We start from the raw sequence: 57,448 nt of genomic DNA, 5'->3' as shown, positions 1-57,448 counted from the left end.
TGCCGATGCTGAAGCATTTCGCGACCGATCGGGCGAAGTACATCACCAGCGGCATCATCATTGCCGAGCATCCCGAAACCGGTGCCGGCAATCTCAGCTACCACCGCGCCATGGTCCACTCGAAGAATGAGCTGGCGACCAGCCTGCACTCTCGTGGACACCTCTGGCGCCTGCTCAACATGGCCAAAGATCGCGGCGAACCGCTGAAGGTCGCCATGGTCATCGGCGCGCATCCGCTGTTCATGATCGCGGCATCGGCGCGGCTCGCTTTCGGTGATGACGAACGCGACATCGCCGGAGGTCTGCTCGGCGAACCGCTGGATGTGGTGCGGACGCCAAAATACGGCATTCGCGTGCCTGCCTATGCCGAATTCGTGCTGGAAGGCATCATCGAGCCCGAGGCACATGTCGCCGAAGGGCCATTCGGCGAGTTTACCGGCTACTCGTCTGACAGGTCGACCAACAATCTGTTCCGAGTCGAAACCTTCATGCGCCGCAAGGATGCGATGCTGATAAGCGTCGCCGGCGGCAACTCGTCCGAGCACCTCAATTTAGGGCGCGTGCCGCGCGAAGCCGAAATGGTCGAGAAGCTGAAGCAGCGTTTTCCGAGCGTTACGGCCGTGCACTATCCGGCCTCAGGCACGCATTTCCATGCCTATGTCGCGCTCAACCAGACGCGACCCGGCGAGGCCCGCCAGATCATGCTCGGGCTGCTCGGCTGGGACGCCTATCTCAAGACTGTGATTGCAGTCGACGCTGATGTCGACATCACGCGCGACTCGGAAGTGCTTTGGGCGCTGTCTGCCCATTTCCAGCCGCATCGCGATGTGGTCATCATCGAAGGCTTGCCAGGCAACGCGCTGGACCCATCAGCGTCCGGCGTCGGCACCACGTCGCGCATGGGGTTGGACGCGACACGTGGCCCCGATTTTCACGGCGTCTTGGCAAAGATAGGCGACGAGGCATTTGCGCGGGCTTCTGAGATTCTCGGCAGGATCGATCGTTAGGGGCAGAAACGCGGAGGAAAAGCCGATGTACAGGGACAGCGCGACACGCAAGCGACTGATCATCGGCATCAGCGGTGCTTCCGGTGTCATCTATGGCATTCGATTGCTGGAAGTCCTGCGTGAACTCGATGTCGAAACCCACCTTGTCGTTTCGCGCGCAGCCCAAATCACGCTTGCCATGGAAACTGACTACAAGCTTGCCGACGTTGAGAAGCTGGCGACCGTCGTTCATTCCAACAAGGACGTCGGTGCGGCCTGTTCCAGTGGATCGTTCAGGACAATGGGCATGATCGTGGCGCCTTGTTCAGTCAAGACGCTGTCGGAGATCGCGACGGGGGTAACCTCTTCGCTGCTGGCGCGTGCTGCCGACGTCACGCTCAAGGAGCGCCGGCGCCTGGTTTTGATGCTGCGCGAGACGCCGCTGCATCTCGGTCACATCCGCTCGATGGCCCAGGTGACGGAAGCCGGCGCCATCATCTGTCCGCCGGTTCCAGCATTCTACACGCGTCCGCAGACGCTCGACGATATGGTCAATCATACCGTCGGGCGCGTGCTCGACCTGTTCGACATCGATGCGGGACTGGCCCATCGCTGGACCGGCCGGCGTGCCGACGACGCTCTGGAGCCACCGGCTTCGCTGCTGCCGCAATAACCTCCGACAACTTCACCGCACAAAAGAAAACGAGGCTGGCATGAGCCAGCCTCGCAGGGATCGCCGACGCTGGTCAGGCGAGGCAGGTGCGCAAACCCGCTTCGAGTTCCGCGCGGTTCAGTTTGCGGCCGATGAACACCAGCTTGCTGTAAGCCTTGTCCTTGCCCCAGACATGGTCGGGCCGAAAATCAATCAGCTTGTGCACTGCCTGAAGAACGAAGAAACGTTGATCGCCCTTGATTTCGAGAATGCCCTTGGTCCGGAAAATATCGTCGCCTCGGGCTTCCAGGAGATCAGACAGGAATTCCGTCAGGCGATCGTGGTCGAACGGCTCGTCGAACACGAAGGACTCAGAGCTGACCGTTGCATCATGCGTGTGATCGTGGTGGTGATGATGATCCAGATTGAGCAACTGGGCGCGTTCCGCGAGGTAAGACGGCGCAAAACCGCTGATGCCCAGGATATTCGAAAGCTCCACCTTTCCGTAGCTTGAACGCACAATCTCAGCGGTCTGGTTGAGTTTGCCCATGTTGCGTTCGAGCGTCTCGATGTCATCCACGGAGACGAGGTCGATCTTGTTGATGACGATACGATCGGCGGCGACGATCTGATCCACTGCCTGATTGCTGCGCCCATCAAGGATCGGATCATTAACATGTTGACCGATATGCTTGGCATCCACGAGCGTGACGATGCCATCGAGCTTCACATGCTTGCCGATCTCCTGATCAACGAAAAAGGCGGTAGCGACCGGCGTTGGATCAGCAAGGCCGCTGGTCTCGACCAGGATGTGGTCGAACTTGTCCTTGCGCGCGAGCAGCTTCTGCAGGATTTGGATGAGGTCGTTGCGCACGTCGACGAAGCAGCAGATGCAGCCGTTCTGCATCTGGTAGATCTCCTCCTCCGAAGCGAGCACCAGATCGGAGTCGACATCGACTTCACCGAACTCATTTTCGATCACGGCGATGCGGTGGCCGTGTCGTTCGGTGAGAATGTGGTTCAGCAGGGTGGTTTTGCCCGCCCCCAGGAAGCCTGTGAGGATCGTGACCGGGATCTTGCCGTCGTGGATTTGGTTGGTCTGCATCACTGCCTCGTTTCGCTGTTTTTTGCCTTGAGTGCGTTCAGCACCTGCTCGGGCGTTATCGGGTAGTGGCGGAAGCGGACGCCGATGGCGTCGTAGATAGCGTTGGCGATGGCCGGTCCAATCGCGATGATGGGATCTTCGCCAATGCCCTTGGCGCCGTAGGGACCACCTGGATCCGGCGCCGTTTCCAAGATGATGGTGCGGATAGGGGGCATGTCCATCGACAGGGGCATCTTGTAGTCGACGAAGCTCGGGTTGAGCGAGCGGCCGTTGGTGAGGTCAATGACATAGTCCTCGCTCAGCGTGTGCCCGATGCCTTGCTGGATACCGCCTTCGATCTGGCCGGCGGCCGCAATGGGGTGGATGACCTTGCCGATTTCATGCACCGGAACGACCTGGAGGACGGTGACTTCGCCGGTCTCGGTGTCGACATCCACTTCGGTAAAATGCGCGCCGAAGGAATAAGACTTCGTCGGCATGTAGGTTCCGACGCCAACCAGCTGGATGGCAGGCATGCCGCGCCGCGGCCCGACGGCTTCCGCCAGGCTGACGCTGCGGTTCGAGCCGCTCGTCGACACGATGATACCGTCGCGGATCGTCAATTCGGCCGGCGTTGTTTCAAGTAGCGGAGCAGCGTGATTGAGGATCTGGTCGCGCACCTCCGCTGCCGCCATCTGCGCCGCCCGTCCGCCCATATAGGTCGTGTGGCTGGCGAAGGCGCCGATGTCCCAAGGGACGATATCGGTGTCGCCCTGGACGACAGAGACAGTCTCGAACGGCACGCCGAGTTCTTCGGCAACGATTTGCGACAGCGCCGTGTGCGCGCCCGTGCCGAGGCCGGCAGTACCGGTTATGAGCGTCACAGTGCCGTCCTCGTTCATCTTGACGATGGCATTGCCCTGCTCCTTGATGCCGGGATAGGCGCTCGAGCCGTGCATCTCGCAGCCGATGCCAAAGCCACGCCGCTTGACGCCCGTCGACTTGCTGCGCTTGCGCAGATTGCTCCAGTCGGTTTCTTCCATGACACGGCGGATGCAGTCCTCGAGCCCATGTCCGACGATGGGATGGCCCGATGGGGCGATGTCGCCTTCGCGTACCGCATTCATCAACTTGAATTCGGCTGGATCGAAGCCGAGCTTTTCCGCCGCCTCGTCAATCATCAGGTCTAGGGCGTAGTAAGTCTGCACCACGCCATAGCCACGAAACGCCCCAGCAATCGGCGTGTTGGTGTAAATGCAGCGGCCTTCGAGGCGGATGTTTTCGCAACGGTAGAGCGAGGTCAAAGCCGCTGTGCCGACATTGGTTACACCCGGACCGTGCGAGCCATAGGCGCCCGAATTGAAGGTGATCTTGGCCTCACGCGCAACGATGCGGCCGTCCTTGGTGAAGCCCTGCTTCAGCCGGATCTTGCCGGGATGGCGCGAACGGCCGCCAAGAAACGTTTCCTTGCGCGTGAATTCCATGCGCACCGGTCGGCCGGTTTCCTTGGCGAGCAGCGCGCAGAGGAACTCGTGCTGGAACAGGTCCTGTTTGGCGCCGAAACCGCCGCCCATATGCTCGACCAGCACGCGAACCTTGTTGAGTGGTACGCCGAGAACCTCTGCCAGCGTGCCGCGCACCATGAACGCACTCTGGGTTGAGGTCCACATAGTCAGCTTGCCGTTGCCGTCCCACTGGCTGACGCAGACGTTGGGCTCCATATAGGCCGGCGTTGGCCGACCGAGATCATACTCTCGCTCGAGGATCAGGTCGGCCTCGGCGAAGCCCTTGTCGACGTCGCCGCGATTGACTGTCACCGTCGGCAGGACATTGTTGTTGTCCAGCCCATTGTCGTGGATTGCGGGCGCGCCTGTCTTCATTGCGTCTTCGATGGTGAAGGCCGTCGGTAGCGGCTCGTACTCGACTTCAATTAGCTCGACGGCGCGCTCGGCGATCTCTTCGGAGATTGCGACCACGGCGGCGACGCCTTCGCCCCAGTAGCGAACCTTGTCTTCCAGTATGTACTGGTCCTTCGTCACCGAGGCCGAGCGCGGGTGTGGCGAACCCGAGTGCAGAACGTGTGGCACGTTCTGGTGGGTGAGCACCGCCTTCACGCCCTTCAGCGCCAGCGCCTTGCTGGTATCGATGCTCTTGATCCTGGCATGGGCAATGTTGCTGCGCTTCATCTTGGCGTGCAGCATGCCTGGCAATGCTACGTCGCCGGCGTATCGCGCCGTACCCGTGACCTTTTCCAGCGTGTCGGAGCGCTTGACGCTCTTGCCGACAACGGAGAAGTCGCGCGTGCCATTGTCGGGAATGATGCGTTCGTGAGAATTCATAGCGTCTTCGCCTTTCTCAACTCGTCGGCGGTGGCCTTGATGGCGTCGATGATCTTTGTGTAGCCGGTGCAGCGGCAGATGTTTCCGGCGATGGCGAAGCGGATCTCGTCCTCGTTCGGGTTGGGGTTTTCGTCGAGCAGGGCCTTGGCCATCATGATGATGCCGGGCGTGCAGAAGCCGCATTGAGCGCCGCCGAACTCCATGAATTTCTCCTGCAGGAGATGAGGGCGGTCATAGGCCAGCTGCAGGCCCTCGATGGTATCAATCGTTGAGCCTTCAGCCTCGACCCCGAGGATCAGGCAGGCGTTGACCGGCTTGCCATCCATGACAATCGTGCAGGCGCCGCAGTCGCCAACGTCACAGCCCTTCTTGGTGCCGGTCAGTCCGCCCTCATTGCGCAGCGCATCGAGCAGCGTGATGTTGGGCGCAATAGCGAGTTCCTGCGCCTCTCCGTTGATGATCATCGATACCAGCTGGTTCATTGAATGCCTCCCATGGCGTAGCCGATCGCTCGGCGCGTCAGCACGCCGACCATGTCGTGGCGGTAGGCAGCGCTTGCCCGCACATTGCCGATAGGGGTGGATTCGAGCATTGCGCTTTCGGCTGCCTCGGCGAGCAGCGCATCGTCGATTGTACGCCCGCGCAACAGCGCTTCGGTCTTTCGCGCCCGGATGGCAGTCGGGGCTACGGCGCCGAGCGCGATGCGGATATCCGAACATCTGTCGCCGTCATGTTCGAGGCTGACGGCAACGCTCACGGTTGCGAGTTCCATCGCCTTGCGACGACCATGCTTGATGTAGGCCTTTCCGCTGGTAGCCTGCGGTGCAGGCACGGTTATCCCGGTCACTATATCGCCTGGGACAAGCACCGTTCGTCCAGGGCCGGTAAAGAACTCTTCCAGAAGGATGCTGCGCTCGCCAGTCGTGTTGAAGACCGTAAGGCTTGCGCCGTCGGCAATGAGTGGTGGGATGGTGTCGGCAGAGGGCGAAGCCCGGCAGATGTTGCCGACCACGGTTGCCCTGTTGCGGACCTGGACCGAACCAAGCAGGCTCACAGCCTTTGCCAGGTTAGGATAGTTCTGGATGACGACGGGCGAGGTTTCGATCTCGCGGACGCTGACCAGGGCACCGAAGCGCAAGCCCGCCTGTGGGTCTAAGCAGAAATCCCTGAGGTCGGGAATCTTCTTTATGTTCACCACATGCAGGGCAGTGCGAAGGTTCTCCTTGAGCTCGACGAGGAGGTCGGTGCCGCCAGCGATGATGCTGGCGTCCTTGCCGAGTTGCGCTAGCAGCGCGCTTGCCTCCGCAAGGCTCGCCGGCTCGTGGTAGTCGAAGCGTTTCATTCAATTTCCTCCCTTGTGTCGGCCGATTTTCCCCCTCGCCAACCGCGATTGGGGTCAATCGAAATCCAGTCTGGCGCCCTCGCTGCCAGTTGGGCCGGTTCTCTCACCGGCCCCGTTGTCTTGATGGATTTGCTGCATCGCCGCCTCCCGGTCGGCGCCGAGCTCGCTTTCCAGCGCGCGCAGATGGGCGGTGTTCAACCGAGCCGCTTCTTCGCCGTTGCCCATGGCAATCGCCTCGACGATCTCGGCGTGAGCGTGGTTGCCGCAGAAGCGCTGCTTGGTGTCGGGCCTCGACCAGGACAGTAGCGGCTGCCGGTTGATCAGGTCGCGTATGACCCCGGTGAGGACATCGTTGCCGGCGAGTTCGGCGAGCATCACGTGGAAACGCCGTGACAGATGCCGGCCGTCTTCGATCCTGTTGGCACCGTAGGCTTGACGCTCCTCGTCGACGAAGGCGCGCAGCCGCGCGAGAGCGTCCTCAGTGATGTTTTCGGCCAATGTCTTGACCGTCGATACTTCGATGACGACACGCGCGTCGAAAATCTGGCGGGCTTCGTCGGGTGAGCACATCGCAATCGTTGCACCCTTGTTGGGGCTGAGTTCCACCAGGCCGGCATGGGCTAGGCGCACGAGGCCGTTGCGGATCGCCGACCTGCTGGCGCCGGAGGCGATGCCAAGTTCACGCTCGATCAGCCGCGCGCCCGGGGCGATCCGGTGGCTGAGAACTGCCTCGACGATGACCTCGACGACCCGCTGCTCCGCCTCCGGGCCGCTCATCGCTGCCCCGGCCGTCGGGCGAGCACTGTTGGTCACTGGAAGGAAGGGGGATACGGCCATTTTCGGACTCCAAGGATCAATTGTTAACAATCTATTCTTGGAATATTGATTGTCAACAAAATCATGCTTTGTAATACATGCAAGATAACACCTTACGGCACATAGTGTTATTTGCTGATTCTACAATTGTGAAATTCAGAAATGTGGTATGATGTAAATTGAAATTCGAGCTAGTGGTGGCGCAGATGTGATTTTTCTAACAATTTGAATTTATATCCGATGAACGTTGGCGTGCAATATCAGAATCAGAATTCAAAGGATCTTCGGAATTAAAGGGAATATGCGAATTGTCCGCCGCGCTCTACATGCCGTAGAACGCCCCCGTGTCGACTGATAAAAAATCCATAACAATTTATATTGATAATGAAATTGTTTAATCAATTGGACGTTCGTAGGTTTGATCGTGACGGACGATCGGACAGCATGGAGTTGGTGGATGCGTACACTTTCCTGGGCGCGTATCAACGAGGACAGCCGTCCATATGTACTACGTGGCGGACGTATTGCCGGCGCTAGAGACGCAGGTCGCCCGGTTGACATTCTGGTCTCCGAACAAGGCCGCATCGTTAGAATTGGTGACCGGCTGGAAGTCGGCGCTGAGACCGACCAGGTCGACATCTCCGGCACCTTGGTGTCGCCGGGTTTCGTCGACGTCCATCAGCATCTCGACAAGACCGGCGTCTTGAAATTCACGCCCAATCCCTCGGGCACGTTGCAAGGTGCCCGCGATGCCTTTGCAAAATATGCGCGTACCGCGCCGCCTGAAGACGTAACCAAGCGTGCCTCGCGGACGATGACACGCTGCCTGGCGCGCGGCACGACAGCAATTCGCAGCCATATAAACGTCGACAAGGATGCCGGCTTCAACGGCATCGAGGCCCTGGCGCAACTTCGTACGGAGTGGGCCGACCGTCTGACGCTGCAACTCGTCGCCTTCATGACCCCCCATCCCAACCAGGATCTCGATTGGCTGGCCAAAAACGTCGACGCGGCGGTCGCATTGGCCGATGCCGTTGGAGGCACGCCGGCGGTGGCGGAAGATCCCCTGCGTTACCTGGACCTGCTGTTCGAGGCTGCGGTGCGCCATGGCAAGCCGGTCGACCTGCACCTGGACGAACACCTCAATCCCGAGCGGCCGCTGTTTGACGCGGTGTTTGAGCGGGTTCGCAAATACGGCATGCAGGGCAGAACCGTTCTTGGCCACGCATCGGTGTTGAGTGCGCTGCCGCGCAACGAGTTCGAACGCATCCGCGACCAGATGCTCGGACTGCAGATCGGTGTCGTGACCTTGCCCGCTGCCAACCTCTATCTCCAGGGGCGCAGCCATGATCCGCTGCCGCCGCGCGGTTTGACGCGGGTCGCAGAGTTGGTGCGCTCGGGCGTTCCGATAGCGACCGCGTCCGACAACATCCAGGATCCATTCGTGCCGACTGGGTCGGGCGACATGCTCGAGATCGCGCGCTGGACACTTCTGGCCGGCCATCTGCGTGGTGACGAACTTGCGACAGTTTACGAGATGATCACCAACATCCCGGCCAGACTGATGGCCTTGGGCAGCGACTACGGGGTCCGCGAGGGCGCCTGGGCCGATCTCGTCGTCAGTGACTGCGACGATGCCGGTGCGCTGGTGGGGTCAGGGCCGGACCGGATGCAGGTCCTGGCCAAAGGGAAGCCGGTTCTGGGAGGAGCCGAGCTGCCATGTGCGGAGGTCCGCGCGATGGTGGAGAAAAGCTGACCGGCGAGCAAAATTGTCGGGAAGGCATGATGACAAAAACAAGGGAGGAGCATCATGATGATCACGAGAAGGATTTATTTGGCGGGAATGACGGCAGTGGCTGCGGCCTTGGCCTTTGGTCCAGCCGCCGCTCAGGACAAGCCGTTCAAGATGGGGCTTCTGGTCCCGGGCAGCGTGTCCGAAGAGGGCTGGAACCGCATCGGCTACAACGCGCTCAAGGGCGTTGAAAAGGAACTCGGAGCACAGGTCAGCTATGTCGAGCTGGCGCAGAACCCGGCATCCTTTGAAAAGGCGTTCCGTGACTTTGCCAGCCAGGGCTACAATGTCATCCTCGGCCACGGTTTCGAACTGCAGGATGCGGCACTTGCCGTAGCACCTGAATACCCAGACACCGTCTTTCTGGTCTCGTCGAGCTATGTCGCCGAGGGCAACGTCATTGGCCTGAACACCGACACCAGCCAGCCTTTCTATCTGATGGGCGTGATCGCAGCGAAAACCGGGAAAAAGGCCGGGCTCATCGGGGGCATGGAGATACCGCCGATCAAGGAAGCCTTTGAAGGCTTCACGAACGGCGCAAGGAGTGTTTCGCCCGATTTCCCGATCAGCGAGGTCTATATCGGCAACTTTACCGACACGACCGCGACCAAGGAAGCCAGCCTCAGCATGATCGCCCAGGGTGCTGACTTCGTGGTGCCGAACGCCTCCGGCGCGACGGTAGGCGGTTACCAGGCCGTGGCGGAGTCCGGCGGCGACGTGAAGACTTTCAGTATCTTCAGTGATTTCACCGAGGTCGCGCCGAAGAATATCCTCGGCCTCTACGTTGCCGATTATGCAAGTGGCGTGGTCCGTATCGTCGGCGACATCAAGAATGGCAACAAGCCCACAACGAATGTCGATTTCGGCCTGAAGGACACTGACGTGATGAAGTTTTCCTACAACGACGCGGCCGGAACGCCTGTCTCGGAAGAGGTTCGCAAATATGTCGAGGAGGTGAAGGCCAAAATCGCGTCAGGGGATATCAAAACCCGGTCGAAATAAGCACCAGCCTCGCCCTGAACTCATGATGAAGCAGAAATGGAGGGCATCATGCAGATCACAAGACGGAACTGCCTGGCAGGCGTGGCTGCTCTGGTCGGGGGCCTGGCGGCTAGCCAGGCTTTCGCCCAGGACGCATTCAAGATGGGGCTTCTGGTGCCCGGCAGCGTTGCGGAAGAGGGCTGGAACCGCATTGCTTACGACGCGCTCAAGCGTGTCGAAAAAGAGCTGGGTGCTGACGTCAGCTATGTCGAACTGCACGACAATCCCACGGCCTTCGAAAGTGCGTTCCGCAACTACGCCGCCCAGGGCTATGACGTGGTGCTTGACCACGGCTTCCAGTTTCAGGATGCTGCACTGAATGTCGCCCCCGAGTTTCCGGACACGACCTTCCTGATTTCGTCGAGTTACATTCACGAGGGCAATGTCATCGGTCTCAACACCGATTCCAGCGAACCCTTTTATCTGATGGGTGTGATCGCGGCGAAGACGGGCAAGTCGGCCGGTCTTATCGGCGGGATGGAGATTCCACCGATCAAGCAGTCCTTCGAAGGCTTCGTCAACGGCGCAAAAAGCGTCGATCCGAACTTTTCCGTGCCTGGTCTACCTCAATACCTTCACCGATGCGACGGCAGCGAAGGAGGCCGCACTCAGCATGTTCGCCCAGGGCGTCACGCTGGTGGTGCCAAATGCCAACGCAGCCGGGCTGGGCGTTATCCAGGCCGCACGCGAGGCGGGTCCAGACGTACGGACATTCAGCGTCTATTCCGACTACACCGAGGTCGCCCCGAAGAACATTCTAGGCACCTATCTGGCTGACTACGGACAGGGCATCGTCCGCATCGTCTCCGAGGTGAAGGCCGGCAGCTTCGAGCCCAAGGCCAACATCGTGTTCGGCCTGAAGGATTCCGACGTCATGAAGTTCAGCTACAACGACGATGCCAGCGGCACCGTCCCGGCTGACGTCCGAAAATATGTCGACGAGGTCAAGGCGAAGATCGTCACCGGCGAGATAGTGACTCGTCAGAAGTAGGCCGCAATTCTTCACCGGGCGGCGGTCATTGCAAACGGCCGCCCGGTCCTTTCCCGTTCTGAAAGCGATGGAATTCATGGCAAATATCGAAAGCGGGCAGCCTGTGGCGGTCGCTGCGGATCATTTCAAAGGCGCCAGACGCATCCTGTCTCGTATCTTGAAGGCAATCGCCCTGCCGGCCGCAGCCGTGCTGGTCGCCCTGGCGTGTGGTGCGGTTCTGCTGGGCCTCAATGGCTTCCACGGCTGGGACGTTTTCACAGTCATGCTGTTTGGCGTATTTCAGGACACCCGCTCGGTCGCCGAAATCCTGATCAAGGCGACACCGCTAATCCTGATCGGTGTTGGCCTATGCGTAGCTTTCCGCTGCAGCATTTGGAACATCGGCGCCGAGGGCCAATTCTATGCCGGCGCGGTGGCTGCAACGGCCGTCGGGGTCAATTTCGGTGGGCTAACGTCCTGGCTTTATATACCGCTCGTGATCGTCGCCGGCGCTCTCGCCGGGGCTGCATGGGCGGCGATTGCCGGCCTGCTCAAGATCTACTTCCGGGCAAGCGAGATCGTTACCACGATCATGCTCAACTATATCGCCATCATCACCACAAGCTATCTCGTCACCGGGCCGCTGAGGGACGCGGCTGCCGCCTATCCGCAGTCGGCCAAGCTGTTGAAGGAGGCGTGGATACCGCGCATCCTGCCGCCGACAAGGCTGCATATCGGGATTCTTATCGCGCTGGCACTGGCTGTCGCTGTCTACATCTTCCTGTTCCGCAGCAGTTCCGGCTATGCCGTGCGGGTGGTCGGCATCAGCCCACATGCGGCGCGGTATGCCGGTATGAGCGTGCCGAGAAACATCATGCTGGCGATTTGCATCAGCGGTGCCATGGCCGGCCTAGCCGGAGCCTTCGAGATCGCCGGCGTCACCCACCGCCTCTACCAGAACATTTCGCCTGGCTATGGCTTTGAGGGAATTGCCGTCGCCCTGCTTGCCAACAACAACCCGATTGGCGCGATCTTTTCGGGCATCTTGTTTGCCGTGCTCCGCTCCGGCTCCGAATTGATGCAAATCACAGCCCAGGTGCCGCAGGTGCTGGTTTCGGTGATCCAAGGCATCGTCATCTTGTCGGTCGTCGGTTTCGGCGTTTACCGGTTCCGAACAGCTCGCCCATCCGAATAGGTGAAACATGGAAGATGTTGCAACTCTTAGCTTTCTTGCCACCACACTGGGCGCAACCTGGCGGCTCGCCACGCCGCTGATCTTCGCCTCGATCGGCGAAGTCTTTTCGGAACGCGCCGGCGTTCTCAACATCGGCTTGGAAGGGGTCATGCTGGTCGGTGCCTTTGCTGGCTTCGCGGTGGCCTTCACGACGGGAAGCATCCCGCTTGGGTTGCTCGCAGCAATCGGGGGCGGCATTCTGATTGGGCTTTTGTTCGCCTTCTTCACCATCACCATCAAAGCCGATCAGATCGTTGTAGGCGCCGCGATCAATCTTCTCGGCCTTGGCCTGACTGCCTTCCTGTTTCGCGCCTATTTTGTATCGACGGGCAAGGGCGTCGAGATCGCCAAGCCGCTCGATATCCCCTGGCTCAGTGACCTGCCGTTCTTTGGCGAGGCGTTCTTCCGCCAAAATGCGCTCGTCTACAGCACCGTCCTTGTCACAGTCCTTGCGGTGTTCGTGCTCTACAAGACGTCGTTTGGCCTCACTCTGCGGGCGGTCGGCGAGCATCCCAAGGCCGTCGACGTCGCCGGGCGCAGCGTTGCGCTCTATCGTTATGGTGCGGTGCTGATCGGTTGCTCTTTGGCCGCGTTGGGAGGCGCTTTCCTGACGCTCGGCCACTCAAATCAGTTCGTCGAAGGCATCACCTCGGGTCGTGGTTTCATTGCGCTTGCGGTCGTTGTCTTCGCGCGCTGGTCGCCCATCGGCGCTTTCTTCGTCTCGTTGCTGTTCGGCCTGTTCTACTCGCTCCAACTCCAGCTCCAGGCGCAGCCTATGCTGCTGGTGCCTTACCAACTGTTCCAGGCGCTGCCTTATGTGATGACGATCATCGCCCTGATGCTGGTGCGCAACAAGGTCGACACACCGAGCATGCTCGGCGTGCCCTACAAGAAAGCTTGAGGAGACCAACATGAGCGGCAAGCCATTGCTTCTGATGGAAAACATCCACAAGCGTTTTGGTGACATCGTCGCCAGTGCCGGGGTGACGTTGGACGTCGAAGAAAACGAAATCCACGCGCTGCTTGGCGAAAACGGTGCTGGCAAGAGCGTTTTGATGAGCATCCTGTGTGGCGTGCTTTCGCCGAACGAAGGCCAGATCATCTTCAAGGGCAAGCCGCTGAAGCTCGGCTCGCCGCGCGAGGCGATCAAGCACCGCATCGGCATGGTACACCAGCATTTCATGCTGGTTCCCAATCTCACAGTTGCCGAAAACTACGTGCTCGGCCACGGTTCGCCGCTCAAGCTTATCAACGACATGAGCGATGTGAATGCGCGGATAACCGCCCTCAGCGATCGCTATGGGCTCGACGTCCAACCTGATGCCCTGGTCGCAAATCTTTCGGTCGGCCAGCAGCAGCGCGTCGAGATCCTGAAGGTGCTGTTCCATGGCATCGATCTGCTCATCCTTGACGAGCCGACGGCGGTGCTGACGCCGCAGGAAACGGACAGGCTGCTCGAGCTGCTCCGCGATCTGGTTGCCGACGGCAAGACGGTGATCTTCATCTCGCACAAGCTTGACGAGGTGATGCGGGTCAGCGATCGGGTCAGCGTGATGCGCGATGCCAAGGTCGTCTTCACCACTAAGGCGTCGTCTACCAATCCGCGCGAACTCGCCCGCATGATGGTCGGCCGCGACGTATTGATGGATCTGCCGCGAACGAAGCTTTCTGCCGGCCGGCTTGTATTGTCGGTCGAGGATCTGCACTGCAAAAACGAGCTCGGCTTGCCGGCCGTGCGCGGCGTGTCCTTCGATGTGCGCGAAAGCGAGATAGTCGGCATCGCGGGCGTCTCAGGTAACGGCCAGAGCGAACTTGCTCTGGCGCTGACGGGACTTCTTCCCATCACGTCTGGCAGCGTTCGCCTCAACGGCCAGGAACTGCGTGGTCTCACGTCACAAGACATCAACCAGCTGCCCATTTCCCACATACCCGAGGACCGTCACAAGATGGGTATCGTTCTGCCACTGCCGCTGACTGAAAACGTCCTCCTGCAGCGCTACAACAAGCCGCCGTTCAGTTCGCGTGGCATGCTGGACTTCAGCGAGGTAACCAGCCAGACGCGAGAATTGATGCGGCGCTTCAAGGTCAAGGCCTCTCATCCTGGCGAGCTGATCCAGAATCTCTCAGGCGGCAATCAGCAGAAGCTCGTCGTCGGGCGAGAACTCGCGCGCCGCTTCGATTTCCTGCTTATCAACCAGCTGACGCGCGGCATCGACATCGGTGCGACCGAACTGGTGATGCAGGAGGTCCTGAAGCAGCGAGAGGCAGGCAAGGCGATCCTGCTGATCTCCACCGAGCTGGAGGAGCTTTTCGCCATCTGCGACCGGATTCTGGTCATTTACGAGGGCCGCATTCTTGGCGAGCTGCCGCCGGATCGCAGTCGCCTCGACGAAATAGGGCTGCTGATGGCCGGCAATGTCAGCGAGGCGACGGCTGCAAGCGAAGCCGTCCATTGATCATGCCGCATGTCGTCGTCTTGTTGTTGAATGTTTCAAAACAATTTGCCTCATTGTGATCGATTGCATAAGAATTGCGGTAGTTGTCTATTCTTCTGCCAGAAGTCCCGATGACCGGGGCTTGCAGGCTAGGTGACCGCGCGTGAATGTGACACTCCGGCAATTGCAGGCATTTATCGCAGTGGCCGATCTCGGCCGTTTCAACCTGGCCGCAGGCGAGCTCAATCTGACGCAATCGGCGATCAGCATTCTGATCAAGGAACTAGAAGTCGGATTGAACCACCGCCTGTTTGACCGGCACACCCGGATGGTCAGCTTGACGACAGCGGGCCGGGAATTCCTGCCCCAGGCACGAAAGGTCATCACGGATCTGGAGATTGCCGTCGGCAACATTCACGACCTTGCCGCCTTGCAGCGGGGCCGCGTGACAGTTGCAGCAGCGATCGTGCTTGCGGCCACGCTGTTACCGCCTGTCATCGCGCGGTTCGTCAAGCGATACCCCGACATTTCGGTGCAGATACGCGACATGCCAGAAGAAGAGATGCGGCCGGCGTTGAAGCGCAACGAGGCTGATCTTGGTATAGGCACCATTTCCGGCGACGATCCCGAAATCCAGACTAGCCTGCTAATGCGCGACAGGCTGATGTTGATCTGCCGATCCGATCATCGGCTGGCGCGGACGGGCAAGGTGCATTGGTCGGATCTGACAGGAGAGGCGCTGATCGGCCTTGCCAAGGACAATCCGCTTCGCGACCTGGTCGACCGCGCGCTAATCGCGGCTGGCACGGAGATGAAGACGAAGTACGAGGTGCGTTTTTCCACCACTGCCATCAGCATGGTCGCCGAGGGGCTAGGCGTTGCCGTGCTGCCGGAAAATTCGCGCCAGCTGACAACCAACGTCGATGTCAGGATTATCGAGTTGGTCGGTCCGGTGATCAGCCGCGACATTTCCATCCTTCAGCACCGGCAGCCGATGCTGTCGCCCGCCGCTGCCAAGATGAAGGAGTTCTTGTTAGAGGCCGTGAGGCACGAGAACCGATCTGCTGCGCGCTGACGCTCGGAGCCAGTCAAGTTATTCGTCAATTGCCCGAGCTTGGCTTCCGGCAATCATGTTGGTTCCAGGACTTTGACGGAACGAGCCAGGTCGCCTCTCAGAAAATCCGGTTCATCGCGTAGCTGCGCTCCCAATGTGGGAGCGGCTGAACGCGTCAGGGAAGGGCAGGGTTACTTGACCTTCCGGGCCCTAGCGGCTGGCTTCACAACTTGACCTGGCTTGCGACCGAGGCCAGCCGCAAGGGCAAGCGCCGAGCGGGTTGCAGCGTAAGATGGCGCAACCATAGGATAGTCTGACGGCAGGTTCCATTTGGCGCGATATTCGTCGGGCGTCATGTTGTAGTGGACACCAAGGTGGCGCTTGAGCGACTTGAACTGCTTACCATCTTCCAGGCAGATGATGTAGTCGTCGGTCACCGACTTCTTGATTGATACCGCTGGCGTCAGCTTTTCTGCTGGAACGGGCTGAGGCGATGTCAAATTAGACAGCGATGCATGGATGCTGCTGATCAATCCTGGCAATTCACCGGCGGGAACTGGGTTGTTCGAGACGTATGACGCGACAACGTCTGCAGTCAATTCGATAAGTGCGTTTTGATTCACCAGTGCAATTTCAGTCATCACGTGCTCCGCTACGTAGATCCACTTTCTTTTGCTACAGGATGAATTCTTCCAAAACAAGAGACTCGTTGGTAGTCTAACAATCAGATTTGGTAGGATGCTGTTACAAGGCGGCGCCAGATCGCTGTGCAAACGCAAGAGCAGCCTAATGCGCTTCTCCAACAACGTCCCTTAAGTTACGCCCGCCGCTCAATATTTTCGGCCCACAGCGGTCAAGTTTCCGTTTCAGCTTGATCTTCGCTCGTGCCGCGGCGCCAATAGGAAACAACGAGGTGCTCACGCTTGGATAGTCCACGTTCCTTACGCAGATAGGAGCGGATATCGCGAAAGGCGCCAAATTCGCAACCGACCCAGACAAATACGCTCGCGCCGTCGGTGGGGAGACGCACTTCGCGCACCGACTTAGCCAGCAGAGCACCCGGCGCGGCCCCATTGCGGCAGAGCCAATGGAGTGGGATTGCGGCATTGGTCTCGAGATGCTGAATCTCGCGAGCATCGGGCACCTCGATCAACGCAACACCACGCGCTGTTTCGGGCAAGTATTCAACCATGCGCGATATCGCTGGAAGCGCTGTTTCGTCGCCGGCCAGGAGATACCAGTCTGCCTCGATCAGTCCCCCGCCGCCGGGACCGAATATGCCGATCCGGTCGGCGGGGCGCGCTGTCTTGGCAAAGTCCGATCCCGGCCCGGCATCGGCATGCAGGACGAAGTCGATAGCGAGCGTGCCAGCCAAAAGGTCGAGAGCACGCACGGTATACTTGCGCAAGGAGGGACGCCGCTCGGGGTCTTCCCACCTGACAAGTCCGTTTGCGCCAACGTGTGGCCATTGCGGCTCGGCAAGCCCAGGATGCTGGATAAGGATGTTGAGATGCAGCGCGCTCATCTGGGCGAAGCGGCCGACATCCTCGCCGGAAAATGTGATGCGGCGCATATGAGGAGTGACGTCACGGATCGCCAGCACTTCAAGGATCTGGAAATTCGGCGGCCGCTCGCAATCGTTGCAGTCGCCGGTCCAGACGATGGCAGGGGCCTCGTTCTCGGCAAGCTCGAAAACATGCGAGGCGACAGTAAGGCGAAGGAAATAGAGCTCTTCAAGGCTGCAAGCGGTCGCATCGACGCGAAGGGCGTCGGCCAAGCTGCAAAAGCGGGCATGCGATTGGGCAAAGCGCACGATGTGGGCGTCGCCGGCCGTCTCCACCTCGGCGCCATGCTCGACCATATGTTGGCAGAAAGCCGCAATCATTGCGTCCGGATCGGCCAGCGCGATGCTGGTGTGTGCAACAAATTCCTTCACCGAAACTCCGTCTATTTGCGGCTGTCCTTCAAGTCCGCGTCCAAGGGCTTATGGTCGGGCGGTCTCGTCTTCGATCCCGATCCAGAACGTGCCTTCAAGCGGCACGGCCATGAAACGGCGATTGATCTCGGTCAGGGTTTGTTCAGGATCGAGATCGGAGAAAAGCTCGGGATGGCTCCATTTGGCGAAGCATTCAAACGCCAGCACCGACAGTGCCGAAATAGAGAGCTGATGCGAGATACCGAAGGCGCGGCCCGCGCGCACCGCATTCAGCTCTCCAAGGAAGTTGCGCTCGGTCACTGACTTCAGTGAGGCGTGCGCGGTCGCGGCATCGACCCCGCCGCCGACCACGAGGCCGCCTTGTGCAGCAAGATGCGGTCCGCCAGTGCCGATATAGACGCGCGGATCGATGCCAAGCACATACTCTGCGTCAACCTTGCCGTCATAGCCGGGGACCAAGTCGGAGCCGATGCTGTGTCCGCCAGCAAGCCGCATCATTTCAGTGATGCGGTTGTCGTCGCCGGGAATGGCGCAACACAGCGTGCCCGCATGTGCATCGATCAGCACTTCAGGGCGTTCGACCACGCCCTTCAGCCGCTCAGCGACCAGCTGGTAGCGTAGAGCGACGAAATCGGAAAATGCGTCGGCCTCGGCCTGCCGCCCTATCGCCTGACCCAGAAGCCGCATCGAAAATCCTGTTGCCTCAGCCGGGCCCCGAGCGTCGTTTTCTGGGCCGTCGAGGAAGATCACCGGCACGCCGGCAGCCTCCAGCAGTTGCACCGCACTTTCCCAGCCCGGTTGCCAAAGACTGACCACCAACAGATCGGGGTCGGCACTCAGAATGGATTCGACCGACACATTGACCGGTACCACGGCGCCTGCGACCGGGATCTCGTCTATGGCGGGGAAGCGGTTGCGGAAGGCGGCATACATGCCGAGGTCAAAACGCTGGGGTGCTGCCCAGCCAGCGAGTTTTGAAACCGGATCGGGATCAATCAGCGCCAGTGACAACAACAGCAGCGGTTCGTTGGTAACGATACGGGTCGCTGGGGCCTCAAGGCGCACCTCTCGGCCTGTTGCATCCCGCATCAGGATCTCGGCATAGGCATGGGACACAGCAAGCCAGGCTGTGAGGCAACCGAGAACGGCAAGCAGACCGAAACGTTTTCGGCCTGCTAGCGTGTTGCTGTATATGTTCAGGTGCGGAACAGGCAAATCCTCACCACGTAGTTTTCAGGTTCGCAGTGAAGGCGCGCCCGGCGCCGTAGTTGCAGCTGCCGCCTGTGATGTTCAGGCAATGCGAAACATAGGTTTCGTCAAACAGGTTGGTGACATTGACACGCAGCCTGGTGCCTTCGAATTCCTTTTTCAACGCTCCGAAATCGAACTCGGCACCGATATCGACCAGCGCGCGGCCGGGGATGCGCAGCTTCTCTAGGTAGGTGGGGTCGGTTTGGTAGGACGACGTGGCTCGTACGCCGGCGCTGAGCGACAGGCCCTCTGCATAGGTCGGGCTATAGTTGACCCAGAAGCTGCCCTGGTGCTCGGGAAGGCGCAGCATTTCGCGGCCCACCGACACCGGATTGTTTGAACTCAGCACTTCCGAGTTGGAGTAGGCATAAGAAGCCAGGAGTTCGAACTCCGATGTCAGTTCGTACTTGCCCTCGATCTCGACACCACGCACGCGCTGCTTGCTGGTTTGCACAAACTGTGTCGGCCGCGTCGGGTTGATATCTATCGGGTCGGGCGTCAGCGCATTGTCGAGCGTCAAGTCGAACAGTGACAGCGAGATCAGGCCCCGCCCATCGACTGGCTGGTACTTCACGCCGATCTCGTATTGCTCAGCGTTCTGAGCGACGAATGGATTGCCGAACCTGTCGTTGCCGAGCAGTGGCAGGAAGGCGGTCGAATAGCTGACATATGGCGCAAGGCCATTGTCGAACAGGTAGGTCAGGCCCGCGCGCCCGGTCAGCTTGCCATCGCTGGTCTCGACCATCGCGGCATTGGTGATGCGGTTGGTGGTTTCAATGTCGGAAAAATCGTAGCGCAGGCCAAACGTGCCGACCCAGTTGCCGTAGTGAACCTGATCCTGCGCATACAGGCCTATCTGGTTCTGCTTCTGATGGGCCGAGGCGGTGACCGGTGCCATCGGGATTGGCAGCCCATAGACCGGATTGAGGAAGTCGATGCCAGGCACTTTCACGCCCCAGCCGGTATTGCCGAAATTGGTGTCGGAGATGCCGCGCACATAGTCGATGCCGAACAGGGCGGTGTGGGCGAAATGGCCGGTCTGAAATCTGGCCTCGGCCTGACTGTCGACTGCGAAGGTTGAGGTCCAGTCGTCGGAGACGGCCGAGACGCGGTCGAGCTGGCTTGACGGCGTGCCCGAATAAGCGAAGGCCGGGTTCACCAGCGCCAGGAACATATCCTGCTGCGAGTAGCCGTAACGCAGGTTTTGCCGGAGGGTCCAGGTTTCGTCGAAGCTACGCGAGAACTCATAGCCGATGTGGCCATAGTCGCGGTTGAATTCCTCGGCATTGGTATCGCCGAGGAACACCTCCCGGGGGATCTGGCCGGCCGGGTTTGGCAACAGCGTGCCCACTGCCGGATAAAAACGCGGGCTGAAGATGTCGCGGTCGCGCTGGTAGTAGGCATAGAGCGTCAGCGAGGTGTCATCGCTAGGGTTCCACGTCAGGCTCGGCGCCAGCATTATCTTGCGATCGCGCTCCATGTCGATCTGCGTGTTCATGTTCTTGGCAAGGCCGGTGAAGCGGTAGAGCCAGTCCCCGTCCTCAGTCAGCGCGCCGGTCATATCGACCGCGCCTTGTATGCCGCCGAATCCGCTGGTCTCCACCGAGGCCTCGCGATAGGTCTCGGCCTGCGGGCGTTTGCTGACCTGGTTGACCAGCCCTCCCGGTACGGCGCGGCCGTAGAGAACGGAGGCCGGTCCCTTGATGACCTCGACGCGCTCCAGCGCGTAGGGATGGATGCTCGGCGTGGCATAATTCAGCGGGTCACCGGCGACAGCCAGGCCGTCGAGCCACATGGTGCCATAGTTGTTGAAGCCCCTGATATAGAGCCAGTCATAGCGTAGATCGTAGCCATTTGGGTCGGGCAGGACGCCCGGCGTATACCGCAGTGCTTCGGCGACGGAATTGACGCCTTGGGCATCCATCTGGTCGCGGGTAACCACATTGACGGCCTGTGGCGTTTCGATGAGCGGAGTGTTGGTCTTGGATGCTGCTGCACTACGCTTGGCGACGATACCAGTGTCGGGCCCTCGAGGACTTTCAGTGCCCACCTCGATTGTTTCAAGCACCACCGCATTGCCACTAGCTGCCTTTGCTGCAGCAGCCGTTGTGGTTTTGGCCTGCTGGGCATGGGCAGGCAGGGCAAGGACGACGGTCAGCACCGTGGACGCCAAAAGCAGCGCACGGCTGGCGCGCCGGCTCTGTGTATCTGTCCCGGGATGGTTTTGTACAATCTGCGTACCGCGCACGTTTCGCCCCTATCCAGACGCCGGGCGCCCATCCGGACGCGCCAAGGCGCCCTCACCACAAATCCGCTCATCGGTTTGGTTCCGATGCGCCAGTTCAAAAACTTGACTATTGTAATCAAGTTAACCTATTCACTAGGGCACCATGGCATGGCTGACAACGCAGGAACCTTTGCGCGACGACCAGAAACATTTGCGGTCCAACGAAACTGCGCCCCAGCGCTATGATCGCGCGGCTTGGCTGCTGCATATCCGGGGAAACATGCCTGACGGGCTGGAAAGGCATCATCAATGAGGTCGGGCTTAAGCGACCAAGGCTTGGCAGCCCGGAGCGGCCGAAAGCGTGTCCGGGTCAGCGATTTCATGCAAATGGACGGCGTTATCCTTGACAGCCAAGACGACCGGCTATCGATGGAAGACACGCTCATCGATGGCGAGTACCTGCATCAGGAGCTACGCCACGGCCTGTTCCTGCATGTCAGCGACGCTGTCGAGGAGCGCGACTTTACAGTGACCTCGCGCCAGCGCGAGGAGCTGTCCTGCATCTTCTTCCTCGATGGCAAGATCGACCTCAAGATCGGCGACCGCCGCTTCGAGTTCAAGGGCGATCAGCGCGGTGCCATTCAAGGCGCGGCCATCATGAGCTCTGGCGCCGAAAGCTTCGAACGGGCATCGGTGGGGCATCAGCATGTGCGCCACCTCGTGGTCTCGGCGACGCCCGAGTGGCTCAACATCGATGGCATGGAAGAGATGGGTGACGAGCGCGTGGCCATGAGGTTGCTGAAGGACAATCTCGCTGATCATCGCTGGACGATTACACCGCGCGTTGCCGAATTGGTCCGCCAGATCGTCACACCGCAGCCATTTTCGCCCGCTTTGCGAAATCTCTATCTTGAAGGTCGCGCCGTCGAGATCGTAGCTGAAACCATCTCAGCGGTCATGCATACTGATCGCCGGGGCGTCCCGGGCTCAATCTTGCGCAGCCATGAAATCATCCGTCTCAGGCGTGCAAAGGACCTGATCGCTGAAAGTTTGACCGCGCCTTTGAGCGTCGAGTTGATCGCGCGCGAATCCGGCATCAGCGCCAGCGGCTTGCAACGCCTGTTTCGCCTGTCGGAAGGTCACAGTGTCTTCGAATACGTCCGCCGCCTCCGACTCGAACGCGCATTCCAAGTATTGAAAGGTGGCGAGACTACCGTCCAGGAAGCCAGCGCCATTGCTGGTTATTCAAACCCGGCCAACTTCGCCACTGCATTCCGGCGGCAGTTCGGCATTACCCCTCGCGAGGCGCTGGCTTTGCCGCATGATGTGCGAAGCTAGAACGTAGACTTGTCCAAGATATCACCAGTCGGCTAGCAACGTCCAAGCCCGAAACTGAGCGGTTCTGTCGCAATCTTTTCGGTAACGGCGCAGCGCCGGGTGCGGTTGAATATGCCAGCATATTCAGCGGAAGTTATCCAGCCCAGCCGCGAGTATGGTCGATTGTGGCGCGCCATGACGGCAGGATCAACCGGGTGTGCTAGAGCGACGCGAACCGCTGAGGCCGAGATCGTTGACGGCCATGGGAGCTCCGAGTTCGTTTGCGAAATCCCATAGGCCAGAGCCTAGAACCGGCGCATCACTGGGTACGCCGTATGCAATTTCTCAAGTAGCTTGCTGGCAAAAAGTTTATTTCGTGGCGTGGCGCTTGGCGACCTTGCCGGCCGAGATCGTCCTTGATGCTGCGTTCAATCCCATCTCGATGAGCTCGCCGGTGCGCCGATAATGTTCGGCGAGCAGCTTAACCGCGCCTTCGCCATCGCGCTGAAGGGCTGCGGTCATCAGCGCGGAATGGTCTTTCACAATGTTTCTTGGTCCAGCCCGCAGTTCGCTCGACAGCACCGGCCGGCGATAGCGCTCCGTCCTGGTATAGAGTTGGGCAGCGATCTCGAGCAGCGCGGCTGAACCGCAGGCCGAGATCAGCGCATGGTGAAAGCCCTGGTGCCGATCCTCCAGCGCCTGGTCGAAAACGCCTGGTGCCTTTGTCGTCTCCGGCTCATGCCTGGCAACGACCTTGCTGAATGCATGGAAGGCGGCCACCACCTGTGCTTCCCAGTCGTCGTTGCCGAGCCTCACGGCTCGTCGCAGCGCCTCAGATTCGATCAGAATGCGAATGCCGATCACATCCCACATCTCCTCGAGCGACACTTCCGCGACGCGAAAACCGCGCAACGATGCAAGCTCGGTGAGCCGATCGCTGCTCAGGCGCGTCAGTGCCTCGCGAAGGGGCGAAAAACTCAGCCCATAGCGGTCCCGGAGCACGGCAAGGCGCAGCGGCTCGCCGGGCCGAAAAGCGCCGTTGAGAATATCGTCCCGGATCAGACGGTATGCGCGGTCGGCAAGAGATCCGTCGGAATCAGCTAACGCAGGATCGGTCACGAGCTCTATCCCAATGGGCGATGCGAGGCCTGCATCCAGACCTCGCCGACAATTTATCCGCCTCATGAATTTTGTGCAATATTCAAGATTTTATAAAATATGTTGACGCGACGCGATGGCGAATTAAGGTGCGAGCGAACGAAAACCGAGACAGAGAGGGCCGTGAACGACGGCCGGCATCTCGTCGCCAACCAACAGAGGTGCAAGAACATGCGTCTGGTTACTTATCGCAGCAGCGTGACTGCCGCAGCGCGCCTGGGTGCGCTCGTCAACGATCTGGTCGTCGACTTGCAGGCGCTCGCGGCTTTCTACGATCTGGAATTGCCCAGCGACATGCTGGAGTTTATCGACCTCGGTCCTGCCGCGCTCGACACGGCGCGCAAGATCATTGATGAATCAACTGACGACTGGCCGGTCGGCACGGCGTTCTACGCCGCCAACGTCAAGCTGCTGGCCCCGATCCCGCGCCCCCGCAAGAACATCTTCGGCATTGGCCTGAACTATGTCGAGCACATCGCGGAATCGGCGCACATGCTAGAAAACGCGGCAGACCTGCCAAACCAGCCGGTCATCTTCTCCAAGCCCCCGACCACGGTTTGCGGGCCCGGCGACGCCATCGAGCACAACGCCAAGATCACTCAGCAGCTCGACTGGGAAGTCGAATTGGCTGTCGTCATCGGCCAGCGCGCCAAGCGCGTGTCGGAAGACGACGCGCTGGCCCATGTCTTCGGCTACAGCGTCATGATCGACGTATCTGCCCGCGATTGCCGTCGCGCCGGCCAGTGGATCGTCTCCAAGGGGCAGGATACCTACGCTCCGTTCGGACCCTGCATCGTCACCGCCGACGAGGTTGCCGATCCGCATGGCCTCAACCTGTGGCTCACCGTAAACGGCGTCACCAAGCAGAAATCTAACACCCGCCACATGCTGTTCAAGGTGCCGTATCTGATCTCCGACATCAGCCAGGGCATTGCCTTGGAGCCTGGCGACATCATTGCCACCGGCACGCCTGATGGCGTTGGGGCGGGCCGTACGCCACGCGAATGGCTGTGGCCGGGCGACGTCGTTGAAGCTGGCGTCGATGGCATCGGTAGCCTGCGCTGCCCGGTCGTCGCCGTCTAACCGCGCAAGCAGGGCGCCGCCTCGCCCCGGACATGAGGACATTGTCGATGGCCAAGCTTCCAATGTTCGTTGCCGCCGCCGTGCAGACGGCACCTGTTTTTCTGGATGCGGCGGCCACCACCGAAAAAGCATGTTCGCTCATCCGCGAGGCGGCCGCCAACGGGGCGAAGCTCGTCGCCTTCCCTGAAGCGTTCATCGCCGGCTATCCCTACTGGAACTGGATCATGAACCCGATCCAGGGCAGCACCTGGTTCCAGAAACTGCATGAAAGTGCCGTCGAAGTGCCTGGGCCGGAAATTCGCGCTGTTGCTCAAACAGCTCGCGAAAGCGGTATCAATGTCGTCATCGGCGTCAATGAACGGCCCCGCAGCAGCCATGGCACGATCTACAACACCATCGTCACGATCGGTGCCGACGGCCGTCTGCTCGGCCGTCACCGCAAGCTGGTTCCGACCTGGGCCGAAAAGCTCACCTGGGCCGGTGGCGACGGTTCGAGCCTAGTCGTTCATGACACCGATATCGGCCGTCTGGGCGTGCTCGCCTGTGGCGAAAACACGAACACACTCGCCCGTTTTGCCCTGCTGGCCCAGGGCGAAATGGTGCATGTGGCGAGCTACATCTCACTGCCCGTCGCCCCCGCCGACTACGACATGGCCGAGGCCATCCGCCTGCGCGCGGCAGCCCATTGCTTTGAGGGCAAGGTGTTTACCGTGGTGTCGTGCTCGACCATCACAAAAGAGATGATCGATACCGTCTGTGTCGATCATCCCGAGGCTCGCTCCCTTCTGGAGCGCAGGAACAGTGCTTTTTCAGGCGTTGTCGGCCCTGACGGGCGCGTGGTCGGCAACCCGCTGGTCGACGAAGACGGCATCGTCTATGCCGAGATCGACCTCAACCGCTGCGTCCAGCCCAAGCAGATGCACGACATCACCGGGCACTACAACCGCTTCGATGTCTTCGACCTGCGCGTCAATCGCAAGCCATTGTCGCGCGTTTCCTGGGCCGGCGAAGCACCTGAACACTGGCGTCGTGACAGCGAAACGACCGAGCCGTCCGAAACCGCAATCGCCGAAATTTGAGAGGCTTTGCCCATCGTCTATCTCGGGCGGAGCATGACGTGTTCAGGTAGGCAGATCGCGCCCGGCTTAGGCCGAGACAGCCGATAGACGGCTTTTCAGATTGAGGAGGTCGACCGTAGAGGCGCCGCCTCGGATGGCCTCGCGCATGACGGCCTCCTTGGCCTCGCGTTCGCGTGATGCCGTGATGACGCTGGTGATGTCTTGCCGTCGCACCACCACCACGCCGTCTTCGTCGCCAAGGATTGCGTCTCCCGGTTCGACGGGTTCCCCCGCAAGGCTGATTGGGCGGCCGATGGAGCCCGGTCTGGCCTTGGTCGTGCCTTTGATGCACAGGCCGCGCGCAAAGACCGGAAAATTCATCTGCTTGAGGGTTGCAGCGTCGCGAACGCAGCCGTCGATGATCAGGCCGAGAATGCCCTTGGCAAGGCAGGCTTGAGCAAGCAGGTCGCCGAAGGGGCCATCGTCCACCGAGCCCTGATGATCGATGACGAGAACGTCGCCGGGCTGCGCCACGGCGATCGCGGCGTGGATCATCAGGTTGTCGCCGGCCGGGCAATGCACCGTCAGGGCGGAGCCGCAGACGCGCATTGCCGGGTCAAGCGATTTTAGGGCGCTCGATACTGCTCCGCGCTGCCCGTTCGCCTCGTGGATCGTCGCCGCGGAGAACGCGGCGAGTTGCTCCAGCAGCGTCGGATCGGGTCGCTCGAAATCAGCATCCATGGCCACGCCCCCGATCGGTTTGTCTTACGCGGCAGCCGTGCCGATACGTATGGTAAGCGGTTCCAGTCCGGCGATGGTGCCAACCAGTTCGTCGCCGGGTCCGACAGGTCCAACGCCATGAGGCGTGCCGGTCAGGATGATGTCGCCGGCATGGAGCTCGAAATAGGTCGAGAGGTTGGCGATGATCTCCGGCACCTTCCAGATCAGCAGGTTGACGTCGGAGTCCTGTTTTGCCTCGCCGTTGACGGTGAGCTTGATGCTGCCTGACGAAATGTGGCCGACCTTCTCGACCGGCGTGATCGGACCGCACGGGCAGGACTGGTCGAACGACTTGGCGATCTCCCAAGGCTTGCCGCTGCCCTGGATGTCGCGGCGCGTCATGTCGAGCCCAACACAATAGCCGTAGACATGATCGAGCGCTTCGGATTCGGGAATGTTGTAGCCGCCCGACTTCAGCACCACGGTCAGTTCCATCTCGTGGTGGAAGTCCTTGGTCATGGTCGCGTAGGGGATAGTCGCGCCATCCTGGACAATCGCGTCCGTGGGCTTTTGGAAGAAGATCGGTGGATCACGATCCTCGTTGCCACCCATCTCGCGCACATGGGCAACATAGTTGCGCCCGACGCAATAAATGCGGCGAACCGGAAACCGCTCCGCCTTACCTGCGACCGGCAGCGTTACCTGCTGCGGCGCCTCGACTACGAACCCATTGGCCATACCGGCTCCTCCCTGCTTGAACAATACCGTCGGAGCTAACCACATAACTTCGCGGATTGCATCAAGAATGTATGATTTTCGAAGTGGATGAATTTTGTGCATTGGTGCCAAGCATTCAGATAGACTGGCGTCGAGGCGGACGCATCGCCTTCGCTGTGGCTTTGGGTGTCGGTGGCACCCAAATTTGCTGGTTCAGCAATGAATATTCGACATTTTTGCTGTCCTGCTGGTGTTGAGCAGGGCCAGGACGGTAAATTCGATTGTCCAGATTGCATCCTTAAAATATGTTTTTGACAGATAATGTGAAAAATGTAGATTGTTTGAGGTTGCTAGTCGACGGAACAATTCCGCGCAGCCAGCCACGGGAGGAATAGAATATGAGAATGGGTACGGATCTACACCGAACAGTAAAATTGGTGCTGACAATGGCTTTGGCCTCGGTCGCAGGCACAGCTGGAAGTGCATATGCTCAAGAGACCAAGGTCACGATTGTCGTGCCCAATCCCTCGGCGATCAACAACTTCCCCCTGCATGTCGCGATCGGAGAAGGTTACTTCAAGGAACAGGGCCTGGACGTCACCGTGGAGGCGGTGAACGGTTCGGCTTCCGTGCTTCAGTCCATGGCGGCAGGCCAGGCGCAGATCGGCAATCCAGGCCCCGGACCGCTGCTCGGCGCCCGCGCGCGCGGCGAGGACGTGGTCTTCATCTACAATCAGTTCCCGAAATCCATCTTTGGCCTCGTGGTCAAGGAAGATGCGACGATCAAGACGCCGACGGACCTCAAGGGCACAACGGTCGGCGTCGGCACGGCCGACGGTGCGGAAGTGGGTTTCAGCCGTGCTATCCTTTCCAAGGCCGGGCTGGCCGAAGGCACCGATTACAAATTTCTCGCCGTTGGCGATGGCGGCACGGCTGCCGCGGCGTTCCTGAACAACGAGGTCGATTCCTATGCTGCCGCCGTCAGTGACGCGGCGATCATCGGTGCACGCGGTATCCCGTTGCGCGAAATCACCCCGGAAGAATTCCTGGCCTTCTTCGGCAACGGGTGGGCGGTCACGCGTAGCTACCTCGAGGCAAACCCGAAAGTCATCGAAGGCTTCGGCAAGGCGCTGGTCAAGGGAACGAAGTTCGGCCTGGATCCGGCCAACAAGGATGCCGTGCTCGCCCATGCGGCAGCCGGAAATCCCCAGGAAGGCGAGGACGCAAAGTTCGCTGCAGCACTCCTGACTGCGATCCAGGATCGCGTCACGCCGCTCGACCTGTCCAACGGCTATGGCTACCAGCCGCCGGAGCATTGGAAGATGTGGCATGAAAGCCAGGTGGCGACGGGTGCTCTGGCCAAGCCGCTTGACGACCTGAACGCGGCCTACACGAATGATTTCGTGAAAGCCTGGAACGAATGAACGCACTTCAGCGATCCGAATTCGACGGGGCCGGCCTGCCAGGCCGGCCCGTATACGAGCTCCGCGGCGTGGCGAAAAGCTACGCGCGCCGCTCCATTCACGCGCTCGACCGGGTCGACCTGACATTGACCGAGGGGAGCTTCTCCTCGGTCATCGGGCCCTCCGGCTGTGGCAAGTCCACGCTTCTCAAGATTATGGCGGGTGTCCTGCCGCCGACTGAGGGCAGTGTCTATCTGGAGGGCACGCCGGTCACCGGCACGCGCCGGGATATCGGCATGATGTTCCAGCAGGCCACGCTGTTTCCGTGGCGTACGACACTCGAAAACATCGTCCTGCCAATCGAGATTCGAGACGGCAAGAAGGCGGCAAGGGCCATACACGACGAGGCGAGGGCATTGCTTGATCTTGTCGGGTTGAAGGGCTTCGATGCCGTGCGCCCGAACGAATTGTCTGGCGGTATGGCCCAGCGCGCGGCGATCTGCAGGATGCTGATCACCAGGCCCGCCGTGCTTCTGCTCGATGAGCCGTTCAGCGCACTCGACGAGTTGTCCCGCGACTTCATGAACATGGAGTTGCAGCGCATCTGCATGGAACGCAACGCCACCGCGTTTTTGGTCACGCACTCCATTCCAGAAGCGGTGATCCTGTCCGATACGGTCTATGTCATGTCGCCGCGGCCGGGCAACTTCGTCGAAGCGGTCACGATCGACCTGCCACGGCCACGGACGCTCGACATGATGACAGACCCGAAGTTTGGCGAGTATGTGCGTCGCATCCGCGCAAGGCTCGACAAGGGAGCTTTCCTATAATGGTCGCAATTGACAATAAGGACCAACGTCCAGACACGATCTGGACTGAACATGTCTCCTTCATGGACCGGATTCCCCGCTCCATTGCCATGACCGGGTTACTGTTCGGCTTCATCGCTTTGTGGCAGCTGATCCATGTGTTGGGCGTGGTCTCGCCGATCATCTTGCCGGGGCCATGGGAGACCGGCGCCGACATAGTCTTCGTCGCTAAAAACCTGCTCTCCGGCGGCTATATGCTGGTGGCCATGTGGATTACCATCAAGGAGGTAATCCTCGGCTTTGCCATTGCCATCAGCATCGGCTTCTTGCTTGGCGTGCTGGTGGGCGAAACGGCTTTCGGCGAGCGCGCCGTTCTGCCCTATCTCGTTGCCATCGACACGATGCCAAAAGTCGCCTTCGCGCCGCTGTTTCTTGCCTGGCTGGGATTTGGCATCGCTTCGAAAGTGGCGCTGGCCGCCTTTATTGCCACCTTCCCGATCGTAGTGGGAACGGCCGCCGGCCTCTACGTGGCCGATGACAATGCGCGCATGCTGTTCAAGACCATGGGCGCCAGCCGATTTCAGACGCTGTTCAAGATGAAACTGCCGCTTGGCCTGCCGCAGATTTTCACCGGGCTGAAGATTGCAGCGGTCGGGGTCATGGCGGGTGCCATCACCGGGGAGTTTCTTGGCGGCGGCAAAGGCTTTGGTGAACTCATTCGCGTTGCCTCCTCACAGCTCAACACCCCAAGGGTGTTTTCATTGATCATTTTCCTCAGTCTTCTGGGGTTGACCCTGTTTTGGTCGGTCGTGTGGCTGGAGCGCAAGCTGGTTTTCTGGCACAAGTCCAGTGTGAGCGGAGGCGTAAGCAAGTGAGCCTTTGGGTGACAGATAGGGCAACGCATGACGCTGGTTGATCAGGCTCTTGCCGAGCAGAAGGCTGGAGAGGGTGGCCGTACCGAAAAGGTGACGACGGCGACCTTCGTGTACCAGCATCTTCGCCAGGACATCCTCAAGGGTGAGCTCAAGCCCGGCCAGAAGCTGCAGATCGATCAGGTCGCTTCGCGCTATTCGGCAGGCACGAATCCCGTGCGCGAGGCACTCAACCGGCTCTCATCCGAGCGCCTGGTCGATCGCCACGACCAGCGCGGCTTTTCGGTGCCTCAGCTGTCGCTCGAACGTCTCCGCGAATTGGTCAAGACGCGCTGCTGGCTTGAAGCGAAAGCGCTGGAGGAATCCATCGCTAATCGCACCCAGGCTTGGGAAGACAATGTCATCCTTACCTATCACCGCCTGTCGCGTACGAAGGTCCGGCTGCCCGAAGAAGGCGGCGATAATTCGGAATGGGAAATCAAGCATCGTGCTTTTCACAACGCGCTCATCGCGGCCTGCGGGTCCTCGTTGCTGATCAATTTCTGCAACGAGATGATGGATCACGCCGAGCGCTACAGGTACATATCCATGGTCATCGCGACCACTCCGCGCCGCGATTCCAACGAAGAGCATCGCCTCATCATGGAGGCGACGATCGACGGCAATGCCGAGCTGGCAAAAGAGCATCTGGTCAACCAGTATCTGAAGACCTTGCAGCTTCTGGAAGAGCAGCTTGAAATCGATGCAGCGACGTAGCATCCCGCAAAGGCTATCGCCCGATGGCGATCACGACTGTTGTTCCATAGGTCGAATAAGACGCGGGGACGGCAGCGAGTAAGTCGCGGCTGTAGAGTGCGTTTCGGGGGGCTGTCGCAAACGTTTCGGTAACGCACATCAGGCATCGAAGGCGCCTCACCATTTGAGGAACCCGCCATATTCAAAGGTCTCCATTTCGATCGCTCGGTGGTCCTGTTGTGCGTACGCTGGTACTTGGCTGACAACTTCAGCCTGCGCGATCCGGAAGAGATGATGGTCGAGCGCGGCATCAGCGTCGATCATTCCTGATCCATCGCGGGTCGCAAGCTTTTCGCCGTTGCTGATTGAACGGTTCAATCGGCGCAAACGTGCTGTCACTGGCCGCTGGCATGTCGATGAGACCTACATCAAGGTCAGCGGTCAATGGAGGTATCTCCACTGCACCATCGACAGCCTGGACGGTCGAGTTCCGATTCAGCGAAAGTCGTGATCTTCCAGCCGCCAAGTGCTTCCTGCGCAAAGCGCTGGAGTGCCACGGCAGGCCTGATCGCATCGTCATCGAAGGTTGCCAGACCAATCATGGGGCGATCGTGCCCTGCGATGCCGAAAACCGCCTGAAGGACAAATCGCAGCGACCGTTGAAGGCGATCCGCATTCGCCGGAGCAATACCTCAATAATCGCATCGAACAGGACCATCGCGGGGTCAAGCGGCGGGTACGATCGATGCTGGGGTTCAAGGCGTTCTCATCGGCGAATGCCACGTTGTCCGGCTTCGAGATGGTTCACATGATGCGCAAACGTCAGGGCGCGCCTTGCTTTCAATCCGGCGCCGACTCTCAACGAACAGTTCGAGGCAATCGCCGCCCGAAGTGGGTCTAGCAAAGGGCTAATTCTGACCGAAAACACCCCCAGTCATTGAGACGCTTGCGATTACAGGGGTGCTGAGCGGGGCAGGGAGGCTCGGCGCCCACGATAGCAAGGCAGTCGACGCGTGTCAGCGGGTTTTGAAGGTAATAGGGGATACCAGGTACAGGGGCGTAGATGGTGGAGGCGCTGGTATCGGCGAAGCCCGGCGCACCATCTTAAGAGCGATTTGATCCAATTTCGGATTACCAGAAGAAGAGGCAACTGAAGCTGAGAGGATTTCGCCGGCGGCAGTGAACGTGAAACTGATCTGGACTGATCCGTTGCCAGTCGCGTCGCGTTTTTGCCTGGCGATCCGACTCAAGACCTTTGCCTTCCATTGGGCGGAAGACATCGATTTGCCGCTGCCTTGGCCAGCCGCCGGTGCACGGGTGGTTTCACTGTCCTGCGCCGATTTCTGGGCCGCGGGACTGTTAGCCGGTTGTTTCTTCTCGACCTTGGGCTGCTTGACCGGCTCCTTCTCAGCCTTCTTTTTCTCGCGCACCGGCTTGGCGATGGGCTTGGGCTTTTCGACCTCCGGGCGCGGCTCGGGAATGGCCATGGCCACTTCAGGAAGCGGCGCTTCGACGAGATCTGGCACGACCTCTTCGACGGGCTCGCTCTCCGCGATTTCTTCCACCGGCTCGGGAGTTTCCTGGGCGACTTCCTCGACCGGCGTCGGCTCCGGCTCGACCGGATCGGGCGTGATGGTTTCCGTCGGCTCGACGCTTTCTGCGGCCTGGGAGTCGACAAGATCCGATGTCTCTTGCGGCACCGCCTCCGGCGCGAGCGCCATCGGTGCAAGGTCGATCATCACTGCCGTCTGACCCTGCGGCTCGTCCATCGTCATGGCAGGTTGCTGATGCAGGTACCAGGCACCGGCCATATGAACGGAAACGATGACCGCCGCTGCCGCTGACCAGAGAACGGCTTCACGACGGCTGACATTCCCGAAACTGAAGTCATCGTGCGGTGCCATGTTCATTGTGGCTGGCCCGTGGGTGACACGGGTGCCGTCGGCACCGCTTCGAGGCCGACCAGGGCTATCTTGAGATAGCCGGCACCGCGCATCAGGTTCATCACCTCCATCAGCTCGCCATAGTCGACGCCTCGATCGGCACGCAGGAAGATACGGCTTTGCTTGTCGCCTTTGGCGCGCAGGTCGAGCTCCTGCTGGAACGAGGGCCGGACCACGGTCTCCTGGCCGATGGCGAGGCTGAGGTCGTCTTTCAAGGTCACGTACAGCGGCTCTTGCGGCCGTGGTGAAGGGGTCGCCGTCGATGCCGGCAGGTCGACATTGACGTCGACTGTCGCCAGCGGCGCTGCAACCATGAAGATGATCAGCAGCACCAGCATGACGTCGATGAACGGCGTTACATTGATTTCGTGGTTTTCCTGGAGGTCGTCCTCGTCAGGCGATTGTCTGATGCCGCCAGCCATCTCTCCGTCTCCTAGACAGCTACAGCAGGAGCAAGCCGGCCGTTGGCCCGCACCGGCTCGTTGGCCGGGTGCGAACGTTCGGAACGCTGCGGCGGGTGTCGGTCGAGATCGCGGCTGACGAGCCGCTGCACGCCTGCTGCTGCGTCGGCCAGTCCCTGGCGATAGCCTGTGATCGAACGGGCAAAGACGTTGTAGATGACAACGGCGGGGATGGCGGCGATCAGGCCGACAGCGGTTGCCAAAAGCGCCTCGGCGATACCAGGTGCGACAACCGCCAGATTGGTGGTCTGGGACTCCGAGATGCCTATGAACGAGTTCATGATGCCCCAGACGGTGCCGAACAGGCCGACGAACGGCGCCGTCGAGCCGATGGTGGCGAGCACGCCGGTGCCGCGGCTGAGGCGGCGGCCTGCCTGCGCTTGGATGCGCATCAGGCGCGAATCGACTCGCTCCTTTATGCCTGAGGCGTCGCCATGGCCGAGCTCATGGCCCGACATTTCTATCTCTTCAACGGCGGCGCGAACCAGCACGCTGCCGATGCCTGCACGCTCTCCAAGGGCCTGAGCTGCATCCTCAAGCCTCCGGGCATGGAGGATGCCGCGCAGTGCCTTTTTCAGCCGCGCTTTGCTGGCGGCGATCTCGAGCGACTTGGCAAGCCACACCGTCCAGGTCATCAGCGAGGCGAAGGCAAGGCCGATCATCACGCCCTTGACCACCCAGTCGGCCGCCATGAACATGCCCCATGGCGACAGGTCGTGCGGTAAAACGCTTTTGGGGATGTTGGTGTCTGCTGGTGCGCCAACGGCCACGCCGGCCGGGTTGGCATCGCCAAGGGGGGCGGTCGGCGTCATGGGGATGTTGATGGGCGAGGCAGCCGCGCCGGAGGGCTCAGCCTGAGCTGGTGGCTGCACCGCCTCACCAGCGAGGCCCGTCGCTGGCGCGCTGTCAATATTCTGGCCAGGCACCGTTACAGAGGTTGGGGCATTTGCCGGTGCAGCCTGTTGCGCCAGGGCAGCACTTGCATGCAGGGCCATGGACAGTGATACGCCGAAAGCACCGGCGTACCGGCGCAGAGCCTTCGACCGAAAAGCACGCCCGGAGGTCTCGATAGCCCAGCTGTCCCGCATATCCCACGTCTCCCGATCGCAAACCAAGGTGGTTTCGAGGTCGTTGCAGGCGGTCGCGTCACCGGACACCGCCAAGTGAGCCGGGCTCTAACATTCTTGAGTATGATAATCAAGAAATCAGAAGCGGGCATGCCACTACATTTTTCCACTTGGCTTCTCGACCGAGCAGGCTTCGTTGCATGATGCACATTGGACTCTACCGCTCGTCGCTCCGCACGGCAGGCAAGCGGCGACGTAGCTCAACGTATGGGCACAGCGGCTAAAGTGAGGTCGCAGCGCGAGCGACGGCTCTTACTTATCCCTTTCCGATGTTTGACTGCCAGCGACGTCAGCCAATTCCGTTGAAAGCCAGATCTAACGTGGCACGAAAAAGAATGCCGTCCTGATCGGCCAGCGTCCGGCTGAACTCGAAGTGGTTCTGGCCCTTGGCAACAATAAGCTGGCTTGTCTTGCCTGCTTCCATCAGCCCGGCGTGCAGGGACTTCGCGTGCCGGCAGTACTCATCGGTTTCGCCGTCGCCATAGGCAACGATCATCGGACAGCCGATACGTTCAAGATGCCGTATCGGACTGAAGGTATCGACCTCGGTGGAACTCAATTGCAGATAGGCTCCGCGCGCGCTCAGCATAGGAGCCTCGAGATCATAGGCACCGCTCGCACAGACGGCCCCGCTGACGGTGCCAGGCGCGATCTGGCTGTCGGTCGCGACACTGAGTGCAGCCGCGACAAGATGTGCTCCAGACGAATGACCGGCAACAACCAATCGACCGACGTCGCAGCCCAACGCACTTCCATGGCGCGATAGCCAGCCGATCCCACGCTGCACCTGTCCCACCATGTCGGGCAGTCTTGCGTCAGGAATGCTGGCGAAATCGAGCGCCGCAAAATTGACCCCGGCAGCAACGAAGGCTTCGGCAGCAAACGCGCTGTCCATGCGGCTGAGCGCGCGCCAGGCGCCACCATGGACATAGACAACCAGCGGCGCATTCGCCTCACGCACCGAAAACAGGTCGATCCGTTCGAGCGGCCCGTCGCCATAGGAAAGGTTAAGGGGGGCCAGCTTTTGATGCGCGGCAATTGAAGCACTTCGATACCAGGCGATAATCTCGCCAGCATTGGGCGCCCAGGCACTCTGGTTGTAGTTGAGGTCAAGCCTAGCCTGGTCGTAGTCGAGGAATACCGGGGCAGCGGTCGTTGGGCTCATGGTTGGCTTTCAGTATCGGAAAAGGGCAGGTTCACCGCCGATAAACGACGCGACCGTCAACAATGGTGAGCTCTGCGTCGATCAGAGCCAGCTCGTCTGAGGCGCAGGTCAGGGGATCGGCGGAAAGCACGGCCAGATCCGCCAGTTTTCCCGCGGCGATACTGCCCTTCTCCTCTTCCTCATAAGTCAGTGTGGCACCACCTATCGAGGCGCATTCGAGCGCTTCCTCGCGCGTCAGCGCCTGGTCGGGCGCGATCAGCGCCCCAGTCCGGTCGCGACGGTTGACGGCATGGGCGATCGAATGAAACAGGCTGAGAGGGACATTGTCGCTGCCAAACGAGATCGGCACGCCGGCTTCGCGCAACGAACGCAATGGCACGATCTCGCTGGCTCGGTCCTTGCCCAGTTTTTCGACCAGCTCGCTGCCGCGTTTGTAGAGATAGGCGCTCAAATGAGTGGTGACGGCGAGGCCGAGATCGGCAACTTGCTTCACTTGGTCCGGCGTCAGGCTAACGATGTGCCCAAGCACCCAGCGCTGATCGGAGATCGGCACGATTTCATCGACCTCGGCAAACAGGTCGAGCATATTGGGTAGGATGCCGACGGCGCGGATACCGTTGCGGGCAGCCTCGACAAGCACTGTCTTGAGCGCATCGCGTGGCAGTGATGAGTTGTAGTGGAAGCCAGCCCATCCCGTCTGCGGAAAGGCAGCGCTGCGCAATTCGCGCTCCACCGAGTTGTCGATCTCGCCATAGAGGCCTGACATTCCCAGCCACTGATCGCCGAGCCCGCGGCCGGCCAGCCAATGGCCCCAGGATTTAAGCAGCGCACGGCAATCGTCGGGTGAGGTTGAACCCCACGCAGGGCTGAAGATCATGGACGCGCGAACCGTCTGCTGGCCCGAAGATCGAACCTGGCGGTAAGCATCGAGCACTTCCGAAGCGACGCCGTGCCCCTCGAACACGCTGGTCGTGCCGGCGCGGTTATATGCCCGCATCGAGGCAGCCAGGGCCGACACGCGCTCGGCCGGGGTGAAATGCGGCGCCTGCCGCATCAGCGATAGCTCGACCACCGGCATCTTGTTGGTTTCGATGAAAATGCCGTTTGGCTCGCCTGTCGCCTCATCACGACAGATTTCTATGGATTCGGTCGGTGCAACCGTCGCCGCGTTGATGCCGGCCAGCCTGAGTGCTGCGCTGTTGGCAATCGAGACCAGCGGCAGCGTTGAGCGCCAGTAACCCCAGATCGAGCGGACATAGACCGGATTGTTTGGCGCGGCGCGGTCGAGATCCCAACGGTCGGGAAAGCGGTTTTCCGCGATGCCCGACAGCACGTCCTCATAGCTGGGCGGCTCGCCGATCGGCATCGTCACGATCCACTCGCCCGGCATTTTGGTGGCGGCAATCGCTGCGATCTTTTCGACGATGTCTTCAATCGAATGGCAACCCGATAGCGATGGGAGTGTGCTCTTCAGGCCTTCGCGATCCATATGGGCATGGCCGTCGACAAGTCCGGCCACCACGGTGCGGCCAGCCAGATCGACGACCTCGGTGTCGGCGGTTGCCAGAGCTGCTATGGCAGCCGAAGTGCCCAAGGCGGCAATGCGCTGGCCGATGATCGCCACAGCTTCATGGATGCCGTCGTTAGCGACAACCTTGCCGTTGAGCAGCACGAGCGTCGGGCTGCAATTGGAAAACGCGGTGGCCATGGAAGTCCTCGAAATCTGCTGGTGTCTGACGTCGCAAGCAAGGGAAAGTGGCGACCCTAAAGCTGCTCAGGTGCCAAGGTCGGGTTTGTCGTGATATCGACCGCCACAAACACCAGCTTGGTCAGTTCGATGTGGGCGTCCAATAATGCGACTGCGCGGTCGACGTCATGATCGAGCGCTGCGTTCATCAGCTCGGTATGCGGCTCGAGCGCCAAGGCGGCGCGCAACGCATGGTAGGTTGTGCTTTCGCGCCATTCCGGTCCCTTTGATGCCGCAAGGCCAGGCGTGATCGCCAGAATGCGATGGTGACGGCGCAACTGGTCCTTGATCTGCATGTAGAAACGCATCAGCCACGGCGACTTGCTTGCCGAAAGCAGCGCCAGGTGAAACGCCTCGTGCCGCTCCTTCCAGTCGGTGATGACATGTTCCTCGGGGTTTTCCACCGGCGGCTTGCAGCGCGACAGGCGGAAATGGGCGGCCACAAGGGCTGTCTCCCATTCCTCGCCGCCATTGGCGATGGAGTCGGCCAGCATAGGCAGTTCGACAAGGCGCCTGGCGTTGGTCAGGTCGCTCAGCTCCTCCAGCGACACCGGCGCGACGGTGTAGCCCTTGTTGGCGCTAGAAATGACGAGATGTTCGGCCTCCAGCCGCGATAGCGCCTCGCGCAGCGGCGTCCAGCCAATGCCATAGGCGTCGCGCATGGCGCCGAGCTTGAGGGGCGCGCCCGGTAGCAGCCGGGTTTCCAGGATTTCCTGACGCAGGGTGCGATACGCAAACTCTGCCTTGGTGGCGACCTCGGATCCGTTCATACGTGCCCCTCATATAATCCAGTGTGTTATATATAACATACGTTGGGAAGTCGAATTATATATATCTATTGACATCTTCGATACGAGTCAGAATGATCGAAACCAAGGGGAGGCGCAACGGCGGCGCCCACAGTTACGACAGCAGAGGCGCGATGAACCAGGCAGTATCCATGAACGTGGCCAGTGTGCCGCTTGAGATCGAGCAGCGCGACGCGGCGGACCCGTTGCGTCACCTGCAGAAGCGCTTCCATCTTCCTCAAGGCATGGTCTACCTGGCCGGCAATTCTCTCGGCCCCGCTCCCATCGCCGCGTTTGACGACATCGAAACCGCGGTGCGCAAGGAGTGGGCCGATGGCCTGATCCGCAGCTGGAACGATGCGGGCTGGTTTTCGCTCGTCGACAGCCTGGGCGATCGCATCGGCGCGCTGATCGGCGCAGGCGCTGGCCAGACCGTCGCCTGCGACTCGGTTTCGGTCAACGTCTACAAAGCCCTGCATGCAGGCCTTTCACTGCGCCCTGGCCGGACCACGATCGTCGCCGAGGCCGGAAGCTTCCCGACCGACCTCTATGTCGCCGAGGGCGTCGTTGCCGGCCGTCCGGACATCAAATTACTGCTCGAAGGCGTCGACGCCGACAGGATCGAGGACTTGATCGACGCGCGTACTGCCGTCGTTCTCATCAACCATGTCGACTACAAGACCGGCGAACTGCGCGATATGGCGACCCTCACTCGCCTCATTCACGAGGCCGGCGCTATTGCCGTCTGGGACCTGTGCCACAGCGCCGGCGTGATTCCGGTCGAGCTCGACAATTCCGGCGCCGACCTCGCCGTCGGCTGCACCTATAAATACCTCAACTGCGGCCCGGGCTCGCCCGCTTTCATCTATTCCGCCACACGCCATCATGCGACCTTGCGCCAGCCGCTTACAGGGTGGTGGGGCCACGCCGCACCCTTCGCATTCGAGGTCGGATACCGCCCGGACAATGGCGCGCGTCGCCTTTTGTGCGGCACCCAGCCGATCTTGTCATTGCGCGCCATCAATGCCGGCCTTGCCGCCATCGAAGACGTCGATATGGCCGACATCCGCGCCAAGAGCCTGGCTATGAGCGATCTGTTCATCGAACTCGTTGATGAGACCTGCCGCGCCCACAAGGCAACGGTGGTGACCCCCAGCGACCACTCGCTTCGCGGCAGCCAGGTTTCGATTGCCTTCGAGAATGGATACTCGGTGATCCAGGCCCTGATCGCGCGCAACATCGTTGGTGACTTCCGAGCTCCCGACATGATGCGCTTCGGCTTTGCGCCGGCCTACCTCAGCTTCGCAGACGTCTACCGTGCGGCTGAGGCCTTCATCGATGTGATGACATCTGGAAGCTGGCGCGACGAGCGTTTTGCCACGCGCCGCGCCGTTACCTGACACATCGGCGCGTCCCACTGGGCGCGCCGATCCATACCGGTGGAACCGGATCGCGCCGTTCCAGAGGGCGGCGGCAACTTCCGCAACCCTTGGCTGCCATGGCCAAGGGTGACGCGGAGTATCAAGGGAGGGGAAATCCAATGTACAATATGCTCAAGAACGGCTTGGCCAGCGCCATGCTGATGGCCGCCACCGCCGGCATCACCGCGCCTGCGCAGGCGGGGGTGACCATTGACGCCGTCCGCCAGCGCGGCGAAGTCATCTGCGGCGTATCCACCGGCATAGGCGGGTTCTCGATTGCCGACAGCTCGGGCCAGTGGACCGGCCTGACCACCGACTTCTGCCGTGCCGTTTCGGCGGCAGTACTTGGCGACGCCGCCAAGGAGAAGTTCGTTCCGCTCAGCCCCCAGCAGCGCTTCACCGCCCTGCAGTCCGGCGAAATCGATTTGTTGACCACCGTTGCTACCTGGACGCTGACCCGCGACGCTTCGCTTGGTCTGCTCTATGCCGGGGTCTATTTCTATGACGGCCAGGGCTTCCTCGTGCCCAAATCGCTCGATCTCAAGAGCGCGCTCGATCTCGACGGCGCAAGCATCTGCACCGCCACTGGCACCACAAGTGAACTCAATCTCGCAGACTACTTCCGCGCCAACGGCAAGAAGTTCACTCCGGTCGTGTTCGAATCGCAGAACGAGGCGCGCGCCGCCTTCTTCTCCGGCCGCTGCCAGGCCTTCTCCGCCGATATGTCGTACCTGTCGTCGGTCCGCGCTTCCGACGCGCCGAACCCAGACGAATGGCAGATTCTGCCCGAGATGATCTCCAAGGAGCCGCTCGGTCCGGTCGTTGGCCGCAACGATCTCGAGTGGTACACGGTCGCCAAGTGGACTCTGATGGCGCTGATCGAGGCAGAGGAAAAGGGCATTACGCAGGCCAATATCGACAGCATGAAGGACAGCCAGGATCCGGCCATCCAGCGGCTGCTCGGCACTTCCGGTGACATGGGCGAAAAGCTTGGCCTCGACGCCGGCTGGGCTTATCGCGCCATCAAGCGTGGTGGCAACTACGGCGAGATCTTCGAACGTAATGTCGGCCCGAAGACGCCGCTGCGCATGGAGCGCAATGCCAACGCGCTGTGGTCGCAAGGCGGTCAGATGTACGCCCTTCCCGTGCGATGAGACGATGACGGGCGCAACTCAATCAATGCGTTCGGCGGGAGGCTGGAGCGATCCGGCCTTTCGCGCTATCGCCACCCAGGTGATGGTGCTCGCGCTCGTCGCGGGCATAATCGCGTTCCTCGCCATCAACCTGATCGGCAATCTCGAAGAGCGCTCGATCCGCACCGGGTTCGGCTTCCTCTGGCAGGCCTCAGGTTTTGAAATCGGCCAGAGCTTCATTCCCTACAGCGCCAGCTCCTCCTTCGCCAAGGCTCTACTCGTCGGCCTGCTCAACACGCTGGTCGTCGCTATCCTTGGCATTGTCTTGTCGACCGTCTTCGGCACCATCGTCGGCGTCGCCTCACTATCGCGAAATCCGCTCGTCAAGCCGCTTCCCACCACCTATGTCGAGCTTGTCCGCAACGTGCCGCTGCTGCTCCAGCTTTATGTCTGGTATGCGGTGCTGACGCAGATGTTGCCGGCCGCATCTGCTGCGCCGCAGCTTCTGCCCGGCCTGTACCTCGCCAAGAGCGGCCTGCATTTTCCCATCCTGCATTCCGGCGCCGGCCTCGTCCTTGGCGGGCTGATCGGAGGTGCTGCCGCCGCCATGGCCTACGTTTTCTGGTCGCGCCGCCGCGCCGACCTGACCGGTGCGCCCGCGCTGTTGTGGCCGCGGGCCTTGTTGCTGCTCGGCCCGGCGATGGCCGCGCTGCTGTTCCTTGCCGCCACAACGCCTTTTGACGTGCCTGAGCCGACACGATTCGGCTTTGCCGGCGGCGGACTGGTGACCCCGGAGCTGACCGCACTGTTGATCGGCCTGTCGCTCTACAACGCAGCCTTCGTCGCCGAGATCTTGCGCGCCGGCATCGTGTCGGTCAGCCGCAGCCAGTCCGAGGCAGCAGCCTCGCTCGGCCTTAGCCGCGCCCACACGCTGCGTCTGGTGATCATCCCGCAGGCGCTGAAAGTCGCCGTGCCGCCGCTCGCCAGCCAGTATTTGAACTTGGCCAAAAACACCTCGCTCGCCATCGCCATCGGCTATCCCGACCTGATGTCGATCGGCAATACGATCATCAACCAGACCGGCCAGGCCATCGAGGTCATCGCCATCCTGATGGGTGTCTATCTGACTATGAGCCTGTCGATCTCGGCCTTCATGAACTGGTACAACGCGCGTGTCGCGCTGGTTGGTGTGAAATGAGTGTCGCCGTCCCGAAACTGCGCCAGCGCCTGTTCGGCTCCGTCGGCAACTCGCTGCTGACACTGGCGATGGTCGCCGCATTCGTCATGTATGTGCCGCCGTTGCTGCGCTGGGCCTTCATCGATGCGACATGGGTAGCGGCCGCCCCGGACGTCTGCCGCGCCAATGGCGGTGCCTGCTGGTCGTTCGTCCACGAAAAGTATCGGCTGATCCTGTTTGGCCGCTACCCCTATACTGAACAGTGGCGCCCGCTCGCCGCTTTGGCGCTGGCAATCATCCTGGTGCTTGCCAGCTGCTCGTTGCGTTTCGGTTGGCGCACCGTCGTCGCCGGCTGGGCCATCGGCGTCACCGCCATCATCGTGCTGATGCGCGGCGGTGCACTTGGCCTCGAATTTGTACCGACCGACCTTTGGGGCGGCCTGCCGCTGACCGTCTTCCTCGCGCTCGGCGGCATGGTCGGTGCGTTCCCGCTCGCCGTTGTGCTGGCGCTTGGCCGCCGTTCGCGCCTGCGCGTCGTCAAGTCGATCTGCGTCGCCTTCATCGAAATGGTGCGCGGCGTGCCCCTGGTCACGGTGCTCTTCATGGCCTCGTTCATGATCCCGCTGTTCCTGCCCGGCAAGGTACAGGTCGACGCATTGTTGCGCGCGCTCGCCGCGATCACCTTGTTCAGTGCCGCCTATCTCGCCGAAGCCATCCGCGGCGGCCTCCAGGCTGTTCCTGAAGGGCAAGGGCAGGCAGCCGAAGCCCTTGGCCTGACCTACTGGCAGACCTCGCTTTTGATCGTCGTGCCACAGGCGCTGCGCCATGCCATACCCGCCATCGCCAACCTTTTCATCGGCTTGTTCAAGGATACGTCGCTGGTCGGCATTGTCGGCCTCACCGATCTGCTGCTCGCTACCAAGCAGGCACTTGGCGATCCGCAATGGCGCAGCTTCGCGCTCGAAGGCTACATTTTCGTCGCCTTGATCTATGTCGCGTTCTGCTTCTTCATCTCGCGCTACAGCCGCTCGCTAGAACGACGTTTGCAACATGGCTGATGGTCCCGACCAGTAGTCATGCTGCAAGGCGCGCCTCCTCGGCGATAATTCCGTTGTTTCGACGACGTGGGTCGCGCGAGATCAAAGTTCTGGTCAACCGATACATTCGGTGAACGGCCGAGTTTCCTTATTGATAGGAGGCACATGTGGCCTCCTATCTGCTAATTGGCCGCCGCTCGTCTGCCGTCAGTTGGCAGAGACCGCCATCACGCTTGGGCGTGCAAATTTCTCTCGCGCCAAGACAAGCAGGATCACCAGGAAAGCTGCTTCCACCAATGCAAAGGCAATGAAGGCTTCGGAAAACGAGCCGCCGGAGGCTCGGATCACCACACCCATCATCCACGGCGACACGAAACTCGCCGCGACGCCAAGGACTTCCGCATAGCCGATTGCGACGGTGGCCAGATCGTCCGCGTATTTCTCGGTAAGTAGAGCGAAGATCGCACCGCCACCAAGCACCGCAATGCCGCTCAGGCCAGCCATAACCAGCAGCCAGCCGAATGACATCGGATAGATTGCCGCGGCGGTGAAGGCGAGGGCGGTCATCAGCGCCATCGCAGTGCCGAACTTGATCATAAGGGCCTTGCCCACGCGATCGGCCGCGTAACCGCCGAGAACCAGGAACAGCACCTGCGACAGCCCCATCAACGTGCCGATAACAGCAGCGCTTTCGACCGGCATGTTCTGTACGGCGATGAAGGCCGGCACGACCCAGGTCGCCGTTCCGGCGATGGCGAAAGTGCAGGCCGCGATGCCCAGGCCGCCGACGATGATCCACTTCGAGCGGAAGATGACGCTGATCGGGATCGATGCGCCACGCGGCAGCGGTGGCTCCCAGGCAAAGCCGTGGATGCCGATCTCGGCTGGCCCATTGCGGGCGAACAGGCAGTTGACGAGCGCAACCGCCAGCGTTCCGGCAGCGAGTACGGCGAAGAATGTGCGCCAGCCAAAGGCTATGGTCAGCGGAATTCCGAGCGCGAAATCAAGCGTGATCGCCAGGCTGTATGCCGCCAGGATGAGGCCGATGATGCTGCCGCGCCGTGACTGCGGAAACCAGCCAATGACCAGCTTCATGTTGCCGAGAAAGATCGCAGCGTCGAAGAAGCCAATGAAGAGACGCAGAGCAACCAGCTGACCATAATTCTGCACGTAGATCTGCAGGACCATGCCCATGCCGGTCCCGGCAAGTCCGATCAAGAGCATCATGCGCGCCGTCATGTGCCGGCTTATTTGCGACCACACGACCATGCCGATGCCATAGGTCAGCGCGAAGATCCCCTGCGCGAAACCGGCTTGAGCCGGGTCCAGTTGCAGGGTTTCGGAGATGAATGGAATGACTGCGGCGAAGGCATACCAATCCGCGGCAAGGAAGACCTCGCATACCAGCGCGAGTGCAAGCATGCCGATTTGCCATCGCCTAATGCGCGACCGGTCGTTTTTTGTAATTGTGTCCCAGTTCATCGTCCGTCCCCTGTTGGAAAATCTGGTCTTGTGTGTGCGGCTGCCTATCTTTTGCAGCTTCGTTTTTGAGCCGCGGCCCATTTCCGCGGGTGTTCCCGCCTGCCGCGACTGAGGCAGGCGGGTAGACCTGTCGCTGTCAGGACTGCGGCGGCAGGAAATTGACCTCATGCTCGGCTGCGATACGCATGATTTCAGCGGGATCGCCGACATTGTGGATGCGGTCGAACAGTCCACGCAGGACCCGCGTCGGCGAGACCCAAAACAGGCAGCGCACAGTGCTGGAGGACTTGTTGAAGATGCCGTGCGGCTCTCCCATCGGCATACGGATCAGGTCGCCTGCGGTTGCAATCACTTCCTTGCCGTCGAGCCAGAGGTCGAGGCGTCCTTCGAAGACCGAGACAAACTCGTCCTGGGTCGGGTGCGTATGGGGCGGAACGAAGGTGCCGGGGGGCAGGATCGCGTGCCACGCCATGGAGGCATCCGATTGTTGTTTCAGAGTGTATGTCTGGCCAAGAATGCTCCAGACGGTGCCGTCATAGGCTTCGTCGCTCTTTGTCACGCCGGCCTGCATTACAATCATGATGTCGTTGTCCTTGTGGGTTGGTGGTTCGTCGTTGAGGGTGCCGTCAGCCGGCGAGAAAATCGCGGAGCAGGGCGGCTGCCTGCGGCGCTTCTTCAAACAGGAGGTGCCCGGCGCCAGGTACCAATTCGAGGCGGGAATTAGGGATGCGCTTTTGCCAGGCGTCTCCCTGCGCGGCCGGCCGCATCCGGTCTTCACTGCCCCAAAGCAGCAAAGTGGGAGCAGCGATGCGACGAAGCCAGGCGCCAAGTTTCGGGTTACCTTGTGGTTCGATGGCAAGCAGGCGCCCGAGTGCCGCCATCTCGCGCCCAAGCGACGCGCCAAATGTGGGGTCTTGCGTCTTTGGGAAATATCCAAGCGCGACGCGTGGATCATGGGTCAGGTAGCCAGGAAGTTCGGGCGGGCTGACGGTGGAAAGGTCGGGTGCCGGGTATTCGCCCACGACCAGACCGGCGGGTGAAATCAGTGCCAGCCGACGCAGACGGCTGCTTTGACGAGCCGCATACTCGGCCGCGATCCAGCCGCCGAGCGAGAAGCCGGCAAGGTCGAACGCTTCGAGCCCAAGCCGGTCAAACAGATCGGCATAGTGCAGTACATAGTCATCGATTGAGGTGATGCGATCGTCATCTGCTGAGTCACCAAACCCTGGATGATAAGGAATGATGACTTTCGCGCTCGAGGCGAGCGTGCGGGCGAACTCGAAGCCGGTAAACGTGCCTGCGCCATGCAAGAAGACCAGAGGAAAGCCTTCGCCGATACTGTGCACGACGGTGCGAATGCCGCCGATTTCGTACTCTGCGCGGTCAAAACCGGCCAAGGCCGGAAAGGGTCCGGGTTGCGGTGTCATGATCTGAAAACTCCCTTTTTATTCGGCGGCGGCACAACATGGCCGCCCGGCGAGCCCGGCAAACTGGTCAACGGCGTCGATGATGCGCTTGAGCACCATCGGGTTGGTCGGAACGCCATCGGTAAAGTCGGTTTCGCTGGCATAGATCGCTGTCGGGATGGTGCAGGCTTCGAAAAAGCCAAATAGTGGTCGAAGCTGATGCTCAACGACGAGGGAATGGCGCATGCCGCCGCCCGTTGCGGTCAGAAGCACAGGTCGGTTGATCAGCGCGGACGGGTGGACAAGGTCGAACACGTGCTTGAACATCCCAGCATAAGAACCCTTGTAGACTGGGCTGCCGACGATCAGCGCGTCGGCGTTTTCGATTGCCTCCACAATCGATCGAGCCTGTTTGTTCAATCCGGCCGGCGAACAGGCGGCCAGCCCTTCGCCGGCGTCCACCAGATCGAAGATCTCGACGGAAAAGCCATGGCGCTGGCGGATTTTTTCGGAAACGGCTTCGACAAGCGCACGTGTTTTCGACGGCCTCTGCGCATTGCCGCAGAAGCCGATGACTTTGACACCGGTCATCCAGATCTCACTCCCGTATGGAACCACCAGATCTTCATCGACCTGTTCGGCGGTTCGCCAACTCCCATAAGCGTTCAGTTTCCGAAGGGCGTGCGTCTCCGGCAAGCCCCCCAGTTGAGGGGGTTGCTGACGCATCGCCCGATTGGAACAGTGCCGGGAGAAAGCGCCGGCTGGTACGACCGGCAAGGCGCAGACAAGCAAGGGTGGAGCCTGTGAACATGTCAGTCGTCGAGTTCAAGAAAAACGGAAATCCGTCGCTGGCCGAGATGGCCGCGCGTGTCGAATCCATACTGCCGGCGATCGAGGCGGCTGCAGAAGAGAGCGAGCAGCTGAACAGGCTATCCGATGCGACATACATGCTTCTGCGTGATGCAGGTCTCTACAGCATGATGATGCCAAAGGAGGTTGGTGGCGCTGAACTGTCTCACGTTGACGCGATGCGGCTTGGCGAACGCGTGGCATGGGCGCATGGTTCTGCTGGCTGGTGCGTGATCGTGAACAACGCGGTCGGCGGTGTGATGTCGCTGTTTGTCTCAGAAAAAGGCGCCGCCGATATTTTCGCCGAGGGTCCCGATGTCATGGTTGCCGGAAACGGTGTGCCGCGCGGCTATGCGCGGCCGGTCGAAGGCGGCTACATGATCCGCGGAAACTGGGCCTATGGCAGCGGCATTCATCATGCAGCCTGGATCCATTCCGGCTGTTTCGTTACCGAGGCGGACGGCAAGACCATGGTCAAACAACCCAATGGTCAGCCGGAAATCGTCATCACCCATCACCCGCGCGATACCATCAAGCTGAAGGGCAATTGGGACGTACTCGGGCTACGCGCCACAGGCAGTTTTGACTACACGCTTAAGGATGCCGACGAACTCTTTGTGCCCAATCACCTCTGTTATGGCTTCAACGCGGGTGATGCCAAGCGAGGTGGCCCGCAGGGTAGCCTGGGGCTGGTCGGCTATACGGCCTGGGGTCACACGACCTGGGCGCTTGGCGTTGGGCGGCGGATGCTCGACGAGCTTGCCAAACTGGCAGCGGTTCGCGTCGACGCGTTTGGCAAGATGAATGAGAGCGCAAGCTTCAAATATGAGTTCGCCCGCGCCGAGGCGCGCTTCCGCTCGGCACGTGCCTTTGCCTATCAGGCCTGGACAAGCATGGCCGAAACCTTCGATGCCGGCCGCGAAGCCTCTGTCGAGCAAATCGCCGATGTGAAGCTTGCGATGCGTCATGTCCATGACGTCATCTCCGATGTCGGCACCTTTGCCCATCGCGCGGCGCGCGGTGCTTCACTTCACAACGGAACGATGCAGCGCTTTTACCGGGATATCCATTCGGGCACCCAGCACATCCTGATGGCTGACGAGATCGTCCAGGAATGCGGGCGCGTCTATCTCGGCGCGGTCAATGCCGATGCAAAATGGGGCGTCTTTGGTGTGGATGGTTAGATAGTGGCGTAACGGCCGGCTTCGCCGCCGCAGTCAGCTTGATTTTTGCCGGGGTTGCTGGAAACTCACCTTGGCAGAAACGCTCGCTTGCTGGCGGAGCCTTTGCCACACGTTTCCTGACAAGCTCAAACAATGAGCAGCAGGGCTGAGGAGGAGAACTTGATGCCGGTTACATCGGTTGCACGATCGAAGTATTCGACGGGGGAGGTCGGCCATGCCGCGCTCGCCGTCGCCGCAAGCCGTTCACTTGAAGCTCTTGGCGAGTCATGCCACCGCGAAATCGGCAAGCTGATGGGGTCGCCCACGGTCGGGCTTTACCTGCTGGATGATCACAAGCCGAGCCTGTTCTACAGTAAGCAGGCACCCGAGGGCTTCATCCGCGAGTACAGCGATGAGTTCGATAAATACGATCCGCTGCTCGCTTACATCTTCGAGAAAGGCCGGCCTGTCGACGGGTCGACAGTGGTCGGCTCGTCTGGCTGGCAGCACTGCAACAATTTCCAGCTGCTGAGGCGCTGGGGCTTCAAGCACTGCATGGCAGGGCCGCTGTTGGTCGAGGATCGTGTGGTTGGCGTCGTCTACACTGCCATTGGCGGCGAAACGGGCCCCTTTCGTGCCCAGGCGGTCGACAGCATGGATATTCTCTGCCGAGCAGGTTCACTCGCCCTCGCCACCATGGTGGAAACCGGCCGGCTCGACGGTGCGCCGATCGGCTGGATATCGCAGTCCAGCGTCGCGTCGCGCCATGAGCGGACAAGCGGCGGGGCACATATCTTGAACCAGTTGCCTGCGCGATCGCGCGAAGTGGCGCTTTTGATCTGCCGCGGCCAGTCCAACAAACAGATCGCGCGGGCGCTGGGGATTTCGGCATATACGGTCAAGGATCACGTCGGCAAACTTTGCCAGCGACTTCACGCCCACAACCGAACCGAACTGGTCCAGCGACTGCTGACAACGCACTAGGTAATCAGTCCAACCTAGACGTGGGCGTTTGCCCTTTCTACAGGCAGCTATTCCGGGCTGCGCCGTCCAGCGGCGCAGCCACATTCTTGGAGCCTCGCCTGTTCCCTCACAGGCAGGCGCGGCCACCAGCGCCGAATGCGCTGCTATTCAGATTCGGCGCTTAAGGTGGTTGTCATGGCTTGAGCTCACGTTTTCCATAGCCGCCACCGGTCGGCGTTCTGATGGTGATCGCATCGCCTGGCTGCAGAACGGTCTGGTCGCACCCGCCAAGCGTTTCGATCTTCCCGTCCATGCGGCGCACGGTGTTTAATCCGCATTCACCTGGCGCACCACCTTCAAGACCGAACGGTGGGATGCGGCGATGGCCACTCAAGATTGCGACATCGAGCGTCTGCATGGCGCGGATCGTGCGTAGCGTGCCATCTCCTGCCGAGAATTCACCCTTTCCGCCTGAGCCCTTGCGAATATGGAAGTCTTCCAGCACCACCGGGAAACGTGTCTCCAGAATTTCGGGATCTGTCAGGCGCGAATTGGTCATGTGGGTGTGAACCGCGTCCGCTCCGTTAAATCCCGGACCTGCAGGCGCGCCAGAGCAAATCGTCTCGTAGTACTGATACTCGTCATTGCCGAAGGTCAGGTTGTTCATCGTCCCTTGCGCGGCCGCCATCGCACCGGTCGCGCCGAACAGGCAGTTCGTCACCGCCTGGCTGACTTCGACATTGCCTGCGACCACTGCGGCCGGATAGCGCGGCGACAGCATCGAACCTGCCGGAACGATCAACCGGATCGGACGCAGGCAACCTGCGTTCATCGGAATATCGCCAGCAACCAGCACGCGGAACACATAGAGCACTGCCGCACGCGTGACCGGTTCGGGCGCGTTGAAATTGTCGCCACGTTGGTCCGAGGTTCCTGTGAAATCGACAGTGGCCTCGCGCTTTTGCCGGTCGATGGTGATTTTCACCTCGATCCTGCAGCCCTGATCCATCTCGTAGCTGAAAGAGCCGTCCGGCAGCCGATCGAGCACTAGGCGCACACTTTCAGCGGCATTGTCCTGGACATGCCCCATATAGGCTTCGACGACATCCTCGCCGAACTGGGCGAGCATCTTGTTCAGCTCGGCGACACCCTTTTCGTTCGCCGCGACCTGCGCCTTGAGATCGTTGATGTTCTGGATCACGTTGCGCACTGGATATGTGCCGCCGGTCAACAGGCTCGTAAGTTCCTTTTCGCGGAAGATGCCCCGATCCAGCAGCTTGAAATTGTCGATATAGACGCCTTCCTGCTCGATCGTGGTTGCCAGAGGCGACATCGAGCCCGGCGCGATACCCCCGATGTCGGCATGGTGGCCACGGCTGGCAACCCAGAAGCGGATCGTCTTGCCGTCTGTGTTGAACACCGGCGTGCAGACGGTGAGATCTGGCAGATGCGTGCCGCCATTATAAGGCGCGTTCAGCAAGAACACGTCACCGGGATGGATGACTGGATTTTCGCGGATTGCCGTTGCGATCGAGGCATCCATGGATCCCAGATGCACCGGCATGTGTGGGGCATTGGCGACCAGATTGCCGCTGGCGTCAAAGACCGCGCAGGAAAAGTCGAGGCGTTCCTTGATGTTGACCGAATAGGCGGTGTTCTGCAGCGTCACGCCCATTTGCTCGGCAATCGACATGAAGAGATTGTTGAATATCTCCAGCATGACAGGGTCCGCCGCCGTCCCGATGGCAGTGGTTGCAGGAAGCGGCACGATGCGCTCCAAAACGATATGATCTCGCACGGTCAGTTGAGCCTGCCAGCCATTCTCGACGACGATGGTCTGGTTGCTCTCGATGATGATCGCCGGACCGTTGACGCGGTTGCCCACAGCCATTTCCGAACGCAGCACAACACCCGCATCGTGGAATGTGCCCTGCGAGAAGAAGCGCGTGCGGCGAGCTGGGATGACCTCGGATTCATCTGCGGCACCCTGGGAGAAGTCGATCTCCGCACCGCTGCCGCCGACCGATTCGACCTCGACAGCCTCGATGACCAGCGACTTTGTCGTGTCGATGAAGCCGAAGCGGCTCTTGTGAAGCTGCTCGAATTCGGCACGCAGGCGCTCCGGCGTATCGAGGTCAGGGAATGTCGCCTCTACGGCGATTGCCGTATCGGTGCCGGCATAACGGATGTGGGCGCGCAGAAAGGTCTTTGCAGCACTTTCGGTGATGCCTTGCGCAGCTAGATTGGCAAGGCAATCGCGCTGCAATTCCAGCCCCAGATCAAGCAAGGCCTGTGGCGCGGCCGCATCGAGATCGACGCCCAGCGCCTTCTGGCGCGTGGCGCGGATATCGGCCAGTCCCATGCCGTAGGCCGACAGCAGGCCTGACATCGGATGCAGCAGAATGCTCTTCATGCCAAGTGCATCGGCAACAAGACAGGCATGCTGGCCGCCGGCGCCACCGAAACAGTTGAGGGCGTAGCGTGTGACGTCATAACCGCGCTGAACGGAAATCTTCTTGATCGCCTCGACCATGTTGGCGACGGCGATCCGGATGAAACCGTCGGCAACGTCTTCCGGCGTGCGCCCGTCGCCAAGTTCGTCTGCGACCTGGGTAAAGTGCGTGCGAACCGTCTCTACGTCGAGACGCTCGTTCTGCTGCGGTCCAAAAAGGGCCGGAAAATAATCCGGGATAAGTTTGCCGACCATCACATTGGCATCGGTTACGGCAAGCGGACCACCATTGCGGTAACACGCGGGACCTGGATTTGCGCCGGCAGAATCGGGTCCGACCCGAAAGCGACCGCCATCGGCATGCAAAATTGAGCCGCCGCCCGCTGCAACCGTATGAATCAGCATCATCGGTGCACGCACCCGTACGCCCGCGACCTGCGTTTCAAATGCGCGTTCATATTCGCCATCGAAATGGGCAACGTCGGTCGAGGTGCCGCCCATATCGAAGCCGATGACTTTTGGGAAACCAGCAGACGCACCCGTTCGCGCAAGACCGACGACACCACCGGCAGGGCCCGACAAAATGGCATCTTTTCCCTGGAACAGATTGGCTGCGGTCAGGCCGCCAGACGACATCATGAACATGACGCGCGCGCCGGTGCGCTCCACGTCGAGTTCGCGCGACACCTGGGCCACATAGCGCGACAGGACCGGCGACAGATACGCGTCGACGACTGTCGTATCACCGCGGCCAACGAACTTGACCAGCGGCGAAACCTCATGGCTGACGGAGACCTGGGTAAAGCCGATCTCACGGGCCACACGGGCGAGAATCTCTTCATGCTGCGGGAATTTGTAGGCGTGCATCAGAACGATGGCGATGCAGTCATAGCCTTGATCGCGCAGGCTTTTCAGCGCGGCGAAGGCTGCCTTTCCGTCAAGCGCCGTTTCCACCTGGCCATTGCCCAGGATTCGCTCGTCCATCTCGACAACCGTGTCGTAGAGCGCCTCGGGCTTCAGGATTTCGGAAGCGAAAATATCCTTGCGCTCCTGGTATCCAATGCGCAACGCGTCGCGGAACCCTTTCGTGGTGACCAGTGCCAGCCGCTCGCCCTTGCGCTCCAAAAGCGCATTGGTCGCAACCGTCGTGCCCATGCGGACTTCGTGGATCAGCCCAGCCGGAATTGGCTCGCTGGCTTCAAGGCCGAGATGCAGGCGGATGCCATGCACGGCGGCGTCACGGTATGCCTCCGGGTTCTCCGACAGAACCTTGCGGGCGTGCAGTTTGCCCTGCGGATCCTTGCCGATGACGTCAGTGAACGTGCCACCGCGGTCGATCCAGAAGTCCCACGATCCATTTTGTCCGTTCATACCCGATATCCCGAATTTCTGCCGCCTAATTAGGCACGCTCAAAAATGAACCAGCAAACGTTGACAAATTATCGATAAAGTGGTGACGATATGTACGTCAAGATGGGGGCAGGCAGATGGCCACAAAAGAGAAGCGCGAGCCGGGCGAGCTGGAAAAGCTCGAAACGACTCTGCCTAAGCACCTTCAGCCCATTCCATCGATCGGCCCGATCGTGTCGTCGTCGCATCTGGCCGAGGGCGCGTCGCCCGGCCTCTCCGAGGTCGAATACGGCTTGATCCTTGCAAGCCATGCTTTTTCCCGCTGGATGGTTCGCTGCATGTCGGCTGCCGGATTGCCCGGCCTGTCCGCCCTTGAAGTGCTGATCCTGCATTCCATCCGCCACCGTGGCCGCGAAAAGAAACTCGCCGACATCTGCCTCGTGCTCGATATCGAAGACACCCACATTGTCACCTATGCCATTCGCAAGCTTGAGGCTGCGGGCCTCCTGACTTCCGGCAAGGCGGCTAAGGAAAAGACCGTGCGGATTACCGAAAAGGGTGCCGAAGCCTGCGCTCGCTATGCCCAGATCCGCGAGCGGCTTCTCGTCGACTCGACCGCGAACGCCCGTCCGTCTGAAGAAACGCTATCGGAAATCGCAGCCGTCCTTCGCTTCATGTCGGGCGCGTTCAATCAAGCGGCGCGTGCCGCTACGACATTGTAAGGAAGTCCGCTTGAACGAGGCCACCATTACCCCGCTCATCTCCGTCGAGGATCTTTCCGTTGCGTTCGGCGCCGCGCGTGTCGTCGAGAATCTGGACTTCTCGGTCGCACCGGGAAGGACACTGGCGATCGTCGGCGAATCCGGCTCGGGCAAGTCGGTCACCTCACTTTCGATGATGCGGCTCGCCGACATCATGGGTGCAAAATTTCCGACCGGACGGATCACGTTCAACGGGGTGAAAGGCAGCATCGATTTGCTGCAGGCCTCGCAAAAGGAGATGCGTTCAATTCGCGGCAAGGAGATCGCAATGATCTTCCAGGAGCCGATGACCTCGCTCAATCCCGTGTTCACCATCGGGGACCAGATCAGCGAAGTGCTTATCCTGCACGAAAAGATGAGCAAGAATGCAGCACTTGCGGAGGCAAGGCGCCTGCTCGACATGGTGCGCTTGCCGGATTCGGGCGAACTGCTCGGCCGTTATCCACACCAGCTTTCCGGCGGCATGCGTCAGCGCGTGATGATCGCCATGGCGCTAGCCTGTCGCCCCAAGCTGTTGATCGCCGATGAGCCAACGACAGCGCTCGACGTCACCATCCAGGCACAGATCCTCAACATCATGCGCGATCTGCAAAAAGAGCTCGGCATGGCGATGATTTTCATCACCCATGACATGGGCGTGGTCGCTGAGATGGCCGACGATGTCGTGGTCATGTGGAAAGGCAAGAAGGTCGAGCAGGGGCCGGTGGCCGAGATCTTCGCAAACCCGCAGCACCCCTATACGCGCATGTTGCTTGGATCGGTGCCGAAGCTTGGCAGTCTTGAAGGCCAGGACTTCCCAAAACGCATGCCACTGACCATTCTCGAAGACGGCCAGCCCAAACTGGTCGGCACTGAGCGCATCCAGGATACGCCTAGATATGACGCTCCACCGCTTCTGTCTGTTCGCGATCTCGTTGTCCGTTTCAATGTCAAGAAAGGCATTTTCGGCGGAGTGACGCATCGCGTGCACGCGGTCGAGGAGGTCAGTTTCGATATTCACCCTGGCGAGACGCTAGCTCTGGTAGGTGAATCCGGCTCTGGAAAATCCACTATCGGACGCGCCATCCAGCAATTGCAGAAGGCGACTTCGGGCCAGATCACTTTCGGTGGCAAATCGTTGGCGCAGATGAATGCCGTCGAGCGCCATCGCTTGCTTCAGGAAGTCCAGTACATCTTCCAGGACCCTTTTGCCTCGCTTGATCCGCGCAAGACGGTCGGTTTCTCCATTGCCGAGCCAATTCGCACGCATGGATTGATTTCTGGAAACACAGAGATCCGCAAGCGTGTCGACGGGCTGCTGGAGCGTGTCGGCCTGACATCGGCGCATGCCGAACGCTACCCGCACGAGTTTTCTGGCGGTCAGCGCCAGCGCGTCTGCATCGCGCGTGCTCTCGCCTCCGACCCCAAGCTGATCATAGCGGACGAGGCACTGTCGGCCCTCGATGTCTCGATCCAGGCGCAGATCATCAACCTGTTCATGGAGCTGCAGGCCGAACGCGGCCTTGCCTATCTTTTCATCAGCCATGACATGGCCGTCGTCGAAAAAATGAGCCATCGCGTCGCCGTTCTGTATCTGGGCCAGATCATGGAACTCGGCAGCCGCCGGCAGGTTTTCGAAACACCTACCCATGCTTATACGCGCAAGCTGCTTTCGGCCGTCCCGGTCGCGGATCCAACGCGCAGGCGCGGCACGGCGATGATGGAAGGCGACATCCCCAGCCCGGTCAGGGCAGTCGGCAATGAGCCGGCAATCCTGCTCCGCGAGGAGGTCAGCCCTGGGCACTTCGTCGCCAAAAGCGCCTGACTGAATCAACAAAACAACATCAGAAGAGGAGTAGATGCTAGTGAAAAAAACAATCGGAATTCGAGCGGCTTACATGGCGCTCGCCATGGCAGGCACGGCGTTCATCGCTTCGCCCGCAATGGCGGAAGGCAAGCTCACGGTGTCTTCTCCCCAGGATCCGGGCAGCTGGGACCCGGTCGATACCTTCCTGGTGCAGTGGGCGGCAGTTGCCACCAACATTTTTGACGGTCTGACCTATCGCGGCCCGGATCTGAAGCTCGTTCCGGGTCTGGCTGAATCCTGGGAGGAACTCGATGAAGGCAAGCGCATCCGCTTCCATCTCCGCAAGGGCGTGACCTTCCACAATGGCGAACCATTCAACGCCGAAGCCGTAAAATTCACCTTCGAACGCCTGCTCGGCGAGCAGGGGGCGAAAGGTCCCCAGCGGTCGAACTACGTTTCGATCGACAGCATCGAGATCATCGACGAATACACCGTCGACATGAAGCTGAAGGCACCGGATCCGGTCCTGCTGACCAAGCTTGCAGGCTATGGCGCGATGATCGTTCCGCCGAAATACATCGCCGAAAAGGGCGAAGATTTCTTCAACGTCAATCCGGTCGGCACGGGCGCGTTCAAGTTCGTTTCCTATGCGCCGAAGGTCAACATCCAACTGGCAGCCAATCCCGACTACTGGGGCGGCGCGCCAAAGCTTTCGGAACTTGACTTCCGCTTCATTGCAGAGCCTTCGACCGCAGTTGCCGAGCTTCAGGCCGGCCGCGTTGACCTCGTCCTGCCGCCGACCATTCCCATTGGCATGATCGACGTCATCAAGAACGACGCCAAGCTCGAGCTCGTTTCGGTACCTGGCCCCACCGTCGATGCATTGCGCTTCAACACCAAGAGCGGCATCACCGCCGACCCCAAGGTGCGTAAGGCGCTGATCATGGCCGTGGATCGCGCGACCATCATCAAGTCGATCCTCGCCGGCGAGGCATCCGAAATCGCCAGTTTCCAGGGTGCGCTTTCGTTTGGCTATGATCCCGAGCTGAAGCCGCTGCCTTACGATCCTGAAGGCGCAAAGGCGCTGCTGGCCGAAGCAGGCGTGAAGCAGGGTGCAACCGTCCAGATAGATATTCGTGGCAATGATGCGACGATGAACGAAGTCGCGCAGGTCATCGCCAGCTATCTCCAGATGGTCGGCATCACCGCCACAATCAAGCCTTACGAAACCAATGTTCTGCTGAACGACATCATCCCACAGGGCAAAACCGGTGCGATGTTCCAGCAGAAGTGGGGCGGCTGGACCTTCGATTACGATAACACCGCGTATTCGATGTATCACTCCGGCGAAAAGTGGAACCCCTACGACAGCGATCCGGAATTGGACAAGCTGCTCGAATCGCAGCGTCCTTTGACGGACCGTGCCGATCGCGAGCGCATCCTCAAGGAAATCGCTAAATATGCCGCCGATCGCGCCCTGGAGCTTCCGCTCTACAACTCGAATGCCATCTACGGCATCAACAAGCGCGTGCAGGGTTTCGTTCCGGCACCTGATACCCGACTGAAACTCAACGAAGTCTCGGTCAACTAATCTACATCAAGGGATGCCGCCTTCACGGGTGGCATCCCCATTCGTTCTTATTCAACGATCAGACGCCTGATTTTGTTCGAACAGCGTTGCGCGCTTTTCCACTGAGATCACGCACTAGGGAAAAACACTTGGCCGGCTTCCTCATCAAGCGACTGTTGCAGGCAATCTTTGTCGTCATTGCCATTACCCTCCTGGTGTCTTTTGCCATTCGCCTGACCGGCGACCCGGCCGTCACCATGTTTCAGGGCGGGGGCAGCATGACCGAAGACGACCTGGCTCGTATTCGCCAGGCGCTCGGCGTGGATAAGCCTTTCATCGTGCAATATCTCGACTTCATGAAAGGCCTGCTGACACTGGATTTCGGCCGCAGCTTCATTGGCAACACTCCTGTTGCGGGGCTGATCGGTGCGGCGCTTCCCGCGACTTTGCTTCTGGCATTCATCTCGATGGTGGTGTCCATCGCGTTGTCCATACCGCTCGGCATCAAGGCGGCAACGGCGCGCGGGAAGACGGCGGATCAGATCATCCGCATCTTGTCGTTGATCGGTCTGTCGTTTCCGAATTTCTGGCTTGCAACCATGCTGGTTCTGCTTTTCGCCATCACGCTCGGCTGGC

50 protein-coding genes and 2 pseudogenes (2 of these 52 only partly in view) are annotated in these 57,448 nt (G+C 60.4%); 28 read left to right on the top strand and 24 right to left on the bottom strand.

Annotated features, from left to right (window positions below; all coding sequences use genetic code 11):
• Together AC1DLV_RS03755 and AC1DLV_RS03750 are read left to right on the top strand one after the other, a co-directional pair.
• A protein-coding gene (locus AC1DLV_RS03755) for a UbiD family decarboxylase (RefSeq protein WP_476798232.1) crosses the window boundary here: on the top strand, positions 1–1,007 show its 3' portion. It extends 364 nt beyond the left edge of the window; 1,007 of the gene's 1,371 nt are visible here — the last part of the coding sequence; its start codon lies off the left edge, out of view; the stop codon is at positions 1,005–1,007.
• A 25-nt stretch (positions 1,008–1,032) separates the two neighbouring features.
• Positions 1,033–1,659, top strand: a complete 627-nt coding sequence (locus AC1DLV_RS03750; RefSeq protein WP_476798231.1) for a UbiX family flavin prenyltransferase — start codon at positions 1,033–1,035, stop codon at positions 1,657–1,659.
• Between the two features lie 73 nt (positions 1,660–1,732).
• On the opposite strand, the gene AC1DLV_RS03745 is transcribed toward AC1DLV_RS03750, so the two are convergent.
• Genes AC1DLV_RS03745 through AC1DLV_RS03725 form a run of 5 tightly spaced genes read right to left on the bottom strand, consistent with a single transcriptional unit; the run spans position 1,733 to position 7,240 of the window.
• Entirely contained in the window at positions 1,733–2,743 is a 1,011-nt protein-coding gene (locus AC1DLV_RS03745) for a CobW family GTP-binding protein (protein WP_476798230.1), read from the bottom strand.
• Positions 2,743–5,061 carry a xanthine dehydrogenase family protein molybdopterin-binding subunit gene (locus tag AC1DLV_RS03740; RefSeq protein WP_476798229.1) on the bottom strand — a complete coding sequence of 773 codons (2,319 nt, stop codon included), beginning with the start codon at positions 5,059–5,061 and terminating at the stop codon, positions 2,743–2,745. The genes AC1DLV_RS03745 and AC1DLV_RS03740 overlap by 1 nt, the downstream gene beginning before the upstream one ends.
• Positions 5,058–5,543 (bottom strand): (2Fe-2S)-binding protein, encoded by a 486-nt coding sequence (locus AC1DLV_RS03735; RefSeq protein WP_476798228.1) that lies wholly within the window; start codon positions 5,541–5,543, stop codon positions 5,058–5,060. The genes AC1DLV_RS03740 and AC1DLV_RS03735 overlap by 4 nt, the downstream gene beginning before the upstream one ends.
• Positions 5,540–6,403, bottom strand: coding sequence for an FAD binding domain-containing protein (locus tag AC1DLV_RS03730; protein ID WP_476798227.1), 864 nt, complete (start codon positions 6,401–6,403; stop codon positions 5,540–5,542). The genes AC1DLV_RS03735 and AC1DLV_RS03730 overlap by 4 nt, the downstream gene beginning before the upstream one ends.
• 54 nt (positions 6,404–6,457) lie before the next feature.
• A complete protein-coding gene (locus AC1DLV_RS03725; RefSeq protein ID WP_476798226.1) occupies positions 6,458–7,240 on the bottom strand; it encodes a GntR family transcriptional regulator in 783 nt (260 codons plus the stop codon).
• Between the two features lie 436 nt (positions 7,241–7,676).
• Between AC1DLV_RS03725 and AC1DLV_RS03720 the strand changes: the two genes are divergently transcribed.
• The 8 genes and pseudogenes from AC1DLV_RS03720 to AC1DLV_RS03685 all read left to right on the top strand — a co-directional run bounded on the left by AC1DLV_RS03720 (position 7,677) and on the right by AC1DLV_RS03685 (position 15,766).
• The gene (locus AC1DLV_RS03720; RefSeq protein ID WP_476798225.1) at positions 7,677–8,975 is read left to right on the top strand and encodes an amidohydrolase family protein; all 1,299 of its coding nucleotides are present in this window, start codon (positions 7,677–7,679) and stop codon (positions 8,973–8,975) included.
• A gap of 54 nt (positions 8,976–9,029) precedes the next feature.
• Positions 9,030–10,013 (top strand): BMP family protein, encoded by a 984-nt coding sequence (locus AC1DLV_RS03715; protein ID WP_476798224.1) that lies wholly within the window; start codon positions 9,030–9,032, stop codon positions 10,011–10,013.
• Positions 10,014–10,049: 36 nt separating this feature from the next.
• Positions 10,050–10,547: pseudogene (locus tag AC1DLV_RS03710) on the top strand (BMP family ABC transporter substrate-binding protein); the annotation flags it as partial.
• 118 nt (positions 10,548–10,665) lie between these two features.
• Entirely contained in the window at positions 10,666–11,043 is a 378-nt protein-coding gene (locus AC1DLV_RS03705) for a BMP family lipoprotein (protein WP_476798223.1), read from the top strand.
• 76 nt (positions 11,044–11,119) lie between these two features.
• Complete coding sequence (locus AC1DLV_RS03700; protein WP_476798222.1) at positions 11,120–12,217, top strand: ABC transporter permease; 1,098 nt, start codon at positions 11,120–11,122, stop codon at positions 12,215–12,217.
• Positions 12,218–12,224: 7 nt separating this feature from the next.
• Positions 12,225–13,157 carry an ABC transporter permease gene (locus tag AC1DLV_RS03695; protein WP_476798221.1) on the top strand — a complete coding sequence of 311 codons (933 nt, stop codon included), beginning with the start codon at positions 12,225–12,227 and terminating at the stop codon, positions 13,155–13,157.
• Positions 13,158–13,167: 10 nt separating this feature from the next.
• On the top strand, positions 13,168–14,712 hold the full coding sequence (locus tag AC1DLV_RS03690) for an ABC transporter ATP-binding protein (RefSeq protein WP_476798220.1): 1,545 nt from the start codon (positions 13,168–13,170) through the stop codon (positions 14,710–14,712).
• Positions 14,713–14,854: 142 nt separating this feature from the next.
• Positions 14,855–15,766, top strand: coding sequence for a LysR substrate-binding domain-containing protein (locus AC1DLV_RS03685; protein ID WP_476798219.1), 912 nt, complete (start codon positions 14,855–14,857; stop codon positions 15,764–15,766).
• Between the two features lie 170 nt (positions 15,767–15,936).
• On the opposite strand, the gene AC1DLV_RS03680 is transcribed toward AC1DLV_RS03685, so the two are convergent.
• The 4 genes from AC1DLV_RS03680 to AC1DLV_RS03665 form a co-directional block, all read right to left on the bottom strand.
• Positions 15,937–16,386 carry a Ros/MucR family transcriptional regulator gene (locus AC1DLV_RS03680; protein ID WP_476798218.1) on the bottom strand — a complete coding sequence of 150 codons (450 nt, stop codon included), beginning with the start codon at positions 16,384–16,386 and terminating at the stop codon, positions 15,937–15,939.
• A 212-nt stretch (positions 16,387–16,598) separates the two neighbouring features.
• Complete coding sequence (locus AC1DLV_RS03675; protein WP_476798217.1) at positions 16,599–17,681, bottom strand: DUF2218 domain-containing protein; 1,083 nt, start codon at positions 17,679–17,681, stop codon at positions 16,599–16,601.
• A gap of 48 nt (positions 17,682–17,729) precedes the next feature.
• The gene (locus tag AC1DLV_RS03670; RefSeq protein WP_476798216.1) at positions 17,730–18,770 is read right to left on the bottom strand and encodes an ABC transporter substrate-binding protein; all 1,041 of its coding nucleotides are present in this window, start codon (positions 18,768–18,770) and stop codon (positions 17,730–17,732) included.
• A 130-nt stretch (positions 18,771–18,900) separates the two neighbouring features.
• Positions 18,901–21,093, bottom strand: coding sequence for a TonB-dependent siderophore receptor (locus AC1DLV_RS03665; RefSeq protein WP_476798215.1), 2,193 nt, complete (start codon positions 21,091–21,093; stop codon positions 18,901–18,903).
• A 453-nt stretch (positions 21,094–21,546) separates the two neighbouring features.
• Here AC1DLV_RS03665 and AC1DLV_RS03660 point away from each other — a divergent pair, with 453 nt between their 5' ends.
• The gene (locus AC1DLV_RS03660; RefSeq protein ID WP_476798214.1) at positions 21,547–22,497 is read left to right on the top strand and encodes a helix-turn-helix transcriptional regulator; all 951 of its coding nucleotides are present in this window, start codon (positions 21,547–21,549) and stop codon (positions 22,495–22,497) included.
• 348 nt (positions 22,498–22,845) lie between these two features.
• On the opposite strand, the gene AC1DLV_RS03655 is transcribed toward AC1DLV_RS03660, so the two are convergent.
• On the bottom strand, positions 22,846–23,595 hold the full coding sequence (locus AC1DLV_RS03655) for a GntR family transcriptional regulator (RefSeq protein WP_476798213.1): 750 nt from the start codon (positions 23,593–23,595) through the stop codon (positions 22,846–22,848).
• Positions 23,596–23,805: 210 nt separating this feature from the next.
• Between AC1DLV_RS03655 and AC1DLV_RS03650 the strand changes: the two genes are divergently transcribed.
• Together AC1DLV_RS03650 and AC1DLV_RS03645 are read left to right on the top strand one after the other, a co-directional pair.
• Positions 23,806–24,717, top strand: a complete 912-nt coding sequence (locus AC1DLV_RS03650; RefSeq protein ID WP_476798212.1) for a fumarylacetoacetate hydrolase family protein — start codon at positions 23,806–23,808, stop codon at positions 24,715–24,717.
• Positions 24,718–24,764: 47 nt separating this feature from the next.
• The gene (locus tag AC1DLV_RS03645; RefSeq protein WP_476798211.1) at positions 24,765–25,796 is read left to right on the top strand and encodes a carbon-nitrogen hydrolase family protein; all 1,032 of its coding nucleotides are present in this window, start codon (positions 24,765–24,767) and stop codon (positions 25,794–25,796) included.
• A 66-nt stretch (positions 25,797–25,862) separates the two neighbouring features.
• On the opposite strand, the gene AC1DLV_RS03640 is transcribed toward AC1DLV_RS03645, so the two are convergent.
• A complete protein-coding gene (locus AC1DLV_RS03640) occupies positions 25,863–26,516 on the bottom strand; it encodes a 4-carboxy-4-hydroxy-2-oxoadipate aldolase/oxaloacetate decarboxylase (RefSeq protein ID WP_476798210.1) in 654 nt (217 codons plus the stop codon).
• A 24-nt stretch (positions 26,517–26,540) separates the two neighbouring features.
• Entirely contained in the window at positions 26,541–27,233 is a 693-nt protein-coding gene (locus AC1DLV_RS03635) for a fumarylacetoacetate hydrolase family protein (protein WP_476798209.1), read from the bottom strand.
• 425 nt (positions 27,234–27,658) lie between these two features.
• Between AC1DLV_RS03635 and AC1DLV_RS03630 the strand changes: the two genes are divergently transcribed.
• From AC1DLV_RS03630 to AC1DLV_RS03615, 4 genes are all read left to right on the top strand, one after another.
• Positions 27,659–28,636, top strand: coding sequence for an ABC transporter substrate-binding protein (locus AC1DLV_RS03630; protein WP_476789249.1), 978 nt, complete (start codon positions 27,659–27,661; stop codon positions 28,634–28,636).
• 68 nt (positions 28,637–28,704) lie between these two features.
• The gene (locus AC1DLV_RS03625) at positions 28,705–29,445 is read left to right on the top strand and encodes an ABC transporter ATP-binding protein (protein ID WP_476798208.1); all 741 of its coding nucleotides are present in this window, start codon (positions 28,705–28,707) and stop codon (positions 29,443–29,445) included.
• Positions 29,445–30,299, top strand: a complete 855-nt coding sequence (locus AC1DLV_RS03620; protein ID WP_476798207.1) for an ABC transporter permease — start codon at positions 29,445–29,447, stop codon at positions 30,297–30,299. The genes AC1DLV_RS03625 and AC1DLV_RS03620 overlap by 1 nt, the downstream gene beginning before the upstream one ends.
• Positions 30,300–30,326: 27 nt before the next feature.
• Complete coding sequence (locus AC1DLV_RS03615; RefSeq protein ID WP_476798206.1) at positions 30,327–31,052, top strand: GntR family transcriptional regulator; 726 nt, start codon at positions 30,327–30,329, stop codon at positions 31,050–31,052.
• Positions 31,053–31,208: 156 nt separating this feature from the next.
• Here AC1DLV_RS03615 and AC1DLV_RS03610 read toward each other — a convergent pair whose 3' ends face one another.
• Positions 31,209–31,355, bottom strand: a complete 147-nt coding sequence (locus AC1DLV_RS03610; RefSeq protein WP_476836125.1) for a hypothetical protein — start codon at positions 31,353–31,355, stop codon at positions 31,209–31,211.
• Between AC1DLV_RS03610 and AC1DLV_RS03605 the strand changes: the two are divergent.
• Positions 31,287–31,972, top strand: a pseudogene (locus AC1DLV_RS03605) (IS6 family transposase). The gene AC1DLV_RS03610 and the pseudogene AC1DLV_RS03605 overlap by 69 nt on opposite strands.
• A gap of 75 nt (positions 31,973–32,047) precedes the next feature.
• On the opposite strand, the gene AC1DLV_RS03600 reads toward AC1DLV_RS03605, so the two are convergent.
• The 6 genes from AC1DLV_RS03600 to AC1DLV_RS03575 form a co-directional block, all read right to left on the bottom strand.
• Positions 32,048–32,941: a TonB family protein gene (locus tag AC1DLV_RS03600; RefSeq protein WP_476798205.1), complete on the bottom strand. Its 894-nt coding sequence runs from the start codon at positions 32,939–32,941 to the stop codon at positions 32,048–32,050.
• Entirely contained in the window at positions 32,938–33,396 is a 459-nt protein-coding gene (gene exbD, locus AC1DLV_RS03595) for a TonB system transport protein ExbD (RefSeq protein WP_476798204.1), read from the bottom strand. Before exbD ends, AC1DLV_RS03600 begins: the two co-directional genes overlap by 4 nt.
• Positions 33,397–33,407: 11 nt before the next feature.
• Positions 33,408–34,430 carry a tonB-system energizer ExbB gene (gene exbB / locus AC1DLV_RS03590; RefSeq protein ID WP_476836119.1) on the bottom strand — a complete coding sequence of 341 codons (1,023 nt, stop codon included), beginning with the start codon at positions 34,428–34,430 and terminating at the stop codon, positions 33,408–33,410.
• Positions 34,431–34,851: 421 nt separating this feature from the next.
• Positions 34,852–35,727 (bottom strand): alpha/beta hydrolase, encoded by an 876-nt coding sequence (locus AC1DLV_RS03585; protein ID WP_476798202.1) that lies wholly within the window; start codon positions 35,725–35,727, stop codon positions 34,852–34,854.
• Between the two features lie 31 nt (positions 35,728–35,758).
• Entirely contained in the window at positions 35,759–37,435 is a 1,677-nt protein-coding gene (locus AC1DLV_RS03580) for an amidohydrolase (protein ID WP_476798201.1), read from the bottom strand.
• 56 nt (positions 37,436–37,491) lie between these two features.
• Positions 37,492–38,244, bottom strand: a complete 753-nt coding sequence (locus AC1DLV_RS03575) for a GntR family transcriptional regulator (RefSeq protein WP_476798200.1) — start codon at positions 38,242–38,244, stop codon at positions 37,492–37,494.
• A gap of 152 nt (positions 38,245–38,396) precedes the next feature.
• Here AC1DLV_RS03575 and kynU point away from each other — a divergent pair, with 152 nt between their 5' ends.
• The 4 genes from kynU (at position 38,397) to AC1DLV_RS03555 (ending at position 43,051) form a co-directional block, all read left to right on the top strand.
• Positions 38,397–39,662, top strand: coding sequence for a kynureninase (gene kynU, locus AC1DLV_RS03570; protein ID WP_476798199.1), 1,266 nt, complete (start codon positions 38,397–38,399; stop codon positions 39,660–39,662).
• 140 nt (positions 39,663–39,802) lie between these two features.
• Positions 39,803–40,837, top strand: coding sequence for an amino acid ABC transporter substrate-binding protein (locus tag AC1DLV_RS03565; protein WP_476798198.1), 1,035 nt, complete (start codon positions 39,803–39,805; stop codon positions 40,835–40,837).
• Between the two features lie 25 nt (positions 40,838–40,862).
• The gene (locus tag AC1DLV_RS03560; RefSeq protein ID WP_476798197.1) at positions 40,863–42,014 is read left to right on the top strand and encodes an amino acid ABC transporter permease; all 1,152 of its coding nucleotides are present in this window, start codon (positions 40,863–40,865) and stop codon (positions 42,012–42,014) included.
• Positions 42,011–43,051 (top strand): amino acid ABC transporter permease, encoded by a 1,041-nt coding sequence (locus AC1DLV_RS03555; protein WP_476798196.1) that lies wholly within the window; start codon positions 42,011–42,013, stop codon positions 43,049–43,051. The genes AC1DLV_RS03560 and AC1DLV_RS03555 overlap by 4 nt, the downstream gene beginning before the upstream one ends.
• A 186-nt stretch (positions 43,052–43,237) precedes the next feature.
• On the opposite strand, the gene AC1DLV_RS03550 is transcribed toward AC1DLV_RS03555, so the two are convergent.
• The 4 genes from AC1DLV_RS03550 to msuE all read right to left on the bottom strand — a co-directional run bounded on the left by AC1DLV_RS03550 (position 43,238) and on the right by msuE (position 46,509).
• Positions 43,238–44,452, bottom strand: a complete 1,215-nt coding sequence (locus AC1DLV_RS03550; RefSeq protein ID WP_476798195.1) for an MFS transporter — start codon at positions 44,450–44,452, stop codon at positions 43,238–43,240.
• Between the two features lie 196 nt (positions 44,453–44,648).
• Complete coding sequence (locus tag AC1DLV_RS03545; protein WP_476798194.1) at positions 44,649–45,092, bottom strand: cupin domain-containing protein; 444 nt, start codon at positions 45,090–45,092, stop codon at positions 44,649–44,651.
• 46 nt (positions 45,093–45,138) lie between these two features.
• Positions 45,139–45,909, bottom strand: coding sequence for an alpha/beta fold hydrolase (locus AC1DLV_RS03540; protein WP_476798193.1), 771 nt, complete (start codon positions 45,907–45,909; stop codon positions 45,139–45,141).
• A gap of 48 nt (positions 45,910–45,957) precedes the next feature.
• Positions 45,958–46,509 carry an FMN reductase gene (gene msuE, locus AC1DLV_RS03535; RefSeq protein WP_476798192.1) on the bottom strand — a complete coding sequence of 184 codons (552 nt, stop codon included), beginning with the start codon at positions 46,507–46,509 and terminating at the stop codon, positions 45,958–45,960.
• A gap of 218 nt (positions 46,510–46,727) precedes the next feature.
• Here msuE and AC1DLV_RS03530 point away from each other — a divergent pair, with 218 nt between their 5' ends.
• Both AC1DLV_RS03530 and AC1DLV_RS03525 read left to right on the top strand, forming a co-directional pair.
• Positions 46,728–47,951, top strand: coding sequence for an acyl-CoA dehydrogenase family protein (locus AC1DLV_RS03530; RefSeq protein ID WP_476798191.1), 1,224 nt, complete (start codon positions 46,728–46,730; stop codon positions 47,949–47,951).
• 162 nt (positions 47,952–48,113) lie between these two features.
• Positions 48,114–48,914, top strand: coding sequence for a LuxR C-terminal-related transcriptional regulator (locus tag AC1DLV_RS03525; RefSeq protein WP_476798190.1), 801 nt, complete (start codon positions 48,114–48,116; stop codon positions 48,912–48,914).
• Positions 48,915–49,086: 172 nt separating this feature from the next.
• On the opposite strand, the gene AC1DLV_RS03520 is transcribed toward AC1DLV_RS03525, so the two are convergent.
• Positions 49,087–52,716 carry a hydantoinase B/oxoprolinase family protein gene (locus AC1DLV_RS03520; RefSeq protein ID WP_476798189.1) on the bottom strand — a complete coding sequence of 1,210 codons (3,630 nt, stop codon included), beginning with the start codon at positions 52,714–52,716 and terminating at the stop codon, positions 49,087–49,089.
• A gap of 116 nt (positions 52,717–52,832) precedes the next feature.
• On the opposite strand from AC1DLV_RS03520, the gene AC1DLV_RS03515 reads away from it, so the two are divergent.
• From AC1DLV_RS03515 to AC1DLV_RS03500, 4 genes are all read left to right on the top strand, one after another.
• Positions 52,833–53,417, top strand: a complete 585-nt coding sequence (locus AC1DLV_RS03515; RefSeq protein ID WP_476798188.1) for a winged helix DNA-binding protein — start codon at positions 52,833–52,835, stop codon at positions 53,415–53,417.
• A 10-nt stretch (positions 53,418–53,427) separates the two neighbouring features.
• Positions 53,428–55,260: an ABC transporter ATP-binding protein gene (locus tag AC1DLV_RS03510; protein ID WP_476798187.1), complete on the top strand. Its 1,833-nt coding sequence runs from the start codon at positions 53,428–53,430 to the stop codon at positions 55,258–55,260.
• Between the two features lie 34 nt (positions 55,261–55,294).
• Positions 55,295–56,833: an ABC transporter substrate-binding protein gene (locus AC1DLV_RS03505; protein ID WP_476798186.1), complete on the top strand. Its 1,539-nt coding sequence runs from the start codon at positions 55,295–55,297 to the stop codon at positions 56,831–56,833.
• Between the two features lie 128 nt (positions 56,834–56,961).
• Positions 56,962–57,448, top strand: partial view of an ABC transporter permease gene (locus tag AC1DLV_RS03500; protein WP_476798185.1) — the 5' portion only. It continues 437 nt past the right edge of the window; the window shows 487 of its 924 coding nt (coding positions 1–487); it begins with the start codon at positions 56,962–56,964; its stop codon lies off the right edge, out of view.

It is taken from the genome of Aminobacter sp. 01T433, from assembly GCF_056398585.1.
Note: the sequence above shows the minus strand (reverse complement) of the source record. Positions and strands in the feature narration are given on the sequence as shown.

Bases quoted from the DNA above. Each gene is read 5' to 3' on its own strand.
- AC1DLV_RS03750 (WP_476798231.1), top strand. From the start codon at position 1,033: ATGTACAGGGACAGCGCGACACGCAAGCGACTGATCATCGGCATCAGC.
- AC1DLV_RS03745 (WP_476798230.1), bottom strand. From the start codon at position 2,743: ATGCAGACCAACCAAATCCACGACGGCAAGATCCCGGTCACGATCCTC.
- AC1DLV_RS03740 (WP_476798229.1), bottom strand. From the start codon at position 5,061: ATGAATTCTCACGAACGCATCATTCCCGACAATGGCACGCGCGACTTC.
- AC1DLV_RS03735 (WP_476798228.1), bottom strand. From the start codon at position 5,543: ATGAACCAGCTGGTATCGATGATCATCAACGGAGAGGCGCAGGAACTC.
- AC1DLV_RS03730 (WP_476798227.1), bottom strand. From the start codon at position 6,403: ATGAAACGCTTCGACTACCACGAGCCGGCGAGCCTTGCGGAGGCAAGC.
- AC1DLV_RS03725 (WP_476798226.1), bottom strand. From the start codon at position 7,240: ATGGCCGTATCCCCCTTCCTTCCAGTGACCAACAGTGCTCGCCCGACG.
- AC1DLV_RS03720 (WP_476798225.1), top strand. From the start codon at position 7,677: ATGCGTACACTTTCCTGGGCGCGTATCAACGAGGACAGCCGTCCATAT.
- AC1DLV_RS03715 (WP_476798224.1), top strand. From the start codon at position 9,030: ATGATGATCACGAGAAGGATTTATTTGGCGGGAATGACGGCAGTGGCT.
- AC1DLV_RS03705 (WP_476798223.1), top strand. From the start codon at position 10,666: ATGTTCGCCCAGGGCGTCACGCTGGTGGTGCCAAATGCCAACGCAGCC.
- AC1DLV_RS03700 (WP_476798222.1), top strand. From the start codon at position 11,120: ATGGCAAATATCGAAAGCGGGCAGCCTGTGGCGGTCGCTGCGGATCAT.
- AC1DLV_RS03695 (WP_476798221.1), top strand. From the start codon at position 12,225: ATGGAAGATGTTGCAACTCTTAGCTTTCTTGCCACCACACTGGGCGCA.
- AC1DLV_RS03690 (WP_476798220.1), top strand. From the start codon at position 13,168: ATGAGCGGCAAGCCATTGCTTCTGATGGAAAACATCCACAAGCGTTTT.
- AC1DLV_RS03680 (WP_476798218.1), bottom strand. From the start codon at position 16,386: ATGACTGAAATTGCACTGGTGAATCAAAACGCACTTATCGAATTGACT.
- AC1DLV_RS03670 (WP_476798216.1), bottom strand. From the start codon at position 18,770: ATGCGGGATGCAACAGGCCGAGAGGTGCGCCTTGAGGCCCCAGCGACC.
- AC1DLV_RS03660 (WP_476798214.1), top strand. From the start codon at position 21,547: ATGGACGGCGTTATCCTTGACAGCCAAGACGACCGGCTATCGATGGAA.
- AC1DLV_RS03650 (WP_476798212.1), top strand. From the start codon at position 23,806: ATGCGTCTGGTTACTTATCGCAGCAGCGTGACTGCCGCAGCGCGCCTG.
- AC1DLV_RS03645 (WP_476798211.1), top strand. From the start codon at position 24,765: ATGGCCAAGCTTCCAATGTTCGTTGCCGCCGCCGTGCAGACGGCACCT.
- AC1DLV_RS03640 (WP_476798210.1), bottom strand. From the start codon at position 26,516: ATGGATGCTGATTTCGAGCGACCCGATCCGACGCTGCTGGAGCAACTC.
- AC1DLV_RS03635 (WP_476798209.1), bottom strand. From the start codon at position 27,233: ATGGCCAATGGGTTCGTAGTCGAGGCGCCGCAGCAGGTAACGCTGCCG.
- AC1DLV_RS03630 (WP_476789249.1), top strand. From the start codon at position 27,659: ATGGCTTTGGCCTCGGTCGCAGGCACAGCTGGAAGTGCATATGCTCAA.
- AC1DLV_RS03620 (WP_476798207.1), top strand. From the start codon at position 29,445: ATGGTCGCAATTGACAATAAGGACCAACGTCCAGACACGATCTGGACT.
- AC1DLV_RS03615 (WP_476798206.1), top strand. From the start codon at position 30,327: ATGACGCTGGTTGATCAGGCTCTTGCCGAGCAGAAGGCTGGAGAGGGT.
- AC1DLV_RS03610 (WP_476836125.1), bottom strand. From the start codon at position 31,355: ATGATCGACGCTGATGCCGCGCTCGACCATCATCTCTTCCGGATCGCG.
- AC1DLV_RS03600 (WP_476798205.1), bottom strand. From the start codon at position 32,941: ATGAACATGGCACCGCACGATGACTTCAGTTTCGGGAATGTCAGCCGT.
- exbD (WP_476798204.1), bottom strand. From the start codon at position 33,396: ATGGCTGGCGGCATCAGACAATCGCCTGACGAGGACGACCTCCAGGAA.
- exbB (WP_476836119.1), bottom strand. From the start codon at position 34,430: ATGGCCCTGCATGCAAGTGCTGCCCTGGCGCAACAGGCTGCACCGGCA.
- AC1DLV_RS03585 (WP_476798202.1), bottom strand. From the start codon at position 35,727: ATGAGCCCAACGACCGCTGCCCCGGTATTCCTCGACTACGACCAGGCT.
- AC1DLV_RS03580 (WP_476798201.1), bottom strand. From the start codon at position 37,435: ATGGCCACCGCGTTTTCCAATTGCAGCCCGACGCTCGTGCTGCTCAAC.
- AC1DLV_RS03575 (WP_476798200.1), bottom strand. From the start codon at position 38,244: ATGAACGGATCCGAGGTCGCCACCAAGGCAGAGTTTGCGTATCGCACC.
- kynU (WP_476798199.1), top strand. From the start codon at position 38,397: ATGAACCAGGCAGTATCCATGAACGTGGCCAGTGTGCCGCTTGAGATC.
- AC1DLV_RS03565 (WP_476798198.1), top strand. From the start codon at position 39,803: ATGTACAATATGCTCAAGAACGGCTTGGCCAGCGCCATGCTGATGGCC.
- AC1DLV_RS03560 (WP_476798197.1), top strand. From the start codon at position 40,863: ATGCGTTCGGCGGGAGGCTGGAGCGATCCGGCCTTTCGCGCTATCGCC.
- AC1DLV_RS03555 (WP_476798196.1), top strand. From the start codon at position 42,011: ATGAGTGTCGCCGTCCCGAAACTGCGCCAGCGCCTGTTCGGCTCCGTC.
- AC1DLV_RS03550 (WP_476798195.1), bottom strand. From the start codon at position 44,452: ATGCTTGCACTCGCGCTGGTATGCGAGGTCTTCCTTGCCGCGGATTGG.
- AC1DLV_RS03545 (WP_476798194.1), bottom strand. From the start codon at position 45,092: ATGATTGTAATGCAGGCCGGCGTGACAAAGAGCGACGAAGCCTATGAC.
- msuE (WP_476798192.1), bottom strand. From the start codon at position 46,509: ATGACCGGTGTCAAAGTCATCGGCTTCTGCGGCAATGCGCAGAGGCCG.
- AC1DLV_RS03530 (WP_476798191.1), top strand. From the start codon at position 46,728: ATGTCAGTCGTCGAGTTCAAGAAAAACGGAAATCCGTCGCTGGCCGAG.
- AC1DLV_RS03525 (WP_476798190.1), top strand. From the start codon at position 48,114: ATGCCGGTTACATCGGTTGCACGATCGAAGTATTCGACGGGGGAGGTC.
- AC1DLV_RS03520 (WP_476798189.1), bottom strand. From the start codon at position 52,716: ATGAACGGACAAAATGGATCGTGGGACTTCTGGATCGACCGCGGTGGC.
- AC1DLV_RS03515 (WP_476798188.1), top strand. From the start codon at position 52,833: ATGGCCACAAAAGAGAAGCGCGAGCCGGGCGAGCTGGAAAAGCTCGAA.
- AC1DLV_RS03505 (WP_476798186.1), top strand. From the start codon at position 55,295: ATGCTAGTGAAAAAAACAATCGGAATTCGAGCGGCTTACATGGCGCTC.